This window comes from Agrobacterium sp. Ap1 (assembly GCF_017313375.1).
Taxonomy (GTDB): Bacteria; Pseudomonadota; Alphaproteobacteria; order Rhizobiales; family Rhizobiaceae; genus Neorhizobium; species Neorhizobium cellulosilyticum.
This window is the reverse complement of record NZ_JAFLMY010000001.1, coordinates 111,808-167,983: the sequence shown is the minus strand read 5'-3', so window position 1 is coordinate 167,983 and position 56,176 is coordinate 111,808. Positions and strand designations below refer to the sequence as shown.

At 58.7% G+C, this 56,176-nt stretch carries 56 protein-coding genes, 1 tRNA gene and 1 other RNA gene (2 of these 58 running past the window's edge); 41 read left to right on the top strand and 17 right to left on the bottom strand.

Annotation, left to right across the window (positions count from 1 at the left end; genetic code table 11):
- Both gap and tkt read right to left on the bottom strand, forming a co-directional pair.
- Window positions 1-759: the 5' portion of a type I glyceraldehyde-3-phosphate dehydrogenase gene (gap, locus tag JZX87_RS00860; protein WP_148143578.1), read on the bottom strand. The gene continues 252 nt to the left of window position 1, outside the view; 759 of the gene's 1,011 nt are visible here — the first part of the coding sequence; it begins with the start codon at window positions 757-759; the stop codon falls past the left edge of the window.
- 82 nt (window positions 760-841) lie between these two features.
- Window positions 842-2,815 (bottom strand): transketolase, encoded by a 1,974-nt coding sequence (tkt, locus tag JZX87_RS00855; RefSeq protein WP_148143580.1) that lies wholly within the window; start codon window positions 2,813-2,815, stop codon window positions 842-844.
- Between the two features lie 323 nt (window positions 2,816-3,138).
- Between tkt and JZX87_RS00850 the strand changes: the two genes are divergently transcribed.
- The 11 genes from JZX87_RS00850 (at window position 3,139) to JZX87_RS00800 (ending at window position 11,510) form a co-directional block, all read left to right on the top strand.
- Window positions 3,139-3,411 carry a DUF4164 domain-containing protein gene (locus JZX87_RS00850; protein WP_148143582.1) on the top strand — a complete coding sequence of 91 codons (273 nt, stop codon included), beginning with the start codon at window positions 3,139-3,141 and terminating at the stop codon, window positions 3,409-3,411.
- A gap of 12 nt (window positions 3,412-3,423) precedes the next feature.
- Window positions 3,424-3,801 (top strand): cell division protein ZapA, encoded by a 378-nt coding sequence (locus JZX87_RS00845; protein WP_148143584.1) that lies wholly within the window; start codon window positions 3,424-3,426, stop codon window positions 3,799-3,801.
- A 62-nt stretch (window positions 3,802-3,863) separates the two neighbouring features.
- A non-coding RNA gene (gene ssrS, locus JZX87_RS00840) (6S RNA) lies at window positions 3,864-4,022 on the top strand.
- A gap of 112 nt (window positions 4,023-4,134) precedes the next feature.
- Window positions 4,135-5,634, top strand: coding sequence for a sensor histidine kinase (locus JZX87_RS00835; protein WP_286193985.1), 1,500 nt, complete (start codon window positions 4,135-4,137; stop codon window positions 5,632-5,634).
- Window positions 5,631-6,074, top strand: a complete 444-nt coding sequence (locus JZX87_RS00830) for a response regulator (RefSeq protein WP_148143588.1) — start codon at window positions 5,631-5,633, stop codon at window positions 6,072-6,074. The genes JZX87_RS00835 and JZX87_RS00830 overlap by 4 nt, the downstream gene beginning before the upstream one ends.
- 9 nt (window positions 6,075-6,083) lie before the next feature.
- Window positions 6,084-7,115: a sensor histidine kinase gene (locus JZX87_RS00825; RefSeq protein ID WP_206823021.1), complete on the top strand. Its 1,032-nt coding sequence runs from the start codon at window positions 6,084-6,086 to the stop codon at window positions 7,113-7,115.
- A gap of 206 nt (window positions 7,116-7,321) precedes the next feature.
- A complete protein-coding gene (locus JZX87_RS00820; RefSeq protein WP_183821124.1) occupies window positions 7,322-8,608 on the top strand; it encodes a hemolysin family protein in 1,287 nt (428 codons plus the stop codon).
- Window positions 8,608-9,207, top strand: a complete 600-nt coding sequence (locus JZX87_RS00815) for a 5-formyltetrahydrofolate cyclo-ligase (protein ID WP_206823020.1) — start codon at window positions 8,608-8,610, stop codon at window positions 9,205-9,207. The genes JZX87_RS00820 and JZX87_RS00815 overlap by 1 nt, the downstream gene beginning before the upstream one ends.
- A gap of 2 nt (window positions 9,208-9,209) precedes the next feature.
- A complete protein-coding gene (locus tag JZX87_RS00810) occupies window positions 9,210-10,034 on the top strand; it encodes a TIGR00282 family metallophosphoesterase (protein ID WP_148143597.1) in 825 nt (274 codons plus the stop codon).
- Window positions 10,035-10,129: 95 nt separating this feature from the next.
- Window positions 10,130-10,489 (top strand): hypothetical protein, encoded by a 360-nt coding sequence (locus JZX87_RS00805; RefSeq protein WP_206823019.1) that lies wholly within the window; start codon window positions 10,130-10,132, stop codon window positions 10,487-10,489.
- A gap of 172 nt (window positions 10,490-10,661) precedes the next feature.
- A complete protein-coding gene (locus JZX87_RS00800) occupies window positions 10,662-11,510 on the top strand; it encodes an MBL fold metallo-hydrolase (RefSeq protein WP_206823017.1) in 849 nt (282 codons plus the stop codon).
- Window positions 11,511-11,532: 22 nt separating this feature from the next.
- On the opposite strand, the gene JZX87_RS00795 is transcribed toward JZX87_RS00800, so the two are convergent.
- Window positions 11,533-12,045, bottom strand: coding sequence for a pyridoxamine 5'-phosphate oxidase family protein (locus JZX87_RS00795; protein WP_206823016.1), 513 nt, complete (start codon window positions 12,043-12,045; stop codon window positions 11,533-11,535).
- A gap of 169 nt (window positions 12,046-12,214) precedes the next feature.
- On the opposite strand from JZX87_RS00795, the gene JZX87_RS00790 reads away from it, so the two are divergent.
- Window positions 12,215-12,961, top strand: a complete 747-nt coding sequence (locus JZX87_RS00790; protein WP_206823014.1) for a YebC/PmpR family DNA-binding transcriptional regulator — start codon at window positions 12,215-12,217, stop codon at window positions 12,959-12,961.
- Between the two features lie 63 nt (window positions 12,962-13,024).
- Here the strand turns inward: JZX87_RS00790 and JZX87_RS00785 are convergent, their stop codons facing one another.
- Entirely contained in the window at window positions 13,025-14,020 is a 996-nt protein-coding gene (locus JZX87_RS00785) for an LLM class flavin-dependent oxidoreductase (RefSeq protein ID WP_206823013.1), read from the bottom strand.
- Window positions 14,021-14,123: 103 nt separating this feature from the next.
- Entirely contained in the window at window positions 14,124-15,494 is a 1,371-nt protein-coding gene (locus tag JZX87_RS00780; RefSeq protein WP_206823011.1) for a methyl-accepting chemotaxis protein, read from the bottom strand.
- Window positions 15,495-15,675: 181 nt separating this feature from the next.
- Between JZX87_RS00780 and ruvC the strand changes: the two genes are divergently transcribed.
- The 8 genes from ruvC (at window position 15,676) to JZX87_RS00740 (ending at window position 19,848) form a co-directional block, all read left to right on the top strand.
- The gene (gene ruvC / locus JZX87_RS00775) at window positions 15,676-16,185 is read left to right on the top strand and encodes a crossover junction endodeoxyribonuclease RuvC (protein WP_148145917.1); all 510 of its coding nucleotides are present in this window, start codon (window positions 15,676-15,678) and stop codon (window positions 16,183-16,185) included.
- Window positions 16,186-16,254: 69 nt separating this feature from the next.
- A complete protein-coding gene (locus tag JZX87_RS00770) occupies window positions 16,255-16,506 on the top strand; it encodes an AbrB/MazE/SpoVT family DNA-binding domain-containing protein (RefSeq protein ID WP_206823010.1) in 252 nt (83 codons plus the stop codon).
- A 4-nt stretch (window positions 16,507-16,510) separates the two neighbouring features.
- Window positions 16,511-16,942 carry a type II toxin-antitoxin system VapC family toxin gene (locus JZX87_RS00765; protein ID WP_206823008.1) on the top strand — a complete coding sequence of 144 codons (432 nt, stop codon included), beginning with the start codon at window positions 16,511-16,513 and terminating at the stop codon, window positions 16,940-16,942.
- Window positions 16,939-17,553: a Holliday junction branch migration protein RuvA gene (gene ruvA, locus JZX87_RS00760; RefSeq protein WP_148145912.1), complete on the top strand. Its 615-nt coding sequence runs from the start codon at window positions 16,939-16,941 to the stop codon at window positions 17,551-17,553. The genes JZX87_RS00765 and ruvA overlap by 4 nt, the downstream gene beginning before the upstream one ends.
- Before the next feature lie 71 nt (window positions 17,554-17,624).
- Complete coding sequence (gene ruvB / locus JZX87_RS00755; protein WP_183821137.1) at window positions 17,625-18,665, top strand: Holliday junction branch migration DNA helicase RuvB; 1,041 nt, start codon at window positions 17,625-17,627, stop codon at window positions 18,663-18,665.
- 31 nt (window positions 18,666-18,696) lie between these two features.
- Entirely contained in the window at window positions 18,697-19,185 is a 489-nt protein-coding gene (locus JZX87_RS00750; RefSeq protein ID WP_343062370.1) for an NUDIX hydrolase, read from the top strand.
- 53 nt (window positions 19,186-19,238) lie between these two features.
- Entirely contained in the window at window positions 19,239-19,460 is a 222-nt protein-coding gene (locus JZX87_RS00745) for a hypervirulence associated TUDOR domain-containing protein (RefSeq protein ID WP_206823007.1), read from the top strand.
- Window positions 19,453-19,848 (top strand): hypothetical protein, encoded by a 396-nt coding sequence (locus JZX87_RS00740; protein WP_183821140.1) that lies wholly within the window; start codon window positions 19,453-19,455, stop codon window positions 19,846-19,848. Before JZX87_RS00745 ends, JZX87_RS00740 begins: the two co-directional genes overlap by 8 nt.
- Here the strand turns inward: JZX87_RS00740 and JZX87_RS00735 are convergent.
- From JZX87_RS00735 to JZX87_RS00725, 3 genes are all read right to left on the bottom strand, one after another.
- Entirely contained in the window at window positions 19,842-20,723 is an 882-nt protein-coding gene (locus tag JZX87_RS00735) for an NAD-dependent epimerase/dehydratase family protein (RefSeq protein ID WP_206823006.1), read from the bottom strand. The two genes, JZX87_RS00740 and JZX87_RS00735, sit on opposite strands and share 7 nt — an antisense overlap.
- On the bottom strand, window positions 20,720-21,547 hold the full coding sequence (locus JZX87_RS00730; protein WP_183821142.1) for a glycosyltransferase: 828 nt from the start codon (window positions 21,545-21,547) through the stop codon (window positions 20,720-20,722). Before JZX87_RS00730 ends, JZX87_RS00735 begins: the two co-directional genes overlap by 4 nt.
- A gap of 130 nt (window positions 21,548-21,677) precedes the next feature.
- Window positions 21,678-22,898, bottom strand: a complete 1,221-nt coding sequence (locus JZX87_RS00725) for an NAD-dependent epimerase/dehydratase family protein (RefSeq protein ID WP_183821143.1) — start codon at window positions 22,896-22,898, stop codon at window positions 21,678-21,680.
- A 122-nt stretch (window positions 22,899-23,020) separates the two neighbouring features.
- Between JZX87_RS00725 and ybgC the strand changes: the two genes are divergently transcribed.
- Window positions 23,021-23,470, top strand: a complete 450-nt coding sequence (gene ybgC, locus JZX87_RS00720) for a tol-pal system-associated acyl-CoA thioesterase (protein WP_148145899.1) — start codon at window positions 23,021-23,023, stop codon at window positions 23,468-23,470.
- A gap of 30 nt (window positions 23,471-23,500) precedes the next feature.
- On the opposite strand, the gene JZX87_RS00715 is transcribed toward ybgC, so the two are convergent.
- Window positions 23,501-23,986, bottom strand: a complete 486-nt coding sequence (locus JZX87_RS00715; RefSeq protein ID WP_206823004.1) for a DUF3617 domain-containing protein — start codon at window positions 23,984-23,986, stop codon at window positions 23,501-23,503.
- A gap of 445 nt (window positions 23,987-24,431) precedes the next feature.
- On the opposite strand from JZX87_RS00715, the gene tolQ reads away from it, so the two are divergent.
- The 9 genes from tolQ (at window position 24,432) to glmM (ending at window position 35,043) form a co-directional block, all read left to right on the top strand.
- Entirely contained in the window at window positions 24,432-25,151 is a 720-nt protein-coding gene (tolQ, locus tag JZX87_RS00710) for a protein TolQ (RefSeq protein WP_148145895.1), read from the top strand.
- A gap of 26 nt (window positions 25,152-25,177) precedes the next feature.
- Window positions 25,178-25,636 carry a protein TolR gene (gene tolR / locus JZX87_RS00705; RefSeq protein ID WP_148145893.1) on the top strand — a complete coding sequence of 153 codons (459 nt, stop codon included), beginning with the start codon at window positions 25,178-25,180 and terminating at the stop codon, window positions 25,634-25,636.
- Window positions 25,637-25,645: 9 nt separating this feature from the next.
- Entirely contained in the window at window positions 25,646-26,791 is a 1,146-nt protein-coding gene (tolA, locus tag JZX87_RS00700) for a cell envelope integrity protein TolA (RefSeq protein ID WP_206823003.1), read from the top strand.
- 30 nt (window positions 26,792-26,821) lie between these two features.
- Window positions 26,822-28,129, top strand: coding sequence for a Tol-Pal system beta propeller repeat protein TolB (gene tolB, locus JZX87_RS00695; protein WP_148145889.1), 1,308 nt, complete (start codon window positions 26,822-26,824; stop codon window positions 28,127-28,129).
- Window positions 28,130-28,312: 183 nt separating this feature from the next.
- Window positions 28,313-28,846, top strand: coding sequence for a peptidoglycan-associated lipoprotein Pal (gene pal / locus JZX87_RS00690; RefSeq protein ID WP_148145888.1), 534 nt, complete (start codon window positions 28,313-28,315; stop codon window positions 28,844-28,846).
- 198 nt (window positions 28,847-29,044) lie between these two features.
- Window positions 29,045-30,052, top strand: coding sequence for a tol-pal system protein YbgF (gene ybgF / locus JZX87_RS00685; protein WP_148145886.1), 1,008 nt, complete (start codon window positions 29,045-29,047; stop codon window positions 30,050-30,052).
- An 11-nt stretch (window positions 30,053-30,063) separates the two neighbouring features.
- Window positions 30,064-31,419, top strand: coding sequence for a tRNA lysidine(34) synthetase TilS (gene tilS, locus JZX87_RS00680; protein WP_206823002.1), 1,356 nt, complete (start codon window positions 30,064-30,066; stop codon window positions 31,417-31,419).
- A gap of 102 nt (window positions 31,420-31,521) precedes the next feature.
- The gene (ftsH, locus tag JZX87_RS00675; RefSeq protein WP_148145882.1) at window positions 31,522-33,456 is read left to right on the top strand and encodes an ATP-dependent zinc metalloprotease FtsH; all 1,935 of its coding nucleotides are present in this window, start codon (window positions 31,522-31,524) and stop codon (window positions 33,454-33,456) included.
- A gap of 231 nt (window positions 33,457-33,687) precedes the next feature.
- Entirely contained in the window at window positions 33,688-35,043 is a 1,356-nt protein-coding gene (gene glmM / locus JZX87_RS00670) for a phosphoglucosamine mutase (RefSeq protein ID WP_206823000.1), read from the top strand.
- A gap of 12 nt (window positions 35,044-35,055) precedes the next feature.
- On the opposite strand, the gene JZX87_RS00665 is transcribed toward glmM, so the two are convergent.
- Window positions 35,056-36,978, bottom strand: coding sequence for a glycoside hydrolase family 15 protein (locus tag JZX87_RS00665; RefSeq protein WP_286193984.1), 1,923 nt, complete (start codon window positions 36,976-36,978; stop codon window positions 35,056-35,058).
- Window positions 36,979-37,120: 142 nt separating this feature from the next.
- Here JZX87_RS00665 and JZX87_RS00660 point away from each other — a divergent pair, with 142 nt between their 5' ends.
- The 4 genes from JZX87_RS00660 (at window position 37,121) to JZX87_RS00645 (ending at window position 42,379) form a co-directional block, all read left to right on the top strand.
- Complete coding sequence (locus JZX87_RS00660; protein ID WP_206822999.1) at window positions 37,121-37,960, top strand: outer membrane protein; 840 nt, start codon at window positions 37,121-37,123, stop codon at window positions 37,958-37,960.
- Window positions 37,961-38,159: 199 nt separating this feature from the next.
- Window positions 38,160-39,341, top strand: a complete 1,182-nt coding sequence (locus JZX87_RS00655) for a phosphoserine transaminase (RefSeq protein ID WP_206823856.1) — start codon at window positions 38,160-38,162, stop codon at window positions 39,339-39,341.
- Window positions 39,342-39,419: 78 nt separating this feature from the next.
- Window positions 39,420-41,015 (top strand): phosphoglycerate dehydrogenase, encoded by a 1,596-nt coding sequence (serA, locus tag JZX87_RS00650; protein WP_183990322.1) that lies wholly within the window; start codon window positions 39,420-39,422, stop codon window positions 41,013-41,015.
- A gap of 278 nt (window positions 41,016-41,293) precedes the next feature.
- Window positions 41,294-42,379: a Tim44 domain-containing protein gene (locus JZX87_RS00645; protein ID WP_206822998.1), complete on the top strand. Its 1,086-nt coding sequence runs from the start codon at window positions 41,294-41,296 to the stop codon at window positions 42,377-42,379.
- 9 nt (window positions 42,380-42,388) lie between these two features.
- Here the strand turns inward: JZX87_RS00645 and JZX87_RS00640 are convergent, their stop codons facing one another.
- Window positions 42,389-42,823, bottom strand: a complete 435-nt coding sequence (locus tag JZX87_RS00640; protein WP_206822996.1) for a DUF1810 domain-containing protein — start codon at window positions 42,821-42,823, stop codon at window positions 42,389-42,391.
- A 98-nt stretch (window positions 42,824-42,921) separates the two neighbouring features.
- Between JZX87_RS00640 and JZX87_RS00635 the strand changes: the two genes are divergently transcribed.
- The 5 genes from JZX87_RS00635 to JZX87_RS00615 all read left to right on the top strand — a co-directional run bounded on the left by JZX87_RS00635 (window position 42,922) and on the right by JZX87_RS00615 (window position 46,986).
- The gene (locus JZX87_RS00635; protein ID WP_206822994.1) at window positions 42,922-44,043 is read left to right on the top strand and encodes a mechanosensitive ion channel family protein; all 1,122 of its coding nucleotides are present in this window, start codon (window positions 42,922-42,924) and stop codon (window positions 44,041-44,043) included.
- Window positions 44,044-44,179: 136 nt separating this feature from the next.
- Complete coding sequence (mnmA, locus tag JZX87_RS00630; RefSeq protein ID WP_206822987.1) at window positions 44,180-45,376, top strand: tRNA 2-thiouridine(34) synthase MnmA; 1,197 nt, start codon at window positions 44,180-44,182, stop codon at window positions 45,374-45,376.
- Window positions 45,377-45,539: 163 nt separating this feature from the next.
- Window positions 45,540-45,616: transfer RNA gene (locus tag JZX87_RS00625), tRNA-Met, on the top strand.
- Window positions 45,617-45,675: 59 nt separating this feature from the next.
- Window positions 45,676-46,347 (top strand): pseudouridine synthase, encoded by a 672-nt coding sequence (locus JZX87_RS00620; RefSeq protein ID WP_148145871.1) that lies wholly within the window; start codon window positions 45,676-45,678, stop codon window positions 46,345-46,347.
- Window positions 46,348-46,359: 12 nt separating this feature from the next.
- Window positions 46,360-46,986 carry a class I SAM-dependent methyltransferase gene (locus tag JZX87_RS00615; RefSeq protein WP_394353619.1) on the top strand — a complete coding sequence of 209 codons (627 nt, stop codon included), beginning with the start codon at window positions 46,360-46,362 and terminating at the stop codon, window positions 46,984-46,986.
- Window positions 46,987-47,022: 36 nt separating this feature from the next.
- Here the strand turns inward: JZX87_RS00615 and JZX87_RS00610 are convergent, their stop codons facing one another.
- Window positions 47,023-48,384: an amidase gene (locus JZX87_RS00610; protein WP_394353618.1), complete on the bottom strand. Its 1,362-nt coding sequence runs from the start codon at window positions 48,382-48,384 to the stop codon at window positions 47,023-47,025.
- Window positions 48,385-48,544: 160 nt separating this feature from the next.
- Here JZX87_RS00610 and JZX87_RS00605 point away from each other — a divergent pair, with 160 nt between their 5' ends.
- Together JZX87_RS00605 and JZX87_RS00600 are read left to right on the top strand one after the other, a co-directional pair.
- Window positions 48,545-48,841, top strand: a complete 297-nt coding sequence (locus JZX87_RS00605) for a hypothetical protein (protein ID WP_183821157.1) — start codon at window positions 48,545-48,547, stop codon at window positions 48,839-48,841.
- Window positions 48,842-48,979: 138 nt separating this feature from the next.
- Window positions 48,980-49,384, top strand: coding sequence for a DUF983 domain-containing protein (locus JZX87_RS00600; protein WP_148145866.1), 405 nt, complete (start codon window positions 48,980-48,982; stop codon window positions 49,382-49,384).
- A 386-nt stretch (window positions 49,385-49,770) separates the two neighbouring features.
- Here JZX87_RS00600 and treY read toward each other — a convergent pair whose 3' ends face one another.
- The 5 genes from treY to JZX87_RS00575 all read right to left on the bottom strand — a co-directional run.
- Window positions 49,771-52,320 carry a malto-oligosyltrehalose synthase gene (treY, locus tag JZX87_RS00595; RefSeq protein WP_286193983.1) on the bottom strand — a complete coding sequence of 850 codons (2,550 nt, stop codon included), beginning with the start codon at window positions 52,318-52,320 and terminating at the stop codon, window positions 49,771-49,773.
- A complete protein-coding gene (treZ, locus tag JZX87_RS00590) occupies window positions 52,317-54,128 on the bottom strand; it encodes a malto-oligosyltrehalose trehalohydrolase (protein WP_206822985.1) in 1,812 nt (603 codons plus the stop codon). Before treZ ends, treY begins: the two co-directional genes overlap by 4 nt.
- 293 nt (window positions 54,129-54,421) lie before the next feature.
- The gene (locus tag JZX87_RS00585) at window positions 54,422-55,180 is read right to left on the bottom strand and encodes a metallophosphoesterase family protein (RefSeq protein ID WP_206822983.1); all 759 of its coding nucleotides are present in this window, start codon (window positions 55,178-55,180) and stop codon (window positions 54,422-54,424) included.
- Window positions 55,177-55,971, bottom strand: coding sequence for a nucleotidyltransferase family protein (locus tag JZX87_RS00580; RefSeq protein ID WP_148145950.1), 795 nt, complete (start codon window positions 55,969-55,971; stop codon window positions 55,177-55,179). Before JZX87_RS00580 ends, JZX87_RS00585 begins: the two co-directional genes overlap by 4 nt.
- Window positions 55,972-56,146: 175 nt before the next feature.
- Window positions 56,147-56,176, bottom strand: partial view of a hypothetical protein gene (locus tag JZX87_RS00575; RefSeq protein ID WP_148145862.1) — the 3' end only. The gene runs 192 nt beyond the window's last position; the window shows 30 of its 222 coding nt (coding positions 193-222); the start codon falls outside the window, past its right edge; the stop codon is at window positions 56,147-56,149.

The following is a 56,176-nucleotide window of genomic DNA, read 5'->3' as shown; positions in this document are numbered from 1 at the left end:
GTTCTTCTTGGCAACGAACTTGAAGTCGACAACCGAGACGTTCGGGGTCGGCACTCGGATCGAGGTGCCGTCGAGGCGGCCCTTGAGGTGCGGCAGAACGAGGCCAACTGCCTTTGCGGCGCCGGTCGAGGTCGGGATCATGGACAGGGCTGCAGCGCGGGCGCGGTACAGGTCCTTGTGCATGGTGTCGAGCGTCGGCTGGTCACCCGTGTAGGAGTGGATCGTGGTCATGAAGCCGTGGTCGATACCGACAGCGTCATCCAGCGTCTTGACGACCGGAACCAGGCAGTTCGTGGTGCAGGACGCGTTGGAGATGACCAGATGGTCCTTGGTCAGGGCGTCATGGTTGACGCCGAAGACGACGGTCAGGTCTGCGCCGTCGGACGGAGCCGAAACGATGACGCGCTTTGCGCCGGCGGTCAGATGCAGGGCAGCCTTTTCACGGGAGGTGAAGATACCGGTGCATTCGAGCGCGATGTCGACGCCGAGTTCCTTGTGCGGCAGGGTTGCCGGATCCTTGATCGCGGTAACCTTGATCGGCTTGCCGCCGCCAACGGTGATGGTATCGCCGTCAACCTTCACTTCGGCCGGGAATTTGCCGTGGATCGAGTCGTAGCGGAGCAGATGGGCATTGGTTTCAACCGGGCCAAGGTCGTTGATGGCAACGACTTCGATATCGGTGCGACCCGATTCGACGATGGCGCGGAGGACGTTGCGGCCGATACGGCCGAAGCCGTTGATGGCAACCTTTACAGTCATATGAGCTTTACTCCCTGATAATGGGGCTACGTTCTAACGCGGGTTGTGACTGCCCTACTTTGATCTAGGGCAGTCGGTAGCATTAAATTTTTGCTTCGGCGGCAGCGACGACAGCGTCAGCCGTGATGCCGAAGTGCTTGAAGACATCCTTGGCCGGGCCGGAAGCGCCAAAGCCCTTCATGCCGATGAATGTGCCTTCCGGACCGATGAAGGCATCCCAGCCTTCGCGAACGCCGGCTTCGACGGCGATCTTGACCGGGGACTTGCCGATGATTTCCGCGCGGTAGGCATCCGGCTGTTCGAAGAAGAGTTCTGTCGACGGCACCGACACGACGCGAACGGTCGTGCCCTTTTCACCGAGCGTCTTTGCCGCAGCTACTGCCAGTTCGACTTCCGAGCCGGATGCGAAGATCGTGACCTTGGCATCGGCATTGCCGGAGAGCGTGTAGGCACCCTTGGCCGAGCGGTTCTCTTCGGAATATTCCGTGCGAACGGTCGTCAGGTTCTGGCGGGTGAGCGCCAGGCCGGACGGACGATCCTTGGTCGAGACGGCGATCTGCCAGCATTCGGCAGTTTCGACGGCATCGGCCGGGCGGAACATCATCAGGTTCGGGATGGCGCGCAGCGAGGCCATCTGTTCGACCGGCTGGTGGGTCGGGCCGTCTTCGCCGACGCCGATCGAATCATGCGTCAGGACGTGGATGACGCGGATACCCATCAGGGATGCCAGGCGGATCGGCGGGCGGCAATAATCCGAGAAGATCATGAAGCCGCCGCCGTAAGGGATCAGGCCGCCATGCAGCGCGATGCCGTTCATGGCCGACGCCATGCCGTGCTCGCGGATGCCCCAGTGCATATAGCGACCGGAGAAATCCGTCGGCGTGACGGAGATCATCTGGCTGGTCTTGGTGTTGTTCGACGGCGTCAGGTCTGCAGAGCCGCCGAGCGTTTCCGGCAGAAAGCCGTTGATGATTTCAAGCGCGTCTTCGGAAGCCTTGCGGGTTGCGACCGTCGGCTTGGTTTCGGCGAGTTTCTTCTTGTAGTCGCTGATCGCAGCGTCGAAGCCTGCCGGCAGGTCGCCGGCAAAGCGGCGGTCGAATTCGGCCTTCTTGTCGGACTTTTCGAGGCGGCCTTCCCATGCCTTGACGGCGTCGGCGGAACGGGTGCCGGCGGCGCGCCATTCGGACAGGACATCGTTCGGGACTACGAAGGGTTCGTATTCCCAGTTCAGCGCCTTGCGAGTTGCAGCGATTTCTTCCGCACCGAGCGGCGAGCCGTGAACCTTGTGGCTGCCGGCCTTGTTCGGAGAGCCGAAGCCGATCACCGTCTTGCAGGCGATAAAGGTCGGCTTGTCGGACTTGTGGGCTTCTTCAATCGCGGCGGCAATGGCTGCCTGATCATGGCCGTCGATTTCGATCGTGTGCCAGTGAACGGCCTTGAAGCGGGCGATCTGGTCGGTCGAGTCCGACAGCGAAACGGCGCCGTCGATGGTGATCGAATTGTTGTCCCAGAAGAGGACGAGCTTGTTGAGCTTCAGGTGGCCGGCAAGCGCGATGGCTTCGTGGGAGATGCCTTCCATCAGGCAGCCATCGCCGTTGATCACGTATGTATAGTGATCCTGCAGGTCGGCGCCGAATTCGTCGCGCAGCTTGCGTTCGGCAATCGCCATGCCGACGGCATTGGCGATGCCCTGGCCGAGCGGACCGGTGGTGGTCTCGATGCCGGTGGCGTGACCGTATTCCGGATGACCGGCGGTCTTGGAGCCGAGCTGGCGAAAGCCCTTCAGGTCCTCGACGGTCATGTCTTCATAACCGGTCAAATACAGCAGCGAATAAAGAAGCATCGAACCGTGGCCGGCCGACAGCACGAAGCGATCGCGGTCCGGCCAGTGCGGTTTCGTCGGGTCGAACTTCAAATATTTGGAGAACAGGACCGTTGCCACGTCGGCCATGCCCATCGGCATGCCCGGGTGGCCGGAATTCGCCTTTTCGACGGCATCCATGGCAAGGAAACGGATCGCATTCGCCATCCGGTCGTTTTGTTCGCGAGAAGTCATGGCTAATCCACTGTATCCGAGTGTCGGTCAGAGGCCCGTTTGGAGGGCCATTTGAGGGAGCGCCTGATCCTTATCAGGTGGCGCGCGCAAGTCAACAAATGTGGGGCTATAGCTATTACATATTGAGCAGGTTTGCGACAGGTCGCCGTTTGTTTGGGCAGATGTGTGCAAAAACGATATAAGGTGATTGATCCACAAGTCGATGACGCACAGAGGGTGGTGGTTTGTTGACCGGCTTTCAAGCGGTGCTTAATCTGTTTTACCTAATGGCGAGGTTTGGCTGCACGATTCGGTCTTCTTCGCATTCTCACGGGATATGATGGATGCCGGCAGAAAAGACGGTTGAGGTGGCGCTTTCGGAACTGCGCGCAGCGGTGGGCAGTCTCGAAAATGCCGTGGATGCCCGTATCGAACGTCAGCGCGAGAGCCGCGACGTCGATAGCGAAGTTCGTCGCGTCCATGCAGATCGTGCCCGTCTGGCACAGGAGCTCGATCAGTCGCAATTTCGCGCCAATCGGCTGGAAGAAGTCAATCGCGAAGTATCGCGTCGACTGGTGACGGCTATGGAAACGATCCGCGCCGTGCTTGATCGCTGACGGGAGAATTTGATGGCTCAGATTACAGTCACGATCGATGGCAAGGCCTATCGCATGGCCTGCGAGGAGGGGCAGGAAGATCACCTGACCCAGCTTGCCGACCGGCTGGACCGCTATGTCGGCCACCTCAAGGGGCAGTTCGGCGAAATCGGCGATCTGAGGATCACCGTCATGGCCGGCATCATGATCATGGACGAACTGTCCGAAATGACGCGTAAGGTTTCGGCTCTCGAGGCGGAACTGGCTTCCCTGCGGTCCAATCGCGACGGATCTATCGAGGTGCAACAGCGCAACGAGCAGGTGCTGGTCTCTACGATCGGCGAGCTTGCTGCGCGGATCGAAGGGCTTGCGGCAAAGCTCAACGGGCGCACACCTGCCGAGATCAATTGATACTTACAAAAATTCGATCCCTGGCTACTGGCGCTGCCCGAGGATCGCACATATATTCTGGTCGCGTTCTGCGCTTCCCGACAGGAACCACAATCCCTGGGGCCATACTCGATCCAAAGGGAGCTGTCCCTGACCAGGCCCGTGGGCTTGGACATATGGCGCCCACCTACGTTTGTAGGCACCCAGGATCGTAAAACTCCATCGGTCGCCGTGGATCGCGCTTTCCTTTTTTAGATTGTCGTTGATGCAGTCCGGCGCTTGCCGGATATGCATTGACAATGCCGGCGTTGCGGCCAAGTTCATTCCGTCCAGTTCAATCGACGGTTCCTCTTCATGCTCTTTGCCAATAACAAGTTTGCCCGGTCTTCGCTCTTCATGCTTTTGATCGGTGCTGGACTTCTCGTTGCTATCGTCCTGTCGTCCTTCTTCCTTGCAGGCATGACGCGGACCTATTTCGACGAAGTGACTAAGCTGAGGGCGGTGCGCTCTGTCGCGGCTGACATGCTGGTTCTGCTGAATTCTGCTGAGTCGAGCCAGCGCGGTTATCTTCTGGTGCAAAACGAGGCCTTTCTCGAGCCATACCAAAAGGCGCTCGAAGCGTTGCCGAGTCAGGTCGAGCGGCTGGAGCGCGTTTCCAAAAATCAGAATACGGTCAACGTGCCGCTTGAGGATATCCGTCGCCTGATCGCTGAAAAGGTGACGGAGATGCAGTCGACGCTCAATCTTGCCAGCGAGGGCAAGGTGGCGGATGCCGTTGCCATCGTGCGCAATGAGTCCGGCTTCGTCGTCATGCAGCAGCTTCGGCAGGCGATCGGCGATGTCGTGCAGGAACTGGACGGGCATCTGATCAACGGTATCAGCGAAATCCGCGAAAGCGCGGGATCGCTGCAATATGTAACACTTGGCGGCGGACTGCTGATCATCCTGGTCGTCGGCGGCGCAATTGCCGTCGTGATGCAGCATGTGCGTGAACTCGCTCATGCCCGGGCGGAGGTCGAGGAGCTGAATGTCGGGCTTGAGGAACGCGTCAACGAGCGCACCGAAGACCTGATACAGGCCAATCGTGAAATCCAGCGTTACGCCTATATCGTCTCCCATGACCTGAGGGCTCCTCTCGTCAATATCATGGGCTTTACCAGCGAACTCGATGCGTCTCTCAAGTCGATCAGCGCCTATGTGCTGGCCGATGAGGCGCGCCCAAGCGAAGACGAGGTGCGCGAGGCGCGGCTTGCCGTCGAGGAGGATCTGCCGGAGGCGATCGGGTTCATCCGGTCATCGACCAAGAAGATGGATGCCCTGATCAACGCCATCCTGAAGATTTCGCGCGATGGCCGCCGCGAGCTGAAACCTGAACGCATCGATCTCGGCGAAATGCTGGAGACGACGGCCGCAAGCGTTCATCACCAGGTCAGCGATTCCGGCGGCGAGGTAAGCATCTCCGTGGGCGCAGCCCGTGGTCTTTTGACTGACCGGTTCTCCATGGAGCAGATTTTCGGCAACCTGTTCGACAATGCGGTAAAGTACAAACATCCGGAGCGACCGCTCAACCTTTCCGTGAAGGCATTCCCGATGGGGCGCAGTGCCGTCCGGATAGAGGTGGCGGACAATGGTCGAGGGATCGCGCCGGAAGACCATGAACGCGTCTTCGAACTTTTTCGCCGGGCCGGGGTGCAGGACAAGCCGGGCGAGGGGATCGGGCTTGCGCATGTGCGCTCGTTAGTCAGAAATTTAGGCGGGGAAATTACTGTGACCTCCACATTGGGGGGAGGATCGACATTCGTCATCCGTCTGCCCATGGATCTGTCCCAGTATGTTAGGAGTAGCGGGCCATGAAAGCTGCCGGCAAGGAAGTCACCATCGTCATGATCGAAGATGACGAAGGGCATGCCCGCCTGATCGAAAAAAATGTGCGCAGGGCCGGCGTCAGCAACGATATCGTGCCTTTTACCAATGGTACCGATGCGCTCGATTTCATTCTCGGTGCCGACCGCTCGGGCATGGCCAGCAGCGATCGGCATCTTCTTATCCTTCTCGATCTCAATCTGCCGGATATGTCGGGTATTGACATCCTTGAGAAGGTGAAGTCCAACCCTCATGCAAAACGACTGCCCGTGGTGATCCTCACGACGACGGACGACGAGCGTGAAATTCAGCGCTGTTACGATCTCGGCGCGAATGTCTACATCACCAAGCCAGTGGATTACGATAGTTTTGCACACGCCATTCGACAGCTGGGTCTGTTCTTTTCGGTGATGCAGATACCCGGACAATGATGAGAAGATATGCCGCGAACGATCCTTTATGTTGACGACGATGTCGCTCTGGCCCGTCTCGCGGAACGCCATCTCGGACGCGCCGGTTACAATGTCGTCACTGCCGTCGACGGGGAAAGCGCCATGGCGGCGTTCGAAAAGGGCGGGATCGATGCGATCGTTCTAGACCACTATCTCCGCGCCGAGACCGGTATGGATATCTTCCATCGCCTGCAGGGGCGTGGCTGTTCGGCGCCGGTCATTTACGTCACCGGTTCCAGCGAAGCGACGATCGCCATCGAGGCAATGAAGAACGGCGCATCCGATTATGTCATCAAGACCGTCGGCGACGAGTTCCTGCCGCTGATGCAGAATGCGATCGGCCAGGCGATCTCGACCGCAGATCTGTGGCGCGAGAAGGAAAAGGCCGACCAGGAAATCCGCATCGGCAAGGAACGAGCCGAAATCCTGCTGGCGGAGGTCAATCACCGCGTAGCAAACAGTCTAGCTCTGGTCGCGGCGATGATCCGACTCCAGGCCGGAAGCAGCAAGAACGAGGACGTGAAGGCAGCGCTTGCCGAGACACAGGCTCGGATTGCGGCAATCGCCGGCATGCACCGTAGCCTCTACACATCCGATGACGTGCGGCAGGTGGAGATGGACAAATATCTCGGCACGCTGGTCAACGAGGTGCAAGGAACGGTCACCGACCGTCAGGGGGCGACCATCCATCTATCGGCCGACGAGGTAATGTTGACGTCGGATCGCGCAGTTTCCGTCGGCATGATCGTCACCGAGCTTTTGACCAATGCACTGAAATACGCTTACGAGCCGGGGAAAGACGGCGAGGTGCGTGTTCTTCTGAAGCGCCAGCCGGACGACAAGGCATTGCTTGCGGTCGAAGATGACGGCATAGGCTGGAAAGAGGGCGATGTCGTCAAGGGAACCGGTCTTGGAAGCCGGATCGTGAAGTCGATGGCATCCACGCTCGGATCGGCCATTCAATATGTCGAGCGGCCGAAAGGCACGCGTGCGGAGATGACGATCGATCTCTCTGTTTGATCGGCGGCAGACATCAGTTGTTCCAGCCATTGCAATAGACGCCAGCCGACCTTATGATTTCTACTCACAGGTGAAGGTGCGCAGTTCCGAGAACCGGCTGACGGTTTTCCGAACTGCGCGCGAGATCACATCATGAAATCAACGGCAGCCGCCGCAAGCGGTCAACGTTTTGTGCGCAGGATATTGTCCCAGCCTAAGAGCACCTTTTGTTAACCGAAATCCTTATCGTCGTTGCACTCACCATATTGAATGGTGTTCTTGCGATGTCGGAACTTGCCGTCGTTTCATCCCGCCCCATCCGTCTCAAGGTTATGGCAGAGCAGGGAAATCGCGGTGCGGCCACAGCCATCAAGCTTGCCGAAGACCCAGGTCGTTTTCTCTCTTCCGTTCAGATCGGCATCACGCTGGTTGGTGTTCTTTCCGGCGCATTTTCAGGCGCAACCCTCGGTACGCGCCTGACCTCATGGCTCGAGGCACAGGGCATGGCCGAGAACCTTGCCGACTGGCTTGGTGTCGGCGGTGTCGTTGTCGTCATCACCTATATGTCGCTTATCCTCGGCGAACTGGTGCCGAAGCAGATTGCGCTTCGCGCGCCAGAATCTGTTGCCGCCCGCGTCGCGCCTGCGATGAAGCTCGTGGCGATGATCGGCGCGCCCATCGTCTGGTTTCTCGATATTTCCGGCCGCTTCGTGCTGGCCATACTCGGTCAGAAGGGCGAGTCCGAAGACAAGGTGACGGACGAGGAAATCCGCACCGTTCTTGCTGAAGCGCAGAGCGCCGGCGTCATCGAAAGCGGTGAGTCCGAGATGATTTCCGGCGTCATGCGCCTGGCCGACCGCACCGCCCGCGGCCTGATGACGCCGCGCCGCGATGTCGAGGTGATCGATACCGAGGACGAACCGGAGGAAATCCGCGCCCAGCTTCGCGCCACGACACGCTCCCGCCTTCCGGTTCGCAAGGGCAGTTCCGACGAGATCATCGGCGTTCTGTTCGTCAAGGACGCCTATGATTTCATGGCCGGCGGAAAGCAGTTCGATGTTCAGCTTGTTATGCGTGAGGCTCCCGTTGTCTCCGATCTGACTGGCGCTCTCGACGTCATCCAGGCGCTCAGGAAGGCACCGGCGCATATGGTGCTTGTCTATGACGAGTACGGTCATTTCGAAGGCATCATCAGCTCAGGCGACGTGCTGGAGGCAATCACCGGTGTGTTCCAGGAAGACGCGACCGAAGAGCCTGCAATCGTGGTGCGGGACGATGGTTCTTACCTGATCGCCGGCTGGATGCCGGTGGATGAGTTCGGGGCGCAGATGGGGATCTCGATCGAGGAGGATCCGGGTTACGAGACCGTTGCCGGTTTCGTGCTTGACGAATTGAAGCACCTGCCGGAACTCGGCGAAAGCTTCACGACGCATGGCTGGACCTTCGAGGTCGTCGATCTTGATGGTCGGCGTATCGACAAGCTGCTGGTCTCGCGCTCGGGCGACAAGGCCTGATGGCCGGCCAATCGATCAAGGCGTCGCTGCGGGCCGAAAGGCTCGCGGCGCGCGATGCGCTCAGTGCTGCGGAGCGCGTGGAGAAAAGCCTGTCGCTGGCATCGCATGGCATGGCGGCGATCGATCTCAACGACGGAACGCTCGTGTCCGGATTTCTGCCGATCCGCTCCGAGGTGGATGTCCGTCCTCTTATGGATCTCCTGAGACAACGCGGGGCGCGGATTTGTGTGCCCGTTGTACTCGACAAGGAAACCATCGTTTTTCGCGAACTGACACCCGGCGCCGAGCTTGTCGCGGGTGTCTTCGGCACGGTCGGGCCGGGGCTGGACGCGGGCGAATTCGACCCCGAGATCATGCTGGTGCCGCTTGCGGCGTTCGACCGCAGAGGCCACCGGATCGGTTATGGTGGCGGTTATTATGATCGCGCAATTTACCGTTTGCAGCAAAAAGGCTGCAATCCACGGCTGATCGGCATTGCTTTCGACTGCCAGGAAGTGGCATCAGTTCCCGACGAACCTCATGATATAAGGCTTCACGGGATCCTGACGGAAAGCGGTTTTCGCGATCTGTCCGATGAGGCCATTGTAAAGATTGGATAGGAATGCGCCTTCTCTTTCTAGGTGACATGGTCGGCAAGACCGGCCGCACGACCGTATGGGAAAAACTGCCGGGCCTGATTTCCGACCTGAAGCTCGATTTCGTCATCGTCAACGGCGAGAACGCGGCCGGCGGTTTCGGCATCACCGAGGACATCTTTCTCGAGACGATCAATGCCGGCGCTGATGTCGTCACCACCGGCAACCACGTTTGGGACCAGAAGGAAGCGGTGACTTTTGCCGGTCGCCACGACCAGTTCCTGCGACCTGCCAACTATCCTGCCGGCACGCCGGGCAAGGGATCGGGCCTCTATTATGCCCGCAACGGTGCGCGCATCCTCGTTGCCAACATCATGGGCCGGGTGTTCATGCATCCGGAACTCGACGATCCCTTCAAGAGCGCCGAGGCTATCCTCGATGCTGCTCCGTTGAAGGAGCAGGCCGACGCGATCATCTTCGATTTCCACGCAGAGGCGACCAGCGAGAAGCAGTGCTTTGGGCATTTCGTCGACGGGCGCGCCTCGCTCGTTGTCGGTACGCATACCCATGTGCCGACCGCCGATTGCCAGATCCTGAACGGCGGCACCGGCTATATGTCGGATGCCGGCATGTGCGGCGACTACGACTCGTCTCTGGGAATGGAGAAGGAAGAGCCGCTCAACCGCTTCATCTCGAAAATGCCTAAGGGCCGCTTCGAGGCGGCGCATGGACCGGCGACGCTTTGCGGTCTCGGTATCGAGATTTCGGATTCGACCGGGCTTGCCGAAAAGATCGAGCCCATCCGGATTGGGCCGCGGTTGGCGGAAACCATTCCCAGCTTCTGGCGTTGATTGGGCTACCGCGGTTCCCATGCTATCATTCAGGCATGTGACTTCCTGCACCGGCGATCGTGCCGTGCAGGGCGGCATCTGATGGAGGGCATGGCATGGTTGACCCGGTTACCCGCGTTTCTTCGACGTCAGCATCCGCCGCGACTTTGGTCGATAGCAGCGTGGTCAGCCGGGCTGAGCCTGATAATGTCTGGGCAGCCCACCGGCAGGATCAGATCAATGCCGACCTTGCGACCATGAAGCGTTTTCGTGAGCAGCAGGACGAGGCCGGAAGCGAAGAAGAGCCTTCCGCGTCTCTCGATGATCGGCACCCGCACCGCCGACAGGACGCGACTGCTTCGGAAACACTCGACGAGCAGGTAGATGACGCAAGATTGTCGGGTGAAAGCGAGCGTATCGGAACGCGGAATTACGATGACGAGACGCCATTCGGGCATCGTACACTGATCATCTGATCCGTTTTCGTATGGGGCCGTTTTCGGGAGCGCCTTGCGTCGGATCGAACTCAACCTTTGGCCGAATGACGGAATTGTGAGGCGCGGATCGGCAATGTCTGCTGGACCGATCCATATGCTTGCCCCATCCTTTTTCCCGGAATGAGCATGAACGCGTTTTCCGGAGTGTGGCATGAAGCTGCGAACTCTCGCATTCGGTTTTTCGGCCTTTCTTCTTTCAGCATTCTCTTCGGCCTACGCACAGGAAGGCCTTCCTGTCAGCCAATGTCAGGCAATCGCTCAGAAACTGCCGCATGTGCGGTTTGCGAGCTTCAGCCCGCCGGGTGTTCAGCTAGCGCAGGCGGGCAAGGCGTTGACGCTCGCCGAGCGGGAAGAGGTGAGGATCACCTTCGTCGGGCATTCTACCTATTTCATCGAGACGCCGGGCGGTATCGGGATTGCGACGGACTACAGCGGTGTCTATCGGCCTGACAGATTGCCGGACGTGGTGACGATGAACCGGGCGCATTCCACTCATTACTCGCTGACGCCCGATCCAGGGATTGAGACGGTGCTGCACGGGTGGAGCGATGTGCCGGGTGAAAAGGCTAAACATCAGGAGATGATTGGAGATGTCTATATCCGCAATGTCGTCTCCGACATCCGCAACTGGGGCGGCGGTATAGAGGAGAACGGCAACTCTATCTTCATCTTCGAGGTTGCGGGCCTATGCATAGGCCATCTGGGGCATCTGCATTTTGAATTGAACGAGGCGCAATATACGGAGATTGGGCGTCTCGATATCCTGATGGTGCCTGTCGACGGTGGTTTGACCATGGGGGCGGACAGCATGAGCCGCGTCGTGCAACGGCTGCGGTCTTCGCTGATCCTGCCGATGCACCGTTTCGGGCCGCCGCTGGATACGTTCCTTGCGATGTTCGATGGGAAGTTCGACATCGCCTATGCGAAGGAAAAGACGCTCAGGGTATCGATGCGGTCACTGCCCAAAAAACCGACGATCCTGGTGCCGCAGGGGCTTTAACGGCCCCCGCGGCTAAATCTGCCTAATGGATTGCCGAGAAGGTGAGGTGCTGCTTGACGCCCACCTCCGGCATCTTCTCGTCGGTCATGTTGGCCTTGGCGATCTCCCAGCCGAATTTCAGCGTGCTGTTGGTCGAGGCCCAGATTTCGGCATCATCTACCTCGAAGGCGAGCATGGTGAGAAGCGGATCGTCCTTGCCCTGCTCGTACCAGGCGGCGGTTACGGCGCTCCAGTATTCGTCGCGCTTTGCGGCATCGAGGCGGACTTCGATCGGGCCCGACAGGCAAGCGTGATAGTCATGGTTCTTGCCGGTGACGCAGAAATGCGCCCGGCCGCCAGCGCCGATGGCGCGCACGAGATCCGTATCCGTCTTGGTAAAGAACCAGATCGTATTGGTCTTGGTATCGACATTCGGCGCCATGGGCTGGAAATGCATGTGTGCGCCTTCAAGGCCCAGCATGCCGGCATGGACGCCATTGATCTCGTCCCACATCTGGCGTTCGGGTGCTTCGCGGGCTTCGGTGAGGCTTGCCATTCCTGCGTCTCCTTTGTTGTTTTCGATAGGTCAAACGGAGCTGCAAAGGCTTTGTTCCGGCCCATTTCGTTGAGCCGGGGACGCTTGGGTAATCGAAATGCCTTGAATGGCGGGCGCTTCGAAATTATAAGGCGCCCATTCCAAAACCGGTTAAAGTATCAGGGGTGCCATGGCTGGCCATTCACAGTTCAAAAACATCATGCACCGTAAGGGCAAGCAGGACGGCATCCGTTCGAAGATGTTCTCCAAGCTCGCACGCGAAATCACCGTTGCTGCCAAGACAGGTCTTCCCGACCCGACGATGAACGCTGCGCTTCGCCTTGCCGTGCAGAACGCCAAGGCACAGTCGATGCCGAAGGATAACATCGACCGTGCGATCAAGAAGGCTTCCGGTGCTGACGCCGAGAACTACGATTCCGTGCGTTACGAAGGCTACGGCCCGGGCGGCACGGCCGTTATCGTCGAGGCGCTGACTGACAACCGCAACCGCACCGCATCCAACGTCCGCTCCATCTTCACCAAGGCCGGCGGTGCACTTGGTGAAACCGGTTCGGTTTCCTTCTCATTCGATCACGTCGGCGAAATCACCTACAAGCTTTCCGTCGGCGATGCGGACAAGGTGATGGAAGCCGCGATCGAAGCCGGTGCCGATGACGTTGAGACGGACGAAGAAGGCCACACGATCTATTGCGGTTTCGAGGACATGAACGAAGTGTCCAAGGCACTGGAAGCCGTTCTCGGCGAAGCCGAGACGGTCAAGGCGATCTGGAAGGCACAGAACACGATCGAAGTCGATGAGGAAAAGGCGCAGTCGCTGATGAAGCTCATCGGCAACCTGGAAGACGATGACGACGTGCAGAACGTCTATTCGAACTTCGAAGTGTCGGACGAGGTGATGGCCAAACTCTCGGCCTGATTGCTCTTCAGAATCTGGAAACTGCAACGGGCCGGTTTATGCCGGCCCGTTTTTCGTTGCGCGTCACGCTTTTTCCATCATCGGCAGGCTGGCAAACAGCTCGACCGAATGCAAACGAGCGTCGATGTCGTGGATCGGCATGGAGACGATCAGTTCGTCAGCGCCGGTTTCCGCGAGAAAGTCTTTCAGCTTTGCCTCAATGTTCGGCACCGAGCCGACTGCGGCGTAACGCAGCGTGTGCTCGACGCTCATCTTTTCCATCGGTGTCCAGAAGCCATCCATGCTGTCCAACGGCCTGGGGAAGCGGGTGCGGACATTCTTGCGCAGGTTGACGAATTGCTGCTGCGACGAGGTGAACAGACGTTCGGCTTCTTCATCGGTGTCTGCGGCGACGCCCATGACCCCAACCATGACATAGGGCTTTTCCAGTTCAGCGGACGGTTGGAAGCGTTCGCGATAGATCGCAATCGCATCCAGCAGCATGTCGGGGGCGAAGTGGGAAGCGAAGGCATAGGGCAGGCCGAGCGCCGCCGCGAGATGGGCGCTGTAGAGGCTGGAGCCGAGGAGCCAGATCGGTACATTGGCCTCGGTGCCGGGGACAGCAATGATCGCCTGGTTCTCGATCGGCGTGCCGAGCAGGTGCTTCAGTTCGACGATGTCCTGCGGAAAGTTCTCGGCACCGGCATCCATGTTGCGTCGAAGCGCGCTGGCGGTGCGCATGTCGGTGCCGGGAGCGCGGCCGAGGCCGAGATCGACACGGCCGGGCAACAGCGCTTCCAGTGTACCGAACTGTTCAGCAATCACGAGAGGGGAATGGTTGGGCAGCATGACGCCACCGGAACCGACGCGAATTTTATTCGTCGCCGCCCCCACATGGGCGATGACGATCGAGGTCGCAGCGCTGGCTATACCGGGCATGCCATGGTGTTCGGCAAGCCAGACACGCTTGTATCCCTGCTCTTCGGCCTTGATTGCCATGCGACGGGATTGATCGAGCGCATCGCGCACCGAGTAGCCTTCGCCGACCGGCGAAAGGTCAAGTATCGAGAACGGAATCATGGATCTACCTTGGAAAGGAACAATTCTGTCGTTCCTATCTAGGGAGCCGGAACCGCCGATGCGACCCTTTCGCGCAGAAAAGCATGAGCAGGCGGTTCCGCTTTTACGTCTTCACTAACTTCAGATGGCTGCGGTGGTGGGGCGGGCTGGTGTCTGGCGGTGTGTGGTCATCGTGAAGAACGGTGATATGGATGAAGCGTCCGCAATGCCTATTGATCACCGCAAGCTCCTGCGCCATGCGTTCTAGCGCCGTCTCCAGCATATGGTCGAGCGAGCGGCGCTGGCTGGCATGCTTGAGTGACCCGTCCAGAATGACGCCGCTGCGGGCAACGATATCTGACGACATCATCGAAGCTTCCGAGATTAACGTGAGCTTGTCGCCGATCGTCTCGAAACTCTCGTGCAGATGCTGTTCCTGCTGCAGGATACGACCCGTCTGGGTGCGCGCTTGCTTGAGGCAGAGAGTGACGTCGCGTTCCAGAAGCGAAGCCTGCTTTGCTGCTGCCGCGCTTGTTTCGGCCATATCGCGCAACTCGACTGCGAAAGCCGGCAGCGTTTCCTGGGGGCCGGCCATGTTTGCTGCCGCAACGCTGGCGCTGACGGAAAGCATGTTGGTGCGGAATGCCATGTCGCGCATCAGCGCAGCGATGTCTCCAACCTGTTTCTCTGAGCCGCGCATGCTTTCGGATGCCTCTATTTCCTGCGAAACGGTTTCGCGGCTCTGTTGCCAATAGGTCTTGGCATTGGCGGCGATTGTGGCGATCTCTCTCAACGCCGCATCCTGCTCGCGCAGGAGATCCGCGATATCACGCAGGCCATTGCCGGCAACCGAAAGAGCGGGAACTTCATCCGGTATCATCGAACGCTGCTGCGTCAGCCGGATACGCGCCTCGGCGCATTCTCCATGCAGGGTGCTCGCCGAAGTGATGATGGTTGTCAGGCTTTCGTTGAGCGAATTGACTGCCTTGTTGAAATCACCGCGCAATCCTTCGAAGCCATCCGAGAAGGGAGTGTCGAGACTGACGGAAAGGTCGCCTGTCGCGAGGCGGCGCAAACCGGCATCCAAGGCGCTGAGCGCTTCTTCCGAAGCCTTCTGGCGATCGTTGCCTGCTATTCCATGCTGCTGGTCAATGGTCCTCAACCCGACCAGGCGGGGGGGGGCTGGATTGACGCGTTCAGGAGAAATTTTTGGTTTTGAAGATTTTGGCAGAGGGTCTAAACCGGATGCGATAGCATTTTCAGGTGCCGCACCGAGCATTAGTCTGGTCGAGGCCGGTCTTACTTCATGAGCGCCGGCAATGCGGGTGGCCATCATAGCCGTCGCCATTGAGAAACCAACGACGCCCGCTGCCAGAAGTGCTGTCATGGCGGGGGACATTCCCGGAGAAAAAGTGGATGCGATCACTGCCAGCAGGCCATTCTGCACTAGCAGAAGAGCCGTGATCTTCATGAACAAGCTTTGGCGTTGAGACATCGCCCTCTCTCCCTCTCGTATCATTCGAGAACACCCAGAACGCGGAAAAACCGCCGTCGTTGCACAGGTCATATCAGTAGAGCGACATATGGTTAGCGACGCGTTAACCAGTTGAAATTCGATGTTTCTGTTTTGTTTATATTTCAATGGCTATCAAGGGCGGGTGAAGGTAGGGTGAGGCATGGCAGACATCATTCGAATCATCGGCATCGATCCCGGACTTCGACGCACCGGCTGGGGTGTGATCGACACGATCGGCAACAGCCTGAAGTTCGTCGCTTCGGGCACGGTAACCTCGGATGGGGATCTGGATCTCGCTTCGCGCCTGTGCCAGCTGCATGACGGGCTTGCCGAGGTCGTGCATGCCTACAAGCCGGATGAGGCTGCAGTCGAGCAGACTTTCGTCAACAAGGATGCGGTCGCGACGTTGAAGCTTGGTCAGGCCCGCGGCGTCGTGATGCTGGTGCCTGCTCGTGCCGGACTGCCTGTTTCGGAGTACGCGCCGAATGCCGTGAAAAAATCCGTGATCGGCGTCGGCCACGGCGATAAGAAACAGATCCACATGATGCTGAAGATCCTGATGCCCAAGGTCGAGTTCAAGGGTGACGATGCTGCTGATGCTCTCGCCATTGCCATCTGCCACGCCCATAACCGTGGCGGAAACCGTATGCGTCAGGCGTTGGCCGGATAACCGCTCAATAGGTTTGTTCTTGACTTGTTCTCTAGGTAAGATATTTTCTTACTCAAAGGAGAGCAGGTCATGCGTGTGACATCGAAAGGGCAGGTAACTATACCACGGGATCTTCGCGAGCTCGTCGGCATAGAGCCGAACAGTGAGGTAATCTTCGGTTTGGAAGGTGGCGTGATTACCCTGACACCCAAGCATGGAACCACTGCAGACGCGGACCGTGCGCGGCTTGATCGTTTCATCGCCACGCTTAAAGAACTGGGCGGGACTGGTGACCAGTCCATCGATGCCGACGAACTGATGCGTATAACGCGCGATCGATAACGGCATGGCAACTCTCATCGATACCAATATTCTCGTCGACCTTGCCGTGCGAGATCCACATTGGCTTGAGTGGTCGCGACGGCAACTGCTGGCGGCCATGTCGCGCGGTAGTGTGGTGATCAACCAGATCATCTTTTCGGAATTCTCTTATCGGTACGATGAGCTGGAAACCGTGGATGCGCTTTTGCCGCGCAACCAGTTCATTCGTGAAAACCTGCCCTGGTCGGCGGCATTCGCGGCCTCCTATGCCTTTCGCCGGTATCGGTCCGATGGCGGACAGCGTGATCGCGTATTGCCGGATTTCCTCATCGGCGCGCATGCGACGATCCGTGGATATACATTGCTGACGCGCGACCCTTCCGGCTATCGCCGCTATTTTCCGGGTATCGATCTGATCGCGCCCGACACGCACCCTCTTTCAGGAAAACAGACATGATCGGCAAGCTTAAAGGCACTATCGACGAGATCGGAACGGACCATGTGCTCGTTGACGTGCATGGTGTCTGTTACGAAGCCTTCTGCTCGTCGCGCACGCTGTCGCGGCTGAATGTCGGCGAGGCGGCGATCCTGTTTATCGAGACCTATGTGCGCGAGGATCAGCTGAAGCTGTTCGGTTTCGTCTCGGCGCTGGAACGCGAATGGTTCGGTCTGTTGCAGAGTGTACAGGGCGTCGGTTCGAAGGTGGCGCTTGCCGTTCTTTCGACGTTGACACCGGGTGAGCTCGCCAATGCGATCGCGCTGCAGGACAAGACCGCGGTTTCGCGTGCGCCGGGTGTCGGCCCCAAGGTGGCGGTGCGCATTGTCACCGAATTGAAGAACAAAGCGCCGGCCTTTGCGGGTGAAGCCTCCGCCAATATCGGCCTGAAGCAGGAAATTGGCGAGGGCGTCGCCTCCGCACCTATCTCCGATGCCGTTTCGGCGCTGACCAATCTCGGTTATTCGCGCGATCAGGCGGCCAATGCTGTGGCTGCGGCGCTGAAAACTGCAGGTGAGGAGGCGGACAGCGCGAAGCTGATCCGGCTGGGGCTAAAGGAACTCTCACGTTAACGGCTATCGCGGCTGCGTATTTTGTCCATGTCGTGTATTGACTGGATAACTGGTTCGAACGGAAATACCTTATGACTGACGAAACCCGCCTCATCTCGCCGGAAAAGCGGGGCGAAGATCTTGATACGGCTTTGCGCCCCCAATCGCTGGACGAGTTTACCGGACAGGCAGAAGCCCGCGCCAATCTGAAGATCTTTATCGAGGCGGCGAAGAACCGTGGCGAGGCGCTGGACCACGTTCTTTTCGTCGGCCCGCCGGGACTAGGCAAAACGACGCTGGCGCAGATCATGGCGAAGGAGCTCGGGGTCAATTTTCGCTCGACCTCCGGCCCGGTCATTGCCAAGGCGGGAGATCTTGCGGCGCTTTTGACCAATCTCGAAGAACGCGACGTTCTGTTCATCGATGAAATCCATAGGCTAAACCCGGCGGTCGAGGAAATTCTTTATCCTGCCATGGAGGACTTTCAGCTCGACCTGATCATCGGCGAGGGGCCGGCGGCGCGTTCGGTGAAGATCGATCTTTCTAAATTCACGCTGGTTGCTGCCACCACCCGTATAGGCCTTCTGACCACGCCGCTGCGCGATCGATTTGGTATTCCGGTGCGCCTGTCCTTCTATACCGTAGAGGAGCTGGAGGGCATCGTGCGGCGCGGGGCGCGGTTGATGGGGCTCAAGATGACGGATGACGGCGCTCGTGAAATTGCCCGCCGTGCCCGTGGAACGCCGCGTATCGCCGGTCGCCTCCTGCGCCGCGTGCGCGATTTTGCCGAGGTGGCGCGTGCCGAAGCGGTGACGAAGGAAATTGCCGATGAGGCGCTTGTCCGTCTGAATGTCGACCATGCCGGTTTCGACCAGCTCGACAAGCGTTACCTCAACATGATCGCGGTGAATTTTGCCGGCGGGCCGGTCGGGATCGAGACGATCGCGGCGGGCTTGTCGGAGCCGCGAGATGCGATCGAGGATATTATCGAGCCCTACATGATCCAGCAGGGTTTCATCCAGCGTACGCCGCGCGGGCGAGTGCTCACCGCCGTAGCCTGGAAACATCTCGGCCTGCAGCCGCCCAAGGATATGGAAGCGGCACAGTTCCGCATGAGTTTGGAAGATGATTAAGAAAGACAAGCCGCAGGATCTGCGTATCCGCATGAAATTCAAGCCTAAGCGTATCTTTCAGATGCGCATTGCCGGCCTGGCGTTTCGCGATGGGCATGTGCTCGTCCATCGTGCGGTTCACGAGCCCTTCTGGACTTTTCCCGGTGGCCGGGCGGAAGTGGGGGAGACATCCGAGGAGACGCTCAAGCGGGAGATGGTCGAGGAACTTGGCGTGATAGCCGATATCGGCCCGTTGCTTTGGGTGGCGGAGAACTTTTTTCATTACGAAGGCAAGGACTGGCACGAACTCGGCTTTTATTACCGGATGGAACTGCCGGAAAGCTTTCCGTTTCATCCGAGCGATATCGTGCATCGTGTGGTCGATACGCATGAACTTGAGTTCAAATGGGTTCCGGCGACCAGGGATGCGCTCAAGGCTCTCGATATCCCACCCTATTTCATCGCTGAAGAGATCGAAAATCTGCCGACTTCGCCGCGTCATGTCGTTCAACGGGATGGCGACCTCGATCTGAAGAGCTGATTTCGGAACATCATGCGGCTCCTCGAGTTTCCCAAGGGAGAAAGGAGCCATGCATGCAGAAAATCCAAGTCGGAAATGAAGTCGAATGGAAATGGGGTCGCTCCAAGGCAGAGGGTAAGGTCACCCAGAAATTCACCGAGGACGTAGAGCGCCGGATCAAGGGAAAAACGATCAAGCGCAAGGCGGACGACACGGAACCGGCATTCCTGATCAAACAGGATGATGGCGACAGCGTTCTGAAAAGTCAGTCGGAGGTGAAAAAGACCCATGGCTGATAAGGATTTCGACAATCGTCCGCCGGCGGACGTTGCGGCTGCTGCTGAAAAGGGGCTGAAACTCAGGGCTAAGTTCCGGCGCGGCGGCACCACTGTCGGCATTGCGCGCGCCCGCGATCTCCAGCATCGCAAGTCGCTCTCCGATCTTACCGTCAAGAGAATGGTCAGCTATTTCGCCCGCCACAAAGTCGACAAGCGCGCCGAGAATTTCGGTGATGATGAAGAGCCCTCCACCGGGTACATCGCATGGCTCCTGTGGGGCGGCGATGCCGGGCAGAAATGGGCGGAAGAGCAGGCCAAGGCCATCGAGGCGAAGAAAAGAGAGAAACAGCCGAGCCGTCATGGCCGAGACGGCAATGTCCAGCGGCATGCTTCACATCATCAGTGATCATCCTCGATCTGGCCAGCCAGTATCGCCATGGTTTCGTCGAACCGCCGCATTCCTCCGGGCCGCCAGCCCATGCGGCGGATCTTTTCGGTAGCCATCGCGTTCGCAGAGAGTGCCGCTAAGGCAACCTGCTGGGCCGAAAGCCCCAGTCTTTCCAGGATTGTTCGCGTATCGACTGTGACGTCCGAGATGTTGAAGCTCTGCGCACTTATCGAAGAAGCATCCATTGTCAGCATGAGCTGGACAGCCAGGGCGACATCTGCTCCGTGGACCTCCGTGCCTGCACGTGGCGCAACCGGTTTGCCGACAAGCGTATCGGCGATGAGATCATCCCATTTATTTGGACGGAACTCTCCATAGATGCCGGTGGCGCGCAGCGATGCGGTGACGAAATCCTGGCCGGATAAGGTGCTCAGCGCATGCTCACAAGCGAGCTTGATCTCGCCGTAAAGGGATGTCGGTGAGAGCGCCAGCTCTTCCGTGAGGACCGTGCCTATTTCGAGACCATCATAAACGGCGCGGCTGGAGAGAAATACGGTTCGTTGCACGCCTGCTTTTTTTGCCGTTTCGAAGAGTTTGACCGATCCGTCGAGATTTAGACGCCGGAAACGCTTCGGATCCGTGCCTTCACCACCCCGGTATTTTCCCGGAAGGTGATCGAAAGCTGCATGGATAAAAGCGTCGATGCCTTCGAATGTGCTGGACTGATTGAGTTTGGGATCAAGGTGCAGCGGACGGAAATCAGCCGGCTGTGAGAAGAAACCTGCCGGAGGTGGTTTGCGGGCGCCAACTGTCACGGCATATCCTGCCGACAGAAGGCCTTCGACGATATAGCGGCCGACAAGACCTGTGCCGCCGGAAACCAGCACCCTCACGCCGCATCTCCGGGATTGGAGAGCTGTGGGCCGGGTAGGGTGCTGGTATCGGGGATGTTCCTGCCGTCATGAAAGGCATGCCAGAGGTCGATCAGAGCGTGTAACTGATCGGATTTTGGATGATTTGCCTCCCACGGCTTTTCATACTGGTAATGAAGGATGGCGACGCTTTTCCAATCCCACAGGGCAGGCATGGTGAACCAGACGTATTGCAGCATGTTCATGGTGACCGGCAGGCCGTGCCAGTCGGGAAAGAAGCTTTCGAGAAAGGTCTGGTCGGTCCGCCGCCAGAAGGCGTCGGGTTGGTCGAGGGCTGCAAGCATGCGCTCGAAGGTTTCGGCGGACGGTTTTGCAACAAAGACGCCGGAATTGAGCCGGTGGAAATCAGCAAGGCTCTCGTAGACATTCGGGGCTGCGGAAAATTCCGGATAATCGAACAGCTTGTCGATGTTCTTCAGCACGATCACGTCTGCATCAAGGAAAACGATAGTGCCGTATTCCTTGAGTTGCCAGAGCCGAAGCTTGCAGAAATTGTCGAGCGGCGTGTGGAAGTCGGGTTTGCGGCCCTTTGTGAAAGGGGCGGCACCATGCAGGTTCTTGCGGGCATGACGCTCGTTGAAGCCGTCAGACAGGGGAAGGTGCGAGACTTCGATGGTTCGGCAGCCGAGCGTCCTGAGATTGCCCAGAGCCTCAGGCGAAACCGCACCCGTATGCAAAATGACGATGTCAGCCGTGGTGCCGGTCCGGTGCAGCGAGTGGACCAGTGCGGTCGCGCCCATGATGTAATCTGCATTGGTCACGAGGGTGACGAAGGCGTTCCGCATGGCTTGTTGTGGTCCTGTTCGCGTGCCGCGCACGTCATGCTCAGGCCTGTCCCGAGCATCTATCGCCTTGGCAGGATTGTACATCATCCTCGGGTTTAACCCGAGGACGAGGGGGACGAAATACGGTTTCCTAGGAAACCGACTTCAGCCGCTTGCCTTCCGGGTCGCGTTCGACGGTGGCGGCGATGTCCTTGGTCCAGGCGGAGACGGCTGGAACGCGGCTGCGATCAACGCGATAGGCGTATTTCTTCGCAACGTCGACGATCTCGGACAGCAGACCTTCGCCGAGCGTTGTCGGCTTGAGGCCGAGTTCGATGAACTTCTCGTTCTTCACCACGAGATCGTTTTCCGGTGCTTCCTTGCGCGGATTTGGCAGCCAGGCGATCTTTGCGCCGGTCATCTTCGAGATCATCTCGGCCAGATCACGGACACGGTGGGTTTCGGTCATCTGGTTGAAGATTTCGACGCGGCCACCGCGGGCAGGGGGATTGTTGAGGGCGATCTCGATGCAGCGAACCGAGTCCTGAACATGAATGAAGGCGCGGGTCTGGCCTCCGGTGCCATGTACGGTAAGCGGATATCCGATTGCCGCCTGGATGAGAAAACGATTCAAGACCGTCCCGTAATCCCCATCATAATCAAAGCGATTTATCAGCTGCTCATGGATGCGCGTCTCGGCCGTATGGGTACCCCAGACGATGCCCTGATGCAGGTCGGTGATCCGCATGCGGTCGTTCTTGGCGTAGAATTGGAAGAGAAGCTGATCCAGGCACTTGGTCATGTGATAGATCGAGCCGGGATTGGACGGGTAGAGAATTTCCTGGGATACCGTCTCGCCGCTCATCGTCTCGATGCCGACCGGCAGATAGCCTTCGGGGATGGCTGCGCCGACCGTCGAATAACCATAGACGCCCATCGTGCCGAGATGGACGAGGTGGGTGTCGAGATCGAGTTCGACCAGCGCATTCAGGAGATTGTGCGTGGCGTTGACGTTGTTGTTGACCGTGTAGTTCTTGTGGCGGTCGCTCTTCATCGAATAGGGGGCTGCGCGCTGTTCGGCAAAATGCACGATCGCATCCGGGCGATGCTCGGCAAGCCAGTTCTTCAGGAGTTCGTAGTCCTTGGCGAGATCGATGAGATTGAAATGGATGCGGCGGCCGGTCTCCGCGTGCCAGATGCGGGTGCGCTCTTGGATACTGTCCATCGGGGTCAGAGACTGCACGCCGAGTTCCGTATCGATCCAGCGGCGGGAAAGATTGTCGAGAATATGGACTTCATGGCCCGCATGGGACAGGTGAAGGGATGTTGGCCATCCGATGAAACCGTCGCCGCCCATGACTGCAATCTTCATAAAAAATCTCCGGTGGTGTTCTGAACTTTTCCTGATAGGGAGGAAATATGACGCCCTTTAAATGGTGGTGCAGAGTGCTCCCAATATCCAGATGGCGATAAGGTTTTTCCAAGGCAAGCCTCATGAGTAGTGATAATTTTCTTCTTTCCGGCGAATTGACCGATCACGGACACCGGCTCGTACAACGCGTCTATTACGAGGACACGGACTTTTCCGGCGTCGTCTATCACGCGCGTTACCTGCACTTCCTCGAAAGGGGCCGGACCGATTATCTGCGCTGCCTGGGCTGCGAGCAGAGCGCGCTTCTGGCTGCCGATGAGGAAGGTCTTGTGTTCGTCGTCCACCGGATGGAAATCGACTTCAAGCAACCGGCGCGGATGGATGATGTCCTGACGATTACGACAGCGACGGAAAAGGCGGGTGGCGCCAAGATGGTGCTCAGTCAGGAAATCCGCCGTGGCGACACGCTGCTGATCGCCGCCAAAGTGGTGATCGCAGTGATCAACAAGCATGGGCGACCCCGGCGGCTTCCGGAGACGATTGCAGATAAGTTTCTGGGGCATGGCGCGTAGTGCGCCACGCCTGACATATAGATCTTGCGGTCAGGGGCGGAGAATAAGGCCGCTCTTGGTCATCCTCTTCATGCCTGGCTTAAGCTCGGCCGGGCATTTTCCGGCATAGGTCACCTTGGCATTGGCATGGAGAGTATTGGTCTTGCCGAGCGCATTCACGAACTGCGTGACTGATTCGAAGCTGTAGCCGGTCTTGAAGTCTCCCGAAAACGTGACCTGCAATTTGGCCTCGGTCTTTTCGGTCAGCTTGCAGGTCGCGTCGATCTTGCCTGATGATTTGCGGGTGCTGGAGTTCGTGACCTTGCACTCTTTGGCGAAATTATCCCAGACGTCGGTATCGAGAAAGTCATTCCTGGCCTCTTCAATGCACATCGACCAGTCCGCGAACGGATTGTCTTCGGCCTTGAGCAGCCACAAGCCGGCTGTTCTCGGAGGGATATCCTTGGCGGCCGCGGGGGAAATCAGAAACACGGACAGGAGAGCGGCACCGATCAGGGTGCGTTTGAAAACAAGCATTTATTCCTCTTTGAAAATGTTCTCCGCGCAAGTTGCGCGAGGTCGCCTCAAGGCGGGATGGTGATGGTCGGACGGATAGCCAAGGCATCTGCCGTGCTCAAGCTGCCGGTGGTTGCATGCCGGCATATCTCGCGCTCACCCTGCCGGAATGGTCGGCGAGTGGTGGGCAAAACAATCATCATTTGCGGATTTGTCGAGTCGTTTCAGGAGGATGGGGTGCGCAATTGTAACGCATTATTAACGATAATGTTGTCTTACTCAGGACCGAGGAATTTGTGCAACGCACGCCTTCCTTTGACCAAATTTGAAGGCGAGAAGCCAAGCAGAAAACTCAGGACATCTTGGGGTTAGGGCTGCGCTCTCGGTGGTCAGACAGATATTCGCGAGCATGCGCTTTGGAACCCGCCCGGTCACCATGCCGGGCGTTTGGATTCGGGGATAGTTGATGGAACAGGTAGCTTTGGAAGCCGCAACGCACGACGTCAGTCTGCTGGCGTTGTTTATGCAGGCGGGGCTTCTCGTCAAGCTGGTCATGATCGGTTTGCTCGGGGCGTCGGTCTGGACCTGGGCGATCGTGCTCGACAAGTATGTAAGCTTCTCCAAGGCGCGGAAGCAGTTCGATCAGTTCGAACAGGTCTTCTGGTCGGGCCAGTCGCTGGAAGAGCTCTACCGCACGCTCGGTGAGCGTCAAAACAATGGTCTCGCTGCCATCTTCGTTGCCGCCATGCGCGAATGGAAAAAGAGCTTCGAGCGCGGCGCACGGTCGCCGATCGGCCTGCAGATGCGTATCGACCGTGCGATGGACGTGACCATGGCACGCGAAGGCGAAGCCTATGAGGCACGCCTCGGATCGCTGGCAACGATCGGTTCGGCCGGTCCGTTCATCGGCCTCTTCGGTACGGTCGTCGGTATCATGACATCGTTCCAGGCGATTGCCGGTTCGAAGTCGACCAACCTTGCAGTCGTTGCTCCCGGTATTGCCGAAGCTTTGCTTGCAACCGCGATCGGCCTTGTCGCCGCTATCCCGGCTGTTATCGCTTACAACAAGTTCATGGCCGAAGCTGGCAAGCTGCACTCCCGCATGGAAGGTTTTGCCGACGAATTTTCGGCCATCCTGTCTCGTCAGATCGACGAAAAGCTGCAGCCGCGCCAGGCCGCGCAATAAGCCGCGCGACGAAGGAGAGCTAGATCATGGGCATGTCTGCCGGAGGAGCGAATGCATCGGGTGGCGGTCGCCGCGGACGTCGTGGTCGCCGCCGTGGCGGTGCCATCAGCGAAATCAACGTGACGCCGCTCGTCGACGTCATGCTGGTGCTTCTGATCATTTTCATGGTCGCGGCTCCGATGATGACCGTAGGCGTGCCGATCGACCTGCCGGAAACGCAGGCGAAGGCGATGAACTCCGATACCCAGCCGATCACCATTTCCGTGAATCCGGCAGGTGAAATCTACCTGCAGGAAACGCCGATCGTGATCGACGAAGTCGTTCCGAAGCTCGAGGCGATTGCCACGACCGGTTATAACGAGCGCATTTATGTGCGTGGCGACACAGCTGCCGCCTATGGCGTCGTGATGAAGGTCATGGCCCGCATTTCTGCTGCCGGTTATAAGAATATCGGCCTCGTTACCCTTCAGGAACAGGACAGGTAATCGAGTGCCATGAAGGGAAGTCTCGGCACATCGCTGGTTCTTCACACGCTGGTTCTGACCTGGGCGATGGTTTCGCTCAGTGCGCCGGCGCCCATGACCGTGGCCGATGTCGAGGCCCTGCCCGTCGACATCGTGCCGATCGAAGACGTCACCCATATGATGCAGGGCGACAAGAAGGCGCCGATGACGGAAAAGCCTTCGGTCAAGGAAACAAAAAACCAGAAGATCATCGAGAACGCCGAGAATGCAGGCGAAAACGATGTCGACCTGAAGGCACCGCCGACACCTTCCAAGAAGCCGACACAAGTGGAAGCTGCAGCCGCGCCGAAACCGACGGAACGCCCGACGCCGACACCAACGCCCGAGCAGAACGAAGTCAAGGATATCGCGCCGGAAGAGACCGCGCCGAAGCCGACCGAGGTCGCCGCGCTGCCGCAGCCGAAGCCCGAGCCTACGCCGCCGAAGCCTGAGCCCACTCCGAAGCCGGAACCGACACCTGCTCCCGCCGAGACCCAAGCGGAGGAAATTCCGCTGCCGTCTTCTATTCCGCTGCCGGCCTCCAAGCCGAAGCCGGAACCGCCGAAGGAACAGGCAAAGCCGGTTGAAAAGCCCGTCGAGAAGCCGGTCGAGAAAAAGCCGGAAACGAAGCCTGCCGAGACTGCCAAGCCAACCGACAAGAAGGAAGGCAAGAAGCAGGAGACCGCGAAGTCTTCTTCTTCGCAGAAGAGCGACTTCAACGCCGACGAGATCGCCTCGCTCCTTAACAAGCAGGAAGCATCCGGCGGTGGCGCCAAGCGGTCAACCTCGCCGGCATCCACCGGAAGCACCAAGCCGTCCACCGGCGCGAAGCTGAGCCTCAGCGAGATGGACGCGCTACGCGGCCAGATCCAGAACAACTGGTCGACCATTGCCGGTATCGAAGGATTGCAGGGCATGGTGATCCGGGTGACGTTCAGGCTCGACAAGTCGGGCATGATTGTCGGTGAGCCCGAAGTAACATCGACTGGGGGCTCTTCGATGGCGCGCCGGACGATGGAGGGTGGTGCGTTGCGCGCGGTCCTCAAGTCGCAGCCCTTCAAGGGCCTGCCGGCCGAGAAATACGACGCCTGGAGCGAAGTTGCCGTGAATTTCGACCCCAGTGATCTGGGGCTCTAAAGAATCAAATAGCTGAAAGGCTTTAGCGATATGATCAGACATTCCCTCATCGGTATCATGATGGCGATTGCCGGAATGGCGATGACGTTTTCCACGTCGGCACAGGCCGCAGTGGAAATCAACATCAACAAGGGCAATGTCCAGCCATTGCCGATCGCGATCACGGACTTCCAGTCCAACAATGATCTCGGTGCCCAGATCGCCCAGGTGGTCGCTGCCGATCTGCAGCGCTCCGGCCTGTTTGCTCCGGTGAACAAGGCGGCCTTCATCGAGAAGATCTCCGATCCGAACAAGGCGCCGCGTTTCCAGGACTGGACGGCGATCAACGCCCAGGCGCTGGTCGTCGGCCGGGTTACCCGTGAGGGCGACGGCCGTCTGCGCGCCGAGTTTCGCCTGTGGGATACCTATGCCGGCCAGCAGATGACCGGCCAGCAATTTTTCACCCAGCCGGACAACTGGCGGCGTCTCGCCCATATCATCGCCGACGCGATCTACGAGCGCATTACGGGTGAAAAGGGCTATTTCGACACCCGCGTCGTGTTCGTCTCGGAAAGCGGTCCGAAGACCGCCCGCCAGCGCCAGCTTGCGATCATGGACCAAGACGGTTTCAACGTCCGCATGCTGACCAACACCAAGGACCTGGTGTTGACGCCGCGCTTCTCGCCGAGCCGTCAGGAAGTCACCTACATGTCGTTTGAAGGCAATCAGCCGCGCGTCTATCTGCTGCAGCTGGAAACCGGACAGCGCGAAGTGGTCGGCAATTTCCCGGGCATGACGTTCTCGCCGCGCTTCTCTCCCGATGGCCAGAAGGTCATCATGAGCCTGCAGCAGGAAGGCAATGCCAATATCTATACCATGGACCTGCGCTCGCGAACGACGACGCGCCTGACCTCGACTGCCGCAATCGATACGGCGCCTTCCTATTCGCCGGATGGTCAGAGAATCACTTTCGAAAGCGACCGTGGCGGCCGTCAGCAGATCTACGTGATGAACGCCGACGGTTCGGGACAGAACCGTATTTCCTTCGGTGACGGTTCGTATTCGACACCGGTCTGGTCGCCGCGCGGCGATCTGATCGCCTTCACCAAACAGTCGGGCGGAAAATTCTCGATCGGTGTGATGAAGCCGGACGGTTCGGGCGAACGTATCCTGACGTCGGGCTTCCACAACGAAGGTCCGACCTGGGCGCCGAATGGCCGCGTGCTGATGTTCTTCCGCCAGGGAGCAGGTGCCGGTGGTCCGCAGCTCTATTCGATCGACCTGACCGGTTACAATGAACAGATGGTCAAGACGCCGTCTTACGGCTCCGACCCGGCGTGGTCGCCGCTCTTGGAATAGGTTGTGTGAACAGGTGCAATCAAGAGTGAGGCGACCTCGCCTCTTTTCCGCCCCAATCCCAGCAGAATGGGGCGGTTACGGGACACCGGAAGGTTTGGTTAACCATAGCCATTTGAATATGGTTAACTCAATTAGGTTAGAGTCTGGCAACTCTGAATTTCATGATCCAAGGAGAGATCGGCCATGAGCCGCACTTATACCCCGGCGATGAGCCGCATGCAGACCCTCGCTCGCAATCCAGCCGTCATCGCACTGACGCTGGCGCTCGCACTTGCTGGCTGCGCCAACAAGAAGAACCTGCCCAACAGCGCAGGTGAACTTGGCCTCGGCGGTGCAGGCTCGGCAACCCCCGGCTCGACCCAGGACTTCACGGTCAACGTTGGCGACCGTATCTTCTTCGATACCGACTCGACCTCGATCCGCGCAGACGCCCAACAGACGCTCGACCGTCAGGCTCAGTGGCTCGGCCGTTACCCGAACTACGCGATCACCGTCGAAGGCCATGCCGACGAACGCGGTACCCGCGAATACAACCTGGCTCTCGGCGCACGCCGTGCCGCTGCCACCAAGGAGTATCTTGCGTCGCGCGGCGTTCCGGCAAACCGCATGAAGACGATCTCCTACGGCAAGGAACGTCCGGTCGCCGTTTGCGACGACATCTCCTGCTGGTCGCAGAATCGCCGCGCTGTTACCGTTCTCGGTGGCGCCGGCATGTAATCTCAGTAGAGGCTTCGGCCTCGGCGAAGATGACAATTACGTTAGAAAAGGTGGTCTTTCGGCCACCTTTTTTGTTTTTCCTTAGTTTGGCCCCGATTCCCTAGATTTTGAATGATGGCTTGGTTGCTTTTTGCCGGCAGGTAAGAAAAATCCGTCTCGCGTCATCCCGACGCAAATCAGAGAAGCAGGACGAACGACATGAAGAAAATTGTCTTGGCAGCAATGCTAGGGCTGGCGGCAATGACAGGCCCCGCCGGGGCATTCCAACTGTCTCTGCCGAAACTCTTCCAGGGCGAGCAGAGCGCTCCGCAACAGGCAAAGCCCGAACAAGGCGAAATCATCCTGGCGCAGAGCAATGATGCCGTTCGTAACCAGCAACTCCAGGAAGAACTCCGGCAGCTTAACGGCCGGATCGAGGAAATGAGCTATCAGCTGCTGCAGATGCAGGAGCAACTGCGCAAAACGCAGGAAGATAACGAATTCCGCTTCCAGGAGCTGGAAAAGAAGAAGAGAAGCGATTTGGGCGACACGACCGGGCAACCGGCCGTGGCGTCCAGCCGCCCTTCCTCATCCACCCCACCTCAGTCTTCCGGAGGTGATGATGTCGCTCGCGCCATCGAGGCACCATCCGACATCGGTACAGGTGGTCAGCAGAGCAGTAGCGCGCCGGCCCCAACGACGCTTGGCTCAATGGAGTTTGATCAGAACGGTAATCCGGTCGGCGCCAGCCGCAACGACAGTGCCCGCAATTCATCCGCGCTTCCTGGGGTCGACACGGGATCGCCCCGTGCAGGCAAGGACCCTCAGAAAACAGCGTCGCTCGGCAGTGAAAGCGATGCCTACAAGATTGCTTATGATCACGTATTGACTGGCGATTACCAGCTCGCCGAAACGGAGTTTTCCACCTACATCTCCTCCTATCCCAAGAGCACTCGGCTTGCGGATGCCAATTTCTGGCTCGGCGAGGCGCAGTATTCGCAGGCCAAGTATAACGACGCTGCCAAGACGTTCCTCAATGCACACCAGACTTACGGAAAATCGCCCAAGGCTCCGGAAATGCTTCTGAAGCTCGGCATGTCGCTTGCGGCTCTGGATAACAACGAGACTGCCTGCGCGACGCTCAAGGAAGTACCGCGCCGTTACCCAACTGCTGCCAAGGCCGTGCTTTCGAAAGTCAGCAGTGAGCAGAAGCGCCTCGGCTGCTAGCGAACCGCGCGATGACCGTCGTCCAAGGCTGGCCGATCTCACCACAGGAGGCGGTACAATCGCTTCTCGAGCGTCTGGTAAGGCCAACCCGTATTCTTGTGGCGGTCTCGGGGGGAAGTGATTCGATAGGCCTGCTTCTTGGGCTTCACGTTGCACTTGCTGCCGATAAGGAAGCGCGACATGAGCTTGTCGCGGCAACGATCGATCACGAATTGAGGGGCGAATCTGCTGACGAAGCCAAGGCTGTGGCACGTCAATGCAAGGAAATGTCTATCCCTCACCGGACCCTCCGCTGGTCAGGCGAAAAGCCCAAGTCCGGAATCTCTGCTGCAGCAAGGGAAGCGCGTTATTTCCTGCTGATGGAGGCTGCCGATGTGCTCGAAGCCGATATCATCGTTACCGGGCACACGCTGGACGACCAGCTGGAAACGATCGCGATGCGGGCTGTCCGCAGCGAGGCGAATGCCAATCTTGGGCTCGCGGGCATGGCGGAGGCCGTTTTGCTCGATCGACGCCGCTGGCTGTTGCGCCCCTTTCTTGCGACGCGGCGCGAGGCCATACGGGAATTCCTGCGCCGGTCGGGTAGGGGATGGATCGACGATCCAAGCAATATCGACCGACACTATGAGCGCGTGCGGGTGAGACAGGACCTTTCGGATCATTCGGCCCAGGCGCTGGAGACCATCCAGCCAGCCGCTCGCCGCCGCAGCCAGTTGGCCGAAGAGGCTGCCGGACTTGCCCGCCGCCATCTGACCGTTGTGCACGGCGTCCTCGCTCAGCTCGCTCCGGAAGCGCTCAACGAGGATGCCGAGACGTTACGGCATCTGCTGGCGAGCCTTGCTGCCATTCTCGGTGGACGCCAACACCTGCCGGCCGCAGCAACAATGGAACGCGTCGTGACGATGCTTGATCGGCGCAGCATGGGGCGCATGACGGCTGGGCGCGTGATCTTCGATCTGAGGCGGGAAGGCCTTTATATGCATCGCGAAAATCGCGACCTGATTTCCGTTAATATTCCGGGCGGAACAACCGGGATTTGGGACGGCCGCTACCGGATCAGCAACCGGACAGATCAGGTTGTCGAGGTCGGTCCGAGGGTTTCGGAGCGTGCCGCGGCCATGGTTATGTTCCCCGATGCGCCTCCCGCTGTCTCGATGCGTGCCATGGGGGTAATGCCGCAGATTGAAATCTACCCTCCGTCATTGAACGAAATCGATAAAGAGAGTGTGATCGCCCAGCCGGTTCTTGCCCCATATGACCGTTTTTTGCCGCAGTTTGATCTTATTCTAGGTTGTGAACTCGGGCTTTTGTTCGGATGTGATGAGTTTCCCGCCGCTCCAATTAAGGTTTTCGAGCGGAAAAGCTAAACGGCAGGGCTGCCTTGCCTTGGCAAGGACGTAACGCAACCTTATGTTATGCGCAAGAAAGGCGGCCGCTTCAGCGGCTGCAATGGCAGTCCGGGGAGTTCGATGAACCCAAACTTTCGTAATTTTGCCCTCTGGGCTATCATAGCCCTCTTGCTGATCGCATTGTTCAGCATGTTCCAGACGGCGCCTTCACAAACCAGTTCCCGCGAAGTTTCTTATTCGCAGTTCCTTAAGGACGTGGATTCTGGTCGTGTGCGCGACGTCGTGGTGACGGGCAACCGTGTCATGGGTACACTTGCCGAAAATGGCCAGAGCTTCCAGACGTATTCGCCTGTAATCGACGACTCGCTGATGTCGCGTTTGCAGGAGAAGAATGTCAACATCGTCGCTCGGCCGGAAACGGACGGTTCTTCAGGTTTCCTGAGCTATCTCGGCACCTTGCTGCCAATGTTGCTCATCCTCGGTGTCTGGTTGTTCTTCATGCGCCAGATGCAGGGTGGATCTCGCGGCGCAATGGGATTTGGCAAGTCCAAGGCCAAGCTTCTGACGGAGGCGCATGGCCGTGTGACGTTTGAAGACGTTGCCGGTGTCGACGAGGCCAAGCAGGATCTCGAGGAAATCGTTGAATTCCTGCGTGACCCGCAGAAGTTCCAGCGCCTCGGCGGTCGCATTCCGCGCGGCGTTCTGCTGGTCGGCCCTCCGGGTACCGGTAAGACGCTGCTCGCCCGTTCTGTTGCCGGCGAAGCGAATGTGCCGTTCTTCACCATTTCCGGTTCGGACTTCGTTGAAATGTTCGTCGGTGTTGGTGCATCTCGTGTGCGAGACATGTTCGAACAGGCGAAGAAGAATGCACCGTGCATCATCTTCATCGACGAAATCGACGCCGTCGGCCGCCATCGTGGCGCAGGCCTTGGCGGCGGTAACGACGAACGCGAACAGACGCTCAACCAACTGCTGGTCGAGATGGACGGCTTCGAAGCAAACGAAGGCATCATCCTGATCGCCGCTACCAACCGTCCCGACGTTCTCGATCCGGCGCTCTTGCGTCCGGGCCGTTTCGACCGTCAGGTCGTGGTGCCGAACCCGGACATCGTCGGTCGTGAGCGCATCCTCAAGGTGCATGCTCGCAACGTGCCTTTGGCGCCGAATGTCGATCTGAAGGTTCTCGCTCGTGGTACGCCCGGCTTCTCCGGTGCCGACCTGATGAACCTCGTCAACGAAGCTGCCCTGATGGCTGCGCGCCGCAACAAGCGTCTTGTCACCATGGCCGAATTCGAAGACGCCAAGGACAAGATCATGATGGGCGCGGAACGTCGCTCGTCTGCCATGACCGAAGCCGAAAAGAAGCTTACCGCCTATCACGAAGCCGGCCATGCCATCACGGCGCTCAAGGTCGCGGTTGCCGATCCGTTGCACAAGGCGACGATCATTCCGCGCGGCCGCGCCCTCGGCATGGTCATGCAGTTGCCGGAAGGCGACCGCTATTCGATGAGCTACAAGTGGATGGTGTCGCGCCTGACCATCATGATGGGCGGTCGTGTTGCCGAAGAACTGACCTTCGGCAAGGAAAACATCACCTCGGGTGCATCCTCGGATATCGAGCAGGCCACCAAGCTTGCCCGCGCCATGGTCACCCAGTGGGGCTTTTCCGACATCCTCGGTCAAGTTGCCTATGGTGAAAACCAGCAGGAGGTCTTCCTCGGTCACTCGGTTTCGCAGTCCAAGAACGTCTCGGAGGCAACCGCCCAGAAGATCGACCAGGAAGTGCGTCGTCTCATCGATGAAGCGTATACCGAGGCACGCCAGATCCTCACCGACCATCATGACGGGTTCGTCGCGATCGCCGAAGGCCTGCTGGAGTATGAGACGCTGACCGGCGAAGAGATCAAGGCTCTGCTTCGGGGCGAAAAGCCGGCGCGCGATCTCGGTGACGATTCGACACCAAGCCGTGGTTCGGCAGTGCCCTCGACTGGTAGCAAGAAAGATGAGCCGAAGGGTGGAGAACCCGAAGCAGGTCTTGAGCCACAGCCGCACTAAGGCCATTCACATTACTTAACAAGACCGCCGTGGACCCGTCCGCGGCGGTCTTTTATGTTAACGATGACTTATCCGGTCACGCGATATGATCGGCTTTGACGCTAATTTACGTGCTTGCGCCACGCGACTGTGGCAAGAGCCAGACATACGCCGATCCGAAATGATGCGGCAGCGGGCGCTAAATTGATTCTGCCCGCAGCGCATGGATCGCGCGACGACGAAGGAGATTACATGGCACGCCGCTATTTTGGTACCGATGGTATCCGCGGACATTCGAACGTCTTTCCGATGACGCCGGATCTGGCGATGCGGGTCGGCATTGCAGTGGGCACGATCTTCCGCAACGGCAGCCACCGCCACCGCGTCGTGATCGGCAAGGACACGCGCCTTTCGGGTTACATGCTGGAAAATGCCATGGTGGCGGGTTTTACCGCTGCTGGCCTCGACGTTTTTCTGCTCGGCCCGATCCCGACGCCCGCCGTTGCCATGCTGACGCGCTCGCTGCGTGCGGATGTCGGTGTGATGATCTCCGCTTCGCATAATCCTTTCGAGGACAATGGCATCAAACTCTTCGGCCCGGATGGCTACAAGCTTTCCGACGAGTTGGAGATGCGCATCGAGGATCTGCTCGACAGCGATCTGCATGCCCAGCTTGCCAAATCCGCCGATATCGGCCGGGCGAAGCGCGTCGAGGGTGATATCTATCGCTATATCGAGCAGGCCAAGCGCACACTGCCGCGTGACGTGACGCTTCATGGTCTTCGGATCGCCATCGATTGCGCCAACGGTGCGGCTTACAAGGTCGCTCCTCTGGCTCTTTGGGAACTCGGCGCGGATGTCGTGACGATCGGCAACGAGCCGAATGGCACCAACATCAATCTCGGCTGCGGATCGACCAGCCCGGAAGCGCTGCAGAAGAAGGTGCATGAAGTGCGCGCCGATATCGGTATCGCGCTGGATGGCGATGCGGACCGTGTGATCATCGTCGACGAGAATGGCGAGATCATCGACGGCGACCAGTTGATGGCCGTGATCGCCGAAAGCTGGGCGCAGGACCAGCGTCTGACGGGTGGCGGTATCGTTGCCACCGTCATGTCGAATCTGGGCCTGGAGCGTTTCCTTGGCGACAACGGGCTGACACTTGCGCGCACCAAGGTCGGTGACCGCTATGTCGTCGAGCACATGCGTAACCACGATTTCAACGTCGGCGGCGAGCAGTCCGGCCATATCGTATTGTCGGATTTCGGCACGACGGGCGACGGTCTTGTCGCTGCGCTTCAGATTCTCGCCTGCGTGAAGAAGCTCGGGCGGCCTGTCAGTGAGGTCTGCCGCCGCTTCGAGCCGGTTCCGCAGCTTCTGAAGAACGTTCGTTTCTCCGGCGGCAAGCCGCTTGAGGACAGTGTCGTCCGCCAGGCGATTGCCGATGCGGAAGCCGAACTTGGTTCCAAGGGCCGTCTCGTCATTCGTCCGTCCGGCACCGAGCCGCTGATCCGGGTGATGGCGGAAGGTGACGATCGCGCCCAGATCGAAAAGATCGTCAATGGTCTCATCGACGTGATCGGCAATGTCCGCTCGGAAGCGGCGTGACATGATTGGCGCTTAAGGGCGCCATTCCCTGAATTTTCCATCCAGAGCGCCGTCGAGATAAAAGGCGGCGCTGATCAGGGCGAGATGGGTGAGGGCCTGGGGGAAGTTTCCGAGGAACTCCCCGCGCGGATCGAATTCTTCGGCATAAAGCTGCAGGTGATTGCCGAAGAGCAGCAGCTTTTCCATATTGATCTCGGCTTCCTGCAGTCTGCCAGCACGGGCCAGGCATTCGACAAACCAGAATGAACACGCGCCGAAAAAACCTTCTCGCCCTTCCAGTGCATCCTGCCATTTGTAGCGCATGACGAGGCTGTCATCGGCGAGTTCGCGGGAGATCGCGTCGAGCGTCGCCAGCCATTTGGGATCGGTGGCGCTAATGAAGCGGACAAGCGGCATCATCAGCATCGAGGCATCCAGTTCCTCGCCGCCTTTGGCATGGACAAAGTGACCATGCTTTTCGTTCCAGAAGTTCGCCCAGATGTCTTCTGTAATCGCATTGCGGGCCTCGATCCACTTGCCGAAAGGAGCGGCAAGCGAACGTTTCTGTGCAAGGCGCAAAGCGCGATCGACGGCGACCCAACACATAAGCCGGGAATGCAGGTGTTCCTGCGGTTCACTGCGCGCTTCCCATATTCCAGCATCGGGTTCCTGCCAGACCTCGCAGACATGATCGACGACGTTGCGGACGTTCAGCCAGTTCTCGTGCGAGATGGAGCCGCCATATTTGTTGCTGATATAGATGGAGTCGAGCAGTTCACCGTAGATATCGAGCTGCACCTGGCCGGCGGCGTCATTGCCGATCCTGACGGGTCTGGCACCTCCATATCCGGAGAGATGATCCAGTGATTCTTCACGTGCGACCCTTGAGCCGTCGAGATTATACATGATCTGTACATTGCCGTCGGAGCGGTCGGTCCGTTCGCTGATCCAGCGGCCGAAGGCATTGGCTTCATCCAGGTAGCCGAGCCGCATCAGGGCGTAGATCGAGAAGGAAGCGTCGCGGATCCATGTGGCGCGGTAATCCCAATTACGCTCGCCGCCCGGAGCCTCCGGCAAGCCGAAGGTTCCTGCCGCGGCGATGGAGCCGTATTCGGCCGAGGTCAGCATCTTCAACGCGAGAGCAGACCGGGTGACGGATGAGCGCCAGCGGCCGCGATAGGTCGATTTCTTAGCCCATCCCTGCCAGTAGCCGGTCGTCTCCTCAAGGAGAGCGTCGATCGCTTCCGTATTCGCAGTATGGCGTGTTTCATCACCATCCAGCGTGAAGTCGATGGTTTCCCCACCCTGCAAGGTAAACTCCGCAAACGCGGCTCCTTGCCTGGCATGGAAATCTACCGCACCCGACAGACGGAGGGTGAAGTCGTCGCAATGAAAGAAGATATGGCCTTTTCCGGTCTTCACCTTCGGCGTGCTTCGGGCGTAGTCGAATCGCGGCCAGCACTTCAGTTTGAACGCGACCTTTCCTCGCGTGACGGTGACGCGCCTCACGAGTGATGAAGGCTCATCCGGGCTGTGCGGCAGCGGCATGAAGTCGACGATCTCGGCACTGTTGCTCGTGCCGAGCCAGCGGGTCAGAAGGACATTGCTTTCCGGGACATACATCTGCAGGCGACGGGCGCCCTCGATCTGCGGTGTCAGTTCGAATGCGCCGCCCTTTTCCGGATCAAGCAGGGAGGCGAAGACGCTCGGGCTGTCAAGATTCGGCCAGCACAGGTAATCGATCGTGCAATCCTTGGCGACGAGCGCGATCGTGCGCATATTTCCGATGGCGCCATGCTCGGCGATGGGGCGGGGGACATCGACTGTGTTTACGATCGATTTGCCCGCATCGTCTTTCAAATGCTTCAAGGCCGGTCCTTTCGTGTTGAGCATGTCAACGCCGGAAAAGAACATCGGCTCCATCACTGGGATGCTGAACTTTGCGTGAAGCGCCAAGTAACGCTTCTGTCGCGTAACGAAGCATATCGGTAAACTTCTATGGTTAAGTGGGGCTTAACCTTTATCATTCATTCTCCATGCCAAATAAGGTGGTCGTGCAGGTGGCACGCCATGCATGATGAAGCTTGGAGAAGCGAACATGAAGATGCGCCTTGCAGCGACGGTTGCTGCCGCCATGCTGTCGGCTGGCGTTGCCCAGTCGGCAGATCTCTACCAGCCCCAGCCTGCGCCGCTCATGGACGCACCGGAAGTCACGGTGCAGGAAGCGAGCGGCTGGTATCTGCGCGGCGATGTGGGATATTCGTTCAACCGGCTGCGTGGCGCCAACTTCTACCAGGGCGGTTCCTCGGCAAACGAGGTGGATTTCGATTCCACTGATATCGATGACAGCTTCCTGATCGGCGGCGGCGTCGGTTACCAGATCAACAACTATCTCCGCACCGACCTGACGCTCGACTACCTGTCGAAGACCGATTTCCGCGGTTCGACTTCCGGCGGCTGCGGCACGATCCCGGGCAATTGCGTCTCGGACGATCGTTCATCCTTCTCGGCCTACAGCCTGATGGCCAACGTCTATGTCGATCTCGGCACCTACGCCTATTTCACGCCATATGTCGGTGCTGGCTTCGGCGCTTCATACGTGAAGTGGGACAAGCTGCGGAACACCTCCTGCTCGGTCACCGACCCGACGGATTGCGATCCCTCGTCGGATCACGATGGCAAGGGTAAATGGCGTGCGACCGCTGCCCTGATGGCAGGTGCCACGATCGACGTCACCTGTAATCTCAAGGCGGATGTTGGCTATCGCTTCCGTTACATCGACGGCGGCAACATGTTCGGTTACGCCAATTCAGGCGGTCCAGGCCGCGACAAGGGCATCTACAGTCACGAAGCCCGCGTCGGCGCCCGCTACATGTTCAACAACAATTGTGAACAGGCGACTTACGAGCCTGAACCTCAGCCGATCGTCTACAAGTAAGATCAGCGCATGTTGCCAAAGCCGCCTTCGGGCGGCTTTTTGCGTTTTTGCCTGCCTGTCGATGTGATCACGGCATTTGCGACGAAGATTTTCTTCAAGCGACGAAACGACCCGCTTGACTGTGAAAGCAGGGAAATATATCCACGACGGCGGGACACCTCTCCCCAACGAGAGGCTAATTACCTGGAAGGGTATCTATATGGCCAATGTCGCCGCGAAGCCGGATGTGCGTCCGGATAATACTCATTTTTCTTCTGGCCCTTGCGCCAAGCGTCCTGGTTGGTCGCTTGAAGCGCTTTCCGATGCCCCGCTCGGTCGTTCGCACCGCGCCAAGGTTGGCAAGGACAAGCTGGCACAGGCCATCAATCTCACCCGCGAAATTCTGAACGTACCAGCGGATTACCGCATTGGCATCGTTCCTGCATCCGATACCGGTGCCGTCGAAATGGCGCTCTGGTCGCTGCTCGGCGAGCGCGGCGTCGACATACTTGCCTGGGAAAGCTTTGGTGCCGGCTGGGTCACAGATGTCGTCAAGCAGCTGAAGCTCAAGGATGTTCGCAAGTTCGAGGCCGATTACGGTCTCCTTCCGAACCTCAATGAAGTCGATTTCGACCGTGACGTCGTCTTTACCTGGAACGGCACGACGTCCGGCGTCCGCGTTCCGAACGCCGACTTCATTCCGGCAGATCGCAAGGGCCTGACCATCTGCGACGCCACCTCTGCCGCCTTTGCGCAGGATCTGGATTTCGCCAAGCTCGACGTCGTCACCTTCTCCTGGCAGAAGGTTCTCGGCGGTGAGGGCGGTCACGGCATGATCATTCTGTCGCCGCGCGCTGTCGAACGCCTGACGACTTATGTCCCGGCCTGGCCGTTGCCGAAAATTTTCCGCATGACCTCGGGCGGCAAGCTTTCCGAAGGCATCTTCAAGGGCGAAACGATCAACACGCCGTCGATGCTCTGCGTCGAGGATTATATTGATGCGCTCAACTGGGCAAAGACGGTCGGTGGTCTTAAGGGGCTGATCGCCCGTGCGGATGCAAACGCCAAGGTTATCTTCGACTTCGTCAAGGCAAACGACTGGATCGCCAATCTGGCGCAGGTCGAGGAGACACGCTCCAACACCTCCGTCTGCCTGAAGATCGTCGATGCCGAAGTCGCTGCTCTCGACGCCGACGCGCAGGCCGCATTCGCCAAGGGCGTGACCTCGATCCTCGAAAAGGAAGGCGTCGCTCTCGACGTCGGCGCTTACCGAGACGCTCCGTCCGGTCTTCGCATCTGGGCCGGCGCCACGATCGAAGAGGCCGACATGAAGGCCCTGATGCCGTGGCTGGCCTACGCGTTCGAAACGCAGAAGGCCACACTTTCCAAGGCCGCTGCCTGAGCCGATTTCCGGTGTCGCTATAGCGGCACCGTTTCATCCCGCATTCAGAGACTGAACCCTTTATCAGGAGCCCAGACCATGGCACCTCGCGTACTCGTATCCGACGAACTGTCGGAAACCGCCGTCCAGATTTTCCGCGATCGCGGTGTTGAAGTCGATTTTCAGCCGAAGCTCGGCAAGGACAAGGATAAGCTGGCCGAGATCATCGGCAACTACGATGGTCTCGCCATCCGCTCGGCCACCAAGGCGACCGAGAAGCTGATCGCGGCTGCGACCAATCTGAAGGTCATCGGCCGCGCCGGTATAGGCGTCGACAACGTCGATATCCCGGCCGCTTCCAAGCGCGGTATCATCGTCATGAACACCCCGTTCGGCAACTCGATCACGACGGCGGAACATGCCATCGCGTTGATGTTCGCCGTTGCCCGCCAGCTGCCGCAGGCCGACGCATCGACCCAGGCCGGCAAGTGGGAAAAGTCGAAGTTCATGGGTGTCGAAATCACCGGCAAGACGCTCGGCGTCATCGGCGCCGGCAATATCGGCGGCATCGTCTGCAAGAAGGCCATTGGCCTTGGCATGAACGTCATTGCCTATGACCCCTTCCTGTCTGCCGAGCGTGCACAGGAAATGGGCGTCGAGAAAGTGGAACTGGACGAACTGCTGCCGCGTGCCGACTTCATCACACTGCATGTGCCGATGACCGACAAGACCCGCGGCATTCTTGGCAAGGAAAATCTCGCAAAGACGAAGCCCGGCGTTCGCATCATCAACTGCGCCCGCGGCGGTCTCGTCGATGAGGCAGCGCTTGCCGAAGCCATCAAGTCCGGTCATGTCGCCGGTGCCGGTTTTGACGTGTTCGAGGTCGAGCCTGCCACCGAGAGCCCGCTCTTCGGCCTGCCGAACGTCGTCTGCACGCCGCATCTTGGTGCTTCGACCACGGAAGCGCAGGAGAACGTTGCCCTTCAGGTCGCCGAACAGATGTCGGATTACCTCGTCAAGGGTGCAGTATCGAACGCCATCAACATGCCGTCGATCACCGCCGAAGAAGCGCCGATCCTGAAGCCGTTCATTCGTCTCGCCGACGTTCTCGGTGCCTTCGTCGGCCAGGTTTCGGATGATCCGATCAAGGAAATCGAAATTCTGTTCGATGGCCAGACGGCCAACATGAATACGCGCGCATTGACGTCTGCCTTGCTGGCCGGCCTGATCCGCAATCAGGTGGCCGACGTCAACATGGTTTCTGCCCCGATCATGATCAAGGAAAAGGGAATCGTCCTTTCCGAAGTCAAGCGTGACAAGACCGGCGTTTACGACGGTTACATCAAGCTGACGGTCAAGACCGACAAGCAGACCCGTTCGGTTGCCGGCACCGTGTTCTCGGATGGCAAGCCGCGCTTCATCCAGATCAAGGGTATCAACATGGACGCCGATGTCGGCGCCAACATGGTCTACATCTCCAACACCGACGTTCCCGGCATGATCGGCTTCATGGGCACGACGCTTGGTAATGCCGGCGTCAACATCGCCAACTTCCAGCTCGGTCGCGAGAAGGAAGCCGGTGATGCCATCGCGCTGCTTTATGTCGATGCACCGGTTTCGGAAGATGTGCTTGCGCAGCTGACGGCAAACCCGGCAATCCGCCAGGCTCGCCCGCTGGTGTTCAACGTCGAGTAAGCCATCATTCGGTGGGGCGTATTGCCCTGCCTTTTCCTCCCAAGGAAGATGCAGAACGGGTCTGGTGCGATAAGCGCCGGGCCCGTTTTGTTTCGTCTGACGATTATGTGATCACTTTACTGCTAAAAACGCCCCTTGGTTGTATTTCCGTCAATTGGCTCTCGTCCTGAACTTTTGTAACTACTAAAGCGGGAAAAAGTGGACAGGCTACTGAAAACTGCGCCACGGCTCCCCATATCAGGGTCACGGACCGCATAGGGCGGCCAGAGGAGAAATTGATGTTGTTCAAGCTTCGGCGTTTCCAGAAACTCTTCGCGATCGCAGCGATCGGAATGGCAGTTTCGCTAACAGCCGTCGATTTCGCGGAAGCGCGTCGCGCCGGCGGTGGTTCCAGCTTCGGCAGCCGTGGTACGCGTACCTTTGCGGCACCGCCGGCCACGAATACGGCTCCGGGTGCAGCAGGCGGCATCAACCGCTCGATGACCCCGAATACGCAGCAGAATGCGGCAAGCCCAGCTAACGGCATGGGCGCGCAGGCAGCTCAGCAGCAGCGTCGCCCCGGCATGTTCGGCGGTATGTTCGGCGGCATTCTGGGTGGTCTCGCTCTCGGCGGCCTGTTCGGCATGCTGATGGGTGGTGGTTTCGGTGGAATGGCAGGCTTCTTCGGCATGCTGTTACAGATCGCGCTGATCGCTGGTCTCGCCATGCTGGCCTTCCGTTTCTTCGCCCGTCGTCAGCAGCAGCAGGCTGCCGGCCCGGCCGCTAATGCCCGCGCTTATGGCGATGGCGGCAATGGTGGCAAGGACGGTTTCGGGCGGAGCCAGAACAATGCCTATGAGGCACCGCAGCAGAACCAGGGCGGTTTCCAGATCCCGAAGATCGGTTCTGGCGCGGGGGCCGCAGCTTTCGGTGGCGGCCAGCAGGCTGTTCAGCGCCAGGCTGGTCCGGATACGGATGAAGTTGGCATCACCAATCGCGACCTCAGCCAGTTCGAAAAGCTGCTGACCGAGGTGCAGGGTGCTTATGCCGACGAAAACTATGCCAAGCTTCGTGACCTCACGACGCCGGAAGCGATGTCCTACCTTGCCGAAGAGTTGGGTGAAAACGCAACCAATGGCGTGAAGAACGAGGTTCGCGACGTGACCCTGCTGCAGGGTGACCTTGCCGAGGCATGGCGCGAAAACGGCCAGGAATATGCGACCGTCGCAATGCGCTATTCCTCGATCGACTTCCTGCGCGACCGCAACACGGGCGAAGTTGCCGAAGGCAATCCGAACGAAATCACCGAAACGGTGGAAGTCTGGACCTTCGTGCGCAAGCCGGCCAATGATTGGAAGCTTTCTGCAATCCAGTCCGCTGCTTAAAACCGGTGCCTAAAGTTTGAGGAGTTCGGCGGTCCTGCCGTCGTGCTCACCCTGGTAAAAGATATGAAGGGCTCGCTCGTAAGGCGAGCCCTTTTCGCTGACCAGATGAAAGAGCGTCATCGAACTTCTGAATTTCATATCATCCGTCGCGCCGAGGATATCACCTGCGCTGCGCCCTTCATGCCCGAGCATGGCTGCCGTACATTCGCCGAGCCGCCAGCCGAGCAGGGGATGTTCGAGATAGGCGATGGCTTCCGCCCGCGAGCGTATAGCGAAGCGCTGCGATGTGGCAGATACGCCCAAGCCGGTGATTTGCGGGAATATATACCACATCCAATGGCTGCGCTTCTGTCCGTCGCGCAGCTCCGCGATCACCTGATTATAGATGGATGCCTGCGCCTCGACGAAGCGAGTCAGATCGAAAGGAACAAATTGTTCGTTCATGAAACGCTCCTCACCCCAATTGCGGCATGAAGTCGGAGAAAGATGATATTTTTGCGGCCGCACTTTTCTATGTTGCGCTGCACCCTAACTGAACTCCGATGAACCAGTTTATCGCAGAGTTTCGCCAATATACAGATTGGTTGCCGAACTGGATGGTGAGCCTCGGTGTGCTGGCTGCCGCCATCGCGATCGGCCTTGCCATGCATCGGCTGGCATTCCGGATTCTAACACGCTTGGTCGAGAATAAGGATCTGTTCTGGCGTTCTCTTGTGTCCAGGGGAACTCGGCCGCTCAGGCTTGCCATCCTCACGGCCACGCTATCCTTTGCCGCCACGGTCGCGCCACTTGCCGCGCGCCCTGCCGAAATTATCCGGCATCTCCTTCTGATCGCCTTCATCCTCGTTGTCGGCTGGTCGGCAAAGGCGGCATTGCATATCTGGATGACCGTTTATCTGCGCCGTTTCAAACTGGATGCGGAAGACAATCTGCTTGCACGCACCCACGTGACCCAGTCACGTATCGCGGAGCGTATTGCAGGAGCTATGATTATCGTGCTGACGATCGCCGCCATGCTGATGACCTTCCCGGCGGTGCAACAATATGGTGTCAGCGTGCTGGCGTCGGCCGGTGTCGCCGGTATCGTTCTCGGTCTCGCGCTGCAGCCGATGTTGAAGAACATCTTTGCCGGCATCCAGCTTGCGATTACCCAGCCGATCCGTATCGACGATGCGCTGATCGTCGAAGGCGAGTGGGGCAATGTCGAGGAGATCACCTCGACCTATGTCGTGGTCAAGCTGTGGGACTGGCGGCGGATGATCCTGCCGCTCTCCTATTTCATCGAGAACCCTTTCCAGAACTGGACGCGTGAAAGCTCGGCGCTGATTGGGACCGTGATGATCTATCTCGATTACACGATCCCGGTCCCTGTTATCCGTTCAAAGGTAGAGGAGATCACGGCTGCCTCTAAACTCTGGGACAGGAAGGTCGTGGCGGTTCAGGTGACGGATTTTCGGGAAAACGTCATGGAAATCCGTATTCTCGCCTCTGCCAGCAGTGCGCCAAAGGTCTTCGATATCCGCTGCGAGGTGCGCGAAAAGCTTATTGAGTTCATCCAACGGGAATATCCGCAGGCACTGCCCAAGATGCGGACCGACCGGCCGCTGGACGGCAATGGCGTTGCCCCCGTGCATGCCGCTCATCAGGCTGCATTACAGTCCTGATTCGCTGGTGCTTGCATGCGGAAAGAATAGTTTCTATATCCGGTCGACATTGCCCGGCAGGCGGCCGATCCCGCCTCGGGCGCAACGTGCCGCTGATGGATGCGGCGCTTTTGGATATTGCAGCGAGAGTTGTCCCGTGAATACGCTGGATTTTGACAAGAAGCCGGAAGATACGCGCGTGGTCGTCGCCATGTCGGGCGGCGTGGATTCCTCTGTCGTGGCCGGGCTTCTGAAACAACAGGGCTATGATGTTCTAGGCATCACGCTGCAGCTTTACGATCATGGGGCTGCGGTTCACCGCGCCGGTTCGTGTTGCGCCGGCCAGGATATCGACGATGCACGCCGCGTCTGCGAAACGCTGGGTATTCCGCATTATGTGCTCGACTACGAAAAGCGGTTCCGCGAGACCGTGATCAATCCGTTTGCCGAGGCCTATGCCATGGGCGAGACGCCGGTTCCCTGCGTTGCCTGCAACCAGACGGTCAAGTTTGCCGATCTTCTGGCAACCGCTCAGGAACTCGGTGCCGATGCGCTGGCGACCGGCCACTATATCCGCTCGTCCGCCAATCCGACTGCAGATAACCCGAACCGTCGCGCGCTCTATCGCCCAATCGACAGCGATCGCGACCAGAGCTGGTTCCTGTTTGCGACGACCCAGGAGCAGATCGACTATCTGCGATTTCCGCTTGGCGGCATGTCGAAGGCACAGGTGCGCGAGCTTGCTGAAGTGATGGGGCTCGTCGTTGCCAAGAAGGCCGACAGCCAGGACATCTGTTTCGTGCCCGCCGGCAAATATGCCGACATCATCAACAAAGTTAAGCCGAACGCGGCGCTCGCCGGCGACATCGTGCATATGGACGGGCGCGTGCTCGGTCGTCACGAGGGGATCGTTCATTACACGATCGGTCAGCGTAAGGGCTTGGGCGTTGCCACGGGCGAGCCGCTTTATGTCGTCTATCTCGATGCCCGTTCGCGTCGTGTCATCGTCGGACCGAAGGAAGCGCTCGATACGCATCGCGTCTATCTGCGCGATATGAACTGGCTTGGCGATTCGTCACTCGAAAGCGATGCGCGCGAAGGCTTCGCGTGTTTCGCCAAGGTTCGTTCCACCCGCCCGCCGACACCGGCCACGCTGCATGTGGATGAGCGCGGTGTCTATGTCGATCTATCGATCGGCGAAGCGGGTGTTGCACCGGGCCAGGCCTGCGTTCTTTATTCGGCACCCGGTGCCGATGCGCGGGTTTATGGCGGTGGTTTCATCGAACGCTCGGAGCGTGCGGAAGAGGCGGAAGCTTCGCTGAAGCAACTTCTTGCACAGCCGGTTGCTGCCTGATCTCCAAGAGTTCCCTACTTCTCAAGGGCAGGGAACTGGATGAAAACGGAGGTTTGAAACTCCTTTGTTTTTCTCCTGTCATATGCTTGACAAGGTTCGCGGCCTGCCTTTATAAGCCGCTCATTCCTCGAAGCGGATGCTTTAAAAGCAGCTTCGTTGGTGTGGCTGGGTAGCTCAGTTGGTGAGAGCGCAGGATTCATAACCCTGAGGTCGGCGGTTCAATTCCGCCCCCCGCTACCAATTTTCTCCAAGCTGTAAGCTTTTGATTTTACAGCTCGCATTTCCCGGATGGCTCCATCGTGACGACTGCGCTTTCCGATGTCTCTCCGATCTATCATCCGCCGCTTGATCCCTATCTGACCATCCTGCACCGTGACCGGGATTTTCTGGTCTGCGACAAGCCGAGTGGTCTTCTTTCCGTTCCCGGCCGTCATCCGGCGCTGAGCGACAGTCTTTTGACGCGGGTGCAGAAAGAGTTTCCCAAAGCGCTGATCGTCCATCGGCTCGACAAGGATACGTCCGGCATCGTGCTGATGTCGCTGAACCGCAAGGCACATGCGTTTGTCGCAGCGCAGTTTGAGGCGCGGGAGACTAAAAAGTCCTATGTCGCGGAAGTCTGGGGCAGGGTCGAGGGCGAGGAGGGGGTAATCGATCTGCCTCTCGCGATAGATCCCGACAACAAGCCTCGTCACCGTGTGGATCATGAACATGGCAAGCCTGCGCTGACGCGATGGCAGGTTATCGGGCATGGCGAGAACAGGACGCGGCTTCGCTTGTTTCCGATGACCGGGCGGACCCATCAGTTGCGGGTGCATATGAAGGCACTCGGCCATGTTATTCTCGGCGACGAGTTTTACGCGGAGGGTGAGGCGCTGGCCGCTGCCGACCGTCTGATGCTCCATGCCGAAGAGCTGAGCTTCCGCAAGCCTGACGGATCGGACGTGACGTTCACGGCGCCAACCCCTTTCTGAGATCGGTCCATCGTGCAGAAATTCGAAAAATCCGATCTGGTTGTCGATTTCGTCGGTGGGGCTGTCGGTCACCGGTTTCGCTCCAACGAAGGGCGCAAACAGGGATTGGCAAAGGCTGTCGGCTTCTCCGGAAATACGGCCCCGGAAGTCGTCGATGCGACAGCAGGGCTTGGGCGCGATGCGTTTCTCCTTGCATCGCTTGGCGCAAACGTGACGCTGATTGAGCGCTCCGAGACGATGCATGCGCTGCTTGCCGAAGGATTGAAACGGGCAGAAGCGGAAGGCGGGCGTCATGCGGAGACGGTTGCGCGGATGACGCTGCTGCACGGCGATTCCTGCGCGCTTATTCCGCAGCTAAAGCCTCAGATCATTCTCATCGATCCCATGCACCCGCCGCGCGATAAAACGGCGCTGGTGAAGAAGGAGATGCGGTTGATCCGCGAGATCGTCGGCGACGATCCGGATTCTCTGCAACTGATGCAGGTCGCACTGGAAAACGCGCAGAAAAGGGTGGTTCTGAAATGGCCCCTGCGCGCCGATCCGATGCCGGGTATTCGCAAGCCCAGCCATCAGATCATCGGGAAAAGCACCCGGTATGATGTGTTTGTGACTGCGAAGGCGACCGGAGATCTGGCGTAAGGCATGTGCTGGAGGGGCTTACCCCTCCAGATCGTATCATCCCCGGATGACGTCCTCGTATCGAAGCGCTGCGGTGAGCAGCTTTTCGTCATCTCCGGCAACGCCCGAGAGAAGCAAGCCGACCGGCATTCCGGCATCGCCGGTGCCGCAGGGAATGGAAACGCCGCACCAGTCGAGGAAATTGCCAAAGCCGGTATTGCGAAGGGTCTTGCCGTTTGTAGCGAAGAACAGGTCGTCATCGGCGAGCAGCGGATCGATTGCCGGCGCGACATGGGCGACTGAGGGGAAAGCCACCAGGCGCCCGGTGAGTAGATCTTCTGTTTCCACGGTCAGACGGCGGCGGATATCGAGTATGTCGATGTAATCCGCCATGCTCGTTTTCTCACCGAGTTTGATGCGGGCAACGACGCGCGGGTCGATCTGATCGGCAATGGCGCCCGTCAAGCGTTCGCGATGCAGGGCGAAGGCTTCCGCCGTGACGAGAGCGCCGCGAGCCTTGACGAGCTCCGAAATGGCATCGAATGCCGGAATATGAATGCGCTGAATACGGGCGCCGGCTTTTTCGAGGCGCAAAAGCGCTGCTTCGAAAGCTTCGATGACGCCCGGCTCTGCAACGTCGAATACGCCGTTTTCCGGCACGACGATATCAAGGCTTGCGTCCGTGGCGCGGGTGATCTCCGGCCGGGTTGCGCCGCGCATGGCGACATCAACCCAGATGGCGTCCTGGACGGTTCGGCAGAGCGGGCCGAGGCAATCGAGGCTCTTTGCCAGCGGGAAGACACCATCCATCGCATAACGGCCGCGGCTCGCCTTGTAGCCGACGATGCCGTTGAAGGCAGCTGGGATGCGGATCGAGCCGCCGGTGTCGGTGCCGATCGCGACCGGAACGAGGCCTGCTGCAACCGCGACCGCGGAACCGGAGGACGAGCCGCCGGATACGCGCGGCACGTCCGTGCTTTTCGGGTTATGCGGCGTGCCGTAATGCGGGTTGATGCCGATGCCGGAAAAGGCGAATTCGCTCATGTTGGTTCGGCCGATCGCGACCATGCCGGACTGGCGCACGAGATCGACCACCGCGGCATCCTTCGTGGCCGGCGCTCTTGCCGACAATACCGTGGAGCCTGCCGTCGTTGCCAGTCCCTTGATGTCGAACAGGTCCTTCCAGGCGATCGGGATGCCATCCAGCAAGCCGAGTGAACGGCCGTCCGCGACACGCTTGGCAGCGGCCGATGCTTCGCCCATCGCGCGATCTCTGAAGAGCGATATGAAAACGGATTTGTCGGCGTGGCGATCTATGGCATCGAAAACGGCCTCGGCGATCTCTACGGGGCTCATGACGCCCGAGTGAATCAGCATCGACATCTCGGCAACGGACATGCCGGAAACAGGTCTTCTCACGAATGCTTCCTTAAATGGGCTGGCTTCATTGGAATGGCTGGCTCAAAGATGTAGCCGATATCTTCGGCAAGGGTAGCGGAATTATTCGCAGAGCCCTATTTCATCATCATCACCAAAGAAAGGGATCGCGCAGGCGATCCTCCCGTTCAAGGATGATGCCATGAAACCGGCTCTTGTCTTATCCATTCTGGCGCTCGCTCTTGCGGGCTGTTCTGCCTCTGCCACCACCGTCGGCTACAGCTTCAACAGCGGGCCTGGCCTTGCTCCGATACCCGGCAGCATCACCTATGGCGGCCAGCCGCGCACGAGGCTTACCAAATCGCCTGTCGGCAGCACGTTCTCGCATGAATTCACCAACCAGGTGGGTCGCGAGGTGCATGAAACCTATATGATCCAGCCTGATCGCAGCCTGAAGATCGTTGACCGGTATGTAAAGCGCGAGCGAATCTGGGATTAACCCCCAATCAGGGTTGCATTTTTGATGAGTGCATCTTTTGAGATGGGCAGATTGACGCGCTACATCTTGCTACCTTGATGATTGCTAATGTTCAGCGCTAGGCATTCTTCAGATGAATTTCGAGAGGAAGCCGGATCCATGGGACATGAAGCGCACTGGCCGACACTTTCGCCGTCTAATACAGGGTTACGAGGTCGCTGCCCGCGCTGCGGGCAGGGCCATTTATTCGATGGCTTCCTTTCGATGAAGCCGAATTGCGAGGTCTGCGGTCTGGACTACGGGTTTGCCGACCCTGCCGATGGGCCGGCTTTTTTCGTGGTATGTTTTGCCTGCGTGCCGAGCGTGGCGCTGGCGGTCCTGATCGAGGCAATATACCAGCCTCCGTTCTGGATCCATTTCTTCACCTCGCTTCCGTTTCTGCTTCTGACCTGCATCCTGCCGCTCAGACCGCTCAAGGGCTGGCTGCTGTCCAACCAATATTTTGACAAGGCAGAGCACGGAAAGCTCGATCGAAATTCGGGCTTGAGGCGGGATGGGCCATAACTTTTTGCGTCATTTGCGTGCGTCTGAAAATGACGCCCGACAGCGTGTGGATCCGGGAACCTTTTGGGGTTGCGACCGTTCACTTTTGCGACATCAAAAGGAGAACGTAATGAACAGTATCATTTGGTTGGTCGGAGCAGTCGTGATCGTCATCGCGGTTCTCAATCTTGTCGGTTTTGCGTGACCGGGAGCATGTCGCTTTACGGTTTCAAACCTATCAGGAGAACATCATGAACAGCATTGTCTGGCTCGTTGGAGCCGTTGTCATCGTCCTCGCAATTCTTTCGTTTTTCGGGCTTCGTTAAGCCCGACACAAATATTTAGCGCGACAGAAAACCGCTGGGCTGAAAAGTCCGGCGGTTTCTTCTTGTCCGATCTTCAGCGTCTCATTCTGCCAGCAGGACTGCGAAAGGATGATCGGCAAATGCCCAGTTGACCGAAGCATCACGGGAAAAATCAAAGATACGGCCCGAAAAAATATCCCGGTAACGCCGTTCAGCAAGCGGTAGCGGTAATACGACACGCGTCGCGGCCCAGTGGGCGGAGCGGGATGATGCCAGATCCTGCAATGCCTCCAGAACATGGCGTGGTGTCACCACGAGCAAGGCATTGCGATCATCATGCCGCGCTAAAGCGACAATGTTCTTCGCGCGTACGCCGTTCACTTCCAGCGGGAGATACTCGCCGTTACGGAAGAGATCGGGTAGGGTCCGGCGGAGCTTCAATATCCTGCCGATAATCTGCTGTTTGAAGTGACCGCTCAACCATCCCTCTTCGGAGGATGTATCGAGCTCTCCAGCTTCCGAAAACTGTTGCGACAGGCTTTCGAAATCCGGTTCGCGCCGGTTGTCAGGATCAACCAGCGACAGGTCGCAGGTCTCGCTGCCCTGATAGACATCAGGCACGCCGGGAGCCGTCAGCTTGATAATTGTCTGAGAAATTGAGTTGACGCTGCCAGCGCGGAAAAATGGGCGGAGAGTAGAAGCGAAGTCCACGAGGAAGACGTCGTTTTCGGGTGAGAACATCGCATGGATGTAATTCTTAACGGCTGCCTCGTAATGCGTTTTGCCATCCGCCCAATTGGTTCGCAACTTTGCCTCGCGGATTGCCTTTTCGGCATATGTTTGAAAACGTTCCTCCAGTTTGGCAAGGCCTATGGCGTCATCCGGCGTCAGGTCGGCTGGCCAGACGCCAGCCAATGCCTGATACAGCATCCATTCCACGGCGGGCTCCGGCGCTGGCCCGTCGTCAAGATGGGTTACGGAAGCACTGTTGGCCCGTCGCCAACGTTCGACTGCGTCAGCCCAGATCTTCGGCGCTTCACTCAATGCATAAAGCCGTGCGCGAGCGTCTTCGCCCCGCTTGGTATCGTGGGTGGAGGTGCCTGAAAGCGCATCCGGCTGGCGCTTCTGCCGCTCGATCATCTGTTCGTGGAAACGGTCCAGCGAAAACTCTCGCGGCAGAGGTTCAGCACCGACCTCATTGAGAGCAATCAAAGCGTGGTGTCGGAAGAAGAGCGTATCTTCCACTGACTTCGCCATCAACGGCCCGGTCAATTGCTGGAAGCGGGTGCGGAATGTCGAGGCCTTGTGTGAAAGCTGGGGCGCGAGGTCGCCGTTCAGGATCTTTGCCAGGAACGGCAGGGCGGAAAGATCTGCTGTCGTCTTGCTACGCCGGATATCGGTTGCGACCTTTTCCAGCATCTGACGGCCTTCGGGGGGCATGCCATCGGCGGTGCCGTAGGTGCGATACACGGGGAAGGCCACCAGCAGTTCCCTGAGCCCGGCCCTGAGGGCCCCCGATGCGATAGCGGCTGCCTCCGGCCGTTCTTCAAGTATTGATTCAGCAAGCTTCACGAGTGTTGCAACTTCGCCCGCGAAGTTGTTGTCAACCATCAGCAATTTGGCTGCGCGCAGCTCATCTGCCATGTCCGGAGACGCCCCGGTCGATGCCGCATAAGCCGCATGAAGCTGGGGTAACCGTTCGCCGTCCACAAGGGCGTCGCTTAGGGTCGCAATGAACTCGTATCCTGTCGTGCCGGAGACAGGCCAGTCGGGCGCAAGATCCTCTCCTTCGCCAAGGATCTTTTCGACCGTGATGTAACAGTCCTGCCCTGCTTCCTGTCGAAGGCGTTCGAGATAGGCTTTGGGATCGGCAAGTCCATCGATATGGTCGATGCGCAGGCCATCGACGGCGCCTGAGCGAACCAGCTGAAGGATCAGGCGATGCGTGTCGTCGAAGACATCGTCATCCTCGACGCGGATACCCGCGAGCCCGGTGATCTCAAAAAATCGACGATAGGAAAGATCGCGTGATGCATCCCGCCAGGACATCAGCCGATAGGGCTGCCGGTCATGGAGATCGGCAATGACGCCTTTGTCTGCAATCTGCAGCACTCCCTTTTCGCTGCCGGCGCAGGTTTCCGGGCTCAGGGGGTAGAAAGTCTCGAAATAGGCGAGGGCCGGTTTGCCCGTCTTCGGGTCAGGTTTGAGTGCGATTTCACCTGCCTCAAGCACCGCTTCGAACGTGTCACCAAGGAAGGGCAGGGTGAGGCGGCGTGACCAGTCGATATCGAAATGACGGGCGTAGCGGCTCTGTTCTCCATTTTCGATGACGTCGCGCCACCAGGGATTTTCCAGCGACGCCGCCATATGGTTCGGCACAATGTCGAGGATCAGGCCGAGGCCTTCCTGCTTCAGAGCCGCCACCATGCGGTCGAAACCTTCGCGCCCGCCGATCGCCGGATCGATCTCGTTGGCGTCCGTCACGTCATAACCGTGGGTTGATCCGGTCGTGGCGGTGAAGATCGGCGAGGCATAGAGATGACTTATGCCCAGGCGCTTGAGATAAGGCACGAGCGCTGCGGCGCGATCGAAGGTCATGCCATTGCGGAACTGGATGCGGTAGGTCGCGGTCGGGATCATGCGGCGGCTCATGCTTTTTCGAAACTGACGATGATGGAATTGTGGGAAAGTTCGCTAAGGCGCTCCGGATGATCCTTCTTCGGAAAAGCATAGATCGGTCTGCCTGGCATTTCGGGGAGCGGTCTTGCTGCATCACCGATGTTGAGCGCGATCGCGAGCCTGCCCTTGGGGTAATCCCAGGAGACGGCTAGATATCCGGTACCGGTCTCGATCACCTTGCCGGTGCCGCCTTTCGCGGTTGCCAGCAACGGGACGATGATCTCCTGCCGAAGTTTCAGCAGTTCCCTGGTGAACTCGAACCATTCCCGGCCTTTGGGTGATCCAAGTTTCTCCCAGTCGAGTTTTGACCTTTCGAATGTCTTTTTCGCGTTCGGGTCCGGCACCTTTTCGCCGTGACCCGCATGGCCTTCGAATTCTCTTGCCCGTCCATCGCGAACGGCCTTTGCCAGATCGCCGTGGAAATCGGTGAAGAACAGGAATGGGTTGGTCTCGCCATATTCCTCGCCCATGAAGATCAGCGGAATATGCGGCGACAGTAGAAGATTGGCGAGCAGAATTTTCGTGCGCGTGTCGCCGGCAAGCGAGATCAGGCGTTCGCCTTGCGCGCGGTTGCCGGTCTGGTCGTGGTTCTGGATGAAATCGACGAAGGCTACAGGCGGCTGGCTGGTGCTGTCGACACCGCGCTTTTTGCCCGATTGGGGCGAGACCTCGCCTTGATAGGCAAAGCCTTCCGCCAGGCAACGGGCGACAAGCGTTTCCGGGCTCTCGGCGAAATCTCCGTAATAGGCATGGGTCTCGCCGGTGGCGAAGACATGCACGGCGTTGTGAAAATCGTCGTTCCATTCCCCGGTGAAAAGTGGTGCCGAACCGTCGTCGTCGCGTGGATGCAGGAAGGTGACGTTGCGGCAGTCTTCGGTTGTCAGGTGGACCGGGCGGTCGGTAATCTCAGCGCGGATGCGCTCGGCGATCTCGATCAGGACATGTTTGTCGGACGGATCCTCGATCTGGTCGACTGCATCGAAGCGAAGGCCATCGAGATGATACTCCTCCAGCCAGTAGAGCGGTGCCTCCGCGATATAGCGGCGGGCGGCATCGACATCATAGGCGATGCCGGCGCCCCAGGGTGTCATGCGATCCTTGTGAAAGAAGTCGGGTGCCAGAAGCGGCAAATAGTTACCTTCTGGGCCGAAGTGGTTGAGCACGATATCGAGCACAACGGAAATGCCATGCCGGTGGGCGGCATCAACGAAGGCTTTGAAGTCTTCCGGCGGGCCATAGGCCGAATGGGGTGCGTAAAGCAGGACGCCATCGTAACCCCAACCGTGTTTGCCCCCGAACTGGGAGAGGGGCATGACCTCGATCATCGTGATGCCGAGATCGGCCAGATAAGGCAGTTTGTCGATCGCAGCATGGAATGTGCCCTCCGGCGTGAACGTGCCGAAATGCAGTTCGTAGACGACGGTTTCTTCCCAGGGGCGGCCCGTCCACTCGGTATCCTGCCAATCGTAATTGGTTGGGTCGATGACCAGCGACGGGCCGTTGACGTCATCCTTCTGGGCGCGGGAGGCGGGATCGGGAACCACGGTGCCGTCTGCGAGAACGAAGTTATATTCGGAGCCGGCAGAGACACCGGTCGCGAGAATCTCGAACCAGCCGTCACGGCTGGTGCTCATTTCGGTGTCTTCACCGTGAAGGCGCAGGCTCACCGTCTTCTGGCCGGGTGCCCACAGCCGGAAACGCACTTCGCCGAGAGCGACATATTCCGCTCCCCAAGTCTTTGGAAAAACTCGAAACTCTTCGGCGGAATGCAAGTCCGTCATACGATCCGGTCCTTCGCTGGTGAACGAGACCGGCAAACGGGTGAAGAGGCTTACAGTTCCATGGATGGTGTAAGGGGGGCGCGATTTTCGGTGTAGTCTGGAGATTACAGGTGGCGGCTGCCCCTTACCCTAACCCTCTCCCGCATGCGGGGAGAGGGAACGTGTCACACTCGGTGTTGGCGAGGACGGAGAGCTGCAGCTTGTGCCTTTATCCCCGTCATAACGGGGAGAGGTTGCCGGCAGGCGGATGAGAGGCTGCCGCCGATCCGGATCGCGGGTGCGGCATCAATCATTCACAACTCGAGCAGCGCATACGCCTTACCGGTTGGCTTCTCTATGTGGGAGGCGACGTTATAGACCGGCGCACCGCCGGGAGTTTTGCCCTCGTAGGTGCCGCGATGGGCGTGGCCGTGAACGACGGCTGTTACCGGGAAGCGATCGATTGTCTCGGCAAGGCGGGAAGAGCCGAGGAAGGGGAAGATTTCAGGCGGCTCGCCTTCGACTGTCTGCTGGATGGGCGCATAATGCAACACCACCAAGGCACGTTCGGACTTCACCTGGCGCAGCGCGTTTTCCAGCCGCATCGTTTCCTCGACGCTTTCCGCCACCATCGCCTTGATCGCCGGTTCGCCGAAGGAGCCGAGCATGTAACGGCCGAAACCGCCGGCAAAGCCTTTGACACCAGCAAAACCGACGCCGTTGATCTCGATCGCTGAGCCTTCGAGAAGATGCACGCCGGCATCCTTGATGATCGCTTTCACCTCATCCACATGGCCGCATTCATAGTCGTGATTGCCCAAAACGGCGACCATCGGAATGGAGCAGGAGCGAAGGTCAGCCGCAAGCAACTCCGCCTCTTTCGGCTTGCCGAGATCGGTCAGATCACCGGTCAGCACGAGAATGTCGGCCTCCTGCGAAATTTCCGCAAAAAGCTCCTTGTATGAAGGAGAGCCATGTTCCTTGACATGAAGATCTCCCATTGCCGCGACACGCTGCTTGACGTCGGCCTTTTTCTGGGCGGTGGTGTCATGGTTATCGGGCGCCTTGCTCATGCCGGGCCTCCTTTTCTGGTTTCCTCGTCAACGCCTTCGCGCAGATCACCTTCGCCACCGACATCGGCAAAACCCCATTCCTTAACGTCGATCTCGAAATCGACGCGGCTGAACATGCGACCGCGGCAAATCTTCATCTGCGGCAGCGGAAGTTCGCGCTGGGCCTTCAGACGGTCGAGCAGTTCATCGAGCAACCAGTCAGGCACCTTGTCGCGCTCGGTCGGGTAGATCCAGCGGAAGTTGAGGAGGTGGATGAGCAGAACCTCCCAATGAACTTCCATGTAGTTGAGCAGCTTTTCCCAATCGATCTGGTCATGAGCGCGCAGGATCATGTGGACCACGTCGCCGCCGTCGTAACGATGGCGAAGCTGCACGAAACATTTCGACCAGATCAGCTCGGTCGGTGCAATGATGCGCACCTTGTGGCCGTTCATCTCGATCTGGCGGGCGTTTTCGAACCAGCTGTCGCTGATCGGCATCGTGCCGTTGGAAGCGGCGAAGATGACATCGCAGAAATGCCGGCCCTTCTTGATCTTGCCGAGCCACCGGTCGTCCTCCACCTCGATCTCGTAACCCTTCTCCTTGAAGTGGGCGAGGATGCGGGCGTAGTCACCTGCCTTGCAAAAGATATCCAGGTCCTTGGTGGGGCGGGTAATGCCGGTATAGGCGCTAATCGCAAATGTTCCCGCCAGAAGAAATGGTATGTGGCAGGCGACCAGATCCTCCAGCGCTTCAGAAACAAAGGATTCGGCGTCCGGGTCAGCAAGCGTGGGCGCGGCTTTTACCTCCATCCCCTGCATCAGATGCAGGGGATGGCTGCCGCGCTCGCGTTCACTTGCCGTAATATTGTTTTCGGTCGTCGGCTCCGGCTTTTTCGTCGGTATCGTGTCGGCGTCCATGGCGTGTCTCCAATTCTCCCAGGTGACTAGCAACACCCGAGAAGCGACGGAGGTTCCGTTTAGCTCTTCAGTCGGCCTCAGGGTTGTCGGCATTTGC

Coding starts and splice junctions, on each gene's coding strand:
- tkt (WP_148143580.1), bottom strand. CDS start 2,815: ATGACTTCTCGCGAACAAAACGACCGGATGGCGAATGCGATCCGTTTC.
- JZX87_RS00850 (WP_148143582.1), top strand. CDS start 3,139: ATGCCGGCAGAAAAGACGGTTGAGGTGGCGCTTTCGGAACTGCGCGCA.
- JZX87_RS00845 (WP_148143584.1), top strand. CDS start 3,424: ATGGCTCAGATTACAGTCACGATCGATGGCAAGGCCTATCGCATGGCC.
- JZX87_RS00835 (WP_286193985.1), top strand. CDS start 4,135: ATGCTCTTTGCCAATAACAAGTTTGCCCGGTCTTCGCTCTTCATGCTT.
- JZX87_RS00830 (WP_148143588.1), top strand. CDS start 5,631: ATGAAAGCTGCCGGCAAGGAAGTCACCATCGTCATGATCGAAGATGAC.
- JZX87_RS00825 (WP_206823021.1), top strand. CDS start 6,084: ATGCCGCGAACGATCCTTTATGTTGACGACGATGTCGCTCTGGCCCGT.
- JZX87_RS00815 (WP_206823020.1), top strand. CDS start 8,608: ATGGCCGGCCAATCGATCAAGGCGTCGCTGCGGGCCGAAAGGCTCGCG.
- JZX87_RS00810 (WP_148143597.1), top strand. CDS start 9,210: ATGCGCCTTCTCTTTCTAGGTGACATGGTCGGCAAGACCGGCCGCACG.
- JZX87_RS00805 (WP_206823019.1), top strand. CDS start 10,130: ATGGTTGACCCGGTTACCCGCGTTTCTTCGACGTCAGCATCCGCCGCG.
- JZX87_RS00800 (WP_206823017.1), top strand. CDS start 10,662: ATGAAGCTGCGAACTCTCGCATTCGGTTTTTCGGCCTTTCTTCTTTCA.
- JZX87_RS00795 (WP_206823016.1), bottom strand. CDS start 12,045: ATGGCAAGCCTCACCGAAGCCCGCGAAGCACCCGAACGCCAGATGTGG.
- JZX87_RS00790 (WP_206823014.1), top strand. CDS start 12,215: ATGGCTGGCCATTCACAGTTCAAAAACATCATGCACCGTAAGGGCAAG.
- JZX87_RS00785 (WP_206823013.1), bottom strand. CDS start 14,020: ATGATTCCGTTCTCGATACTTGACCTTTCGCCGGTCGGCGAAGGCTAC.
- JZX87_RS00780 (WP_206823011.1), bottom strand. CDS start 15,494: ATGTCTCAACGCCAAAGCTTGTTCATGAAGATCACGGCTCTTCTGCTA.
- ruvC (WP_148145917.1), top strand. CDS start 15,676: ATGGCAGACATCATTCGAATCATCGGCATCGATCCCGGACTTCGACGC.
- JZX87_RS00770 (WP_206823010.1), top strand. CDS start 16,255: ATGCGTGTGACATCGAAAGGGCAGGTAACTATACCACGGGATCTTCGC.
- JZX87_RS00765 (WP_206823008.1), top strand. CDS start 16,511: ATGGCAACTCTCATCGATACCAATATTCTCGTCGACCTTGCCGTGCGA.
- ruvA (WP_148145912.1), top strand. CDS start 16,939: ATGATCGGCAAGCTTAAAGGCACTATCGACGAGATCGGAACGGACCAT.
- ruvB (WP_183821137.1), top strand. CDS start 17,625: ATGACTGACGAAACCCGCCTCATCTCGCCGGAAAAGCGGGGCGAAGAT.
- JZX87_RS00750 (WP_343062370.1), top strand. CDS start 18,697: ATGAAATTCAAGCCTAAGCGTATCTTTCAGATGCGCATTGCCGGCCTG.
- JZX87_RS00745 (WP_206823007.1), top strand. CDS start 19,239: ATGCAGAAAATCCAAGTCGGAAATGAAGTCGAATGGAAATGGGGTCGC.
- JZX87_RS00740 (WP_183821140.1), top strand. CDS start 19,453: ATGGCTGATAAGGATTTCGACAATCGTCCGCCGGCGGACGTTGCGGCT.
- JZX87_RS00730 (WP_183821142.1), bottom strand. CDS start 21,547: ATGCGGAACGCCTTCGTCACCCTCGTGACCAATGCAGATTACATCATG.
- JZX87_RS00725 (WP_183821143.1), bottom strand. CDS start 22,898: ATGAAGATTGCAGTCATGGGCGGCGACGGTTTCATCGGATGGCCAACA.
- ybgC (WP_148145899.1), top strand. CDS start 23,021: ATGAGTAGTGATAATTTTCTTCTTTCCGGCGAATTGACCGATCACGGA.
- JZX87_RS00715 (WP_206823004.1), bottom strand. CDS start 23,986: ATGCTTGTTTTCAAACGCACCCTGATCGGTGCCGCTCTCCTGTCCGTG.
- tolQ (WP_148145895.1), top strand. CDS start 24,432: ATGGAACAGGTAGCTTTGGAAGCCGCAACGCACGACGTCAGTCTGCTG.
- tolR (WP_148145893.1), top strand. CDS start 25,178: ATGGGCATGTCTGCCGGAGGAGCGAATGCATCGGGTGGCGGTCGCCGC.
- tolA (WP_206823003.1), top strand. CDS start 25,646: ATGAAGGGAAGTCTCGGCACATCGCTGGTTCTTCACACGCTGGTTCTG.
- tolB (WP_148145889.1), top strand. CDS start 26,822: ATGATCAGACATTCCCTCATCGGTATCATGATGGCGATTGCCGGAATG.
- pal (WP_148145888.1), top strand. CDS start 28,313: ATGAGCCGCACTTATACCCCGGCGATGAGCCGCATGCAGACCCTCGCT.
- ybgF (WP_148145886.1), top strand. CDS start 29,045: ATGAAGAAAATTGTCTTGGCAGCAATGCTAGGGCTGGCGGCAATGACA.
- tilS (WP_206823002.1), top strand. CDS start 30,064: ATGACCGTCGTCCAAGGCTGGCCGATCTCACCACAGGAGGCGGTACAA.
- ftsH (WP_148145882.1), top strand. CDS start 31,522: ATGAACCCAAACTTTCGTAATTTTGCCCTCTGGGCTATCATAGCCCTC.
- glmM (WP_206823000.1), top strand. CDS start 33,688: ATGGCACGCCGCTATTTTGGTACCGATGGTATCCGCGGACATTCGAAC.
- JZX87_RS00660 (WP_206822999.1), top strand. CDS start 37,121: ATGAAGATGCGCCTTGCAGCGACGGTTGCTGCCGCCATGCTGTCGGCT.
- JZX87_RS00655 (WP_206823856.1), top strand. CDS start 38,160: ATGGCCAATGTCGCCGCGAAGCCGGATGTGCGTCCGGATAATACTCAT.
- serA (WP_183990322.1), top strand. CDS start 39,420: ATGGCACCTCGCGTACTCGTATCCGACGAACTGTCGGAAACCGCCGTC.
- JZX87_RS00645 (WP_206822998.1), top strand. CDS start 41,294: ATGTTGTTCAAGCTTCGGCGTTTCCAGAAACTCTTCGCGATCGCAGCG.
- JZX87_RS00640 (WP_206822996.1), bottom strand. CDS start 42,823: ATGAACGAACAATTTGTTCCTTTCGATCTGACTCGCTTCGTCGAGGCG.
- JZX87_RS00635 (WP_206822994.1), top strand. CDS start 42,922: ATGAACCAGTTTATCGCAGAGTTTCGCCAATATACAGATTGGTTGCCG.
- JZX87_RS00605 (WP_183821157.1), top strand. CDS start 48,545: ATGAAACCGGCTCTTGTCTTATCCATTCTGGCGCTCGCTCTTGCGGGC.
- JZX87_RS00600 (WP_148145866.1), top strand. CDS start 48,980: ATGGGACATGAAGCGCACTGGCCGACACTTTCGCCGTCTAATACAGGG.
- treY (WP_286193983.1), bottom strand. CDS start 52,320: ATGAGCCGCCGCATGATCCCGACCGCGACCTACCGCATCCAGTTCCGC.
- treZ (WP_206822985.1), bottom strand. CDS start 54,128: ATGACGGACTTGCATTCCGCCGAAGAGTTTCGAGTTTTTCCAAAGACT.
- JZX87_RS00585 (WP_206822983.1), bottom strand. CDS start 55,180: ATGAGCAAGGCGCCCGATAACCATGACACCACCGCCCAGAAAAAGGCC.
- JZX87_RS00580 (WP_148145950.1), bottom strand. CDS start 55,971: ATGGAGGTAAAAGCCGCGCCCACGCTTGCTGACCCGGACGCCGAATCC.